50 protein-coding genes, 4 tRNA genes and 1 pseudogene are annotated in these 45,938 nt (G+C 61.7%); 3 read left to right on the forward strand and 52 right to left on the reverse strand.

Annotated elements, in window-relative coordinates; all coding sequences use genetic code 11:
- The 3 genes and pseudogenes from U4012_RS34020 to U4012_RS34030 form a co-directional block, all read right to left on the reverse strand.
- Positions 1 to 279, reverse strand: a pseudogene (locus U4012_RS34020) (c-type cytochrome biogenesis protein CcsB); the annotation flags it as partial.
- A gap of 4 nt (positions 280 to 283) precedes the next feature.
- Complete coding sequence (locus tag U4012_RS34025) at positions 284 to 2,494, reverse strand: cytochrome c biogenesis protein ResB (RefSeq protein ID WP_321804176.1); 2,211 nt, start codon at positions 2,492 to 2,494, stop codon at positions 284 to 286.
- 202 nt (positions 2,495 to 2,696) lie between these two features.
- Positions 2,697 to 3,350, reverse strand: a complete 654-nt coding sequence (locus tag U4012_RS34030; protein ID WP_044848922.1) for a c-type cytochrome — start codon at positions 3,348 to 3,350, stop codon at positions 2,697 to 2,699.
- A gap of 217 nt (positions 3,351 to 3,567) precedes the next feature.
- Here U4012_RS34030 and yihA point away from each other — a divergent pair, with 217 nt between their 5' ends.
- Positions 3,568 to 4,227, forward strand: coding sequence for a ribosome biogenesis GTP-binding protein YihA/YsxC (yihA, locus tag U4012_RS34035; RefSeq protein WP_044848923.1), 660 nt, complete (start codon positions 3,568 to 3,570; stop codon positions 4,225 to 4,227).
- Between the two features lie 253 nt (positions 4,228 to 4,480).
- Positions 4,481 to 5,479 (forward strand): porphobilinogen synthase, encoded by a 999-nt coding sequence (gene hemB / locus U4012_RS34040; protein WP_121860787.1) that lies wholly within the window; start codon positions 4,481 to 4,483, stop codon positions 5,477 to 5,479.
- A gap of 110 nt (positions 5,480 to 5,589) precedes the next feature.
- Here hemB and dsbD read toward each other — a convergent pair whose 3' ends face one another.
- The 49 genes from dsbD to U4012_RS34285 form a co-directional block, all read right to left on the reverse strand.
- Entirely contained in the window at positions 5,590 to 7,437 is a 1,848-nt protein-coding gene (gene dsbD, locus U4012_RS34045) for a protein-disulfide reductase DsbD (protein WP_321804181.1), read from the reverse strand.
- Positions 7,430 to 7,756 carry a divalent-cation tolerance protein CutA gene (cutA, locus tag U4012_RS34050; RefSeq protein WP_044848926.1) on the reverse strand — a complete coding sequence of 109 codons (327 nt, stop codon included), beginning with the start codon at positions 7,754 to 7,756 and terminating at the stop codon, positions 7,430 to 7,432. The genes dsbD and cutA overlap by 8 nt, the downstream gene beginning before the upstream one ends.
- 206 nt (positions 7,757 to 7,962) lie before the next feature.
- Positions 7,963 to 8,358, reverse strand: a complete 396-nt coding sequence (rplQ, locus tag U4012_RS34055; RefSeq protein WP_006477175.1) for a 50S ribosomal protein L17 — start codon at positions 8,356 to 8,358, stop codon at positions 7,963 to 7,965.
- 147 nt (positions 8,359 to 8,505) lie between these two features.
- Positions 8,506 to 9,483 carry a DNA-directed RNA polymerase subunit alpha gene (locus tag U4012_RS34060; protein ID WP_006477176.1) on the reverse strand — a complete coding sequence of 326 codons (978 nt, stop codon included), beginning with the start codon at positions 9,481 to 9,483 and terminating at the stop codon, positions 8,506 to 8,508.
- 124 nt (positions 9,484 to 9,607) lie between these two features.
- Positions 9,608 to 10,231, reverse strand: a complete 624-nt coding sequence (gene rpsD / locus U4012_RS34065; RefSeq protein ID WP_006477177.1) for a 30S ribosomal protein S4 — start codon at positions 10,229 to 10,231, stop codon at positions 9,608 to 9,610.
- 156 nt (positions 10,232 to 10,387) lie between these two features.
- A complete protein-coding gene (gene rpsK, locus U4012_RS34070; RefSeq protein WP_004197937.1) occupies positions 10,388 to 10,789 on the reverse strand; it encodes a 30S ribosomal protein S11 in 402 nt (133 codons plus the stop codon).
- Positions 10,790 to 10,817: 28 nt separating this feature from the next.
- Positions 10,818 to 11,183, reverse strand: coding sequence for a 30S ribosomal protein S13 (gene rpsM / locus U4012_RS34075; RefSeq protein WP_039323572.1), 366 nt, complete (start codon positions 11,181 to 11,183; stop codon positions 10,818 to 10,820).
- A 38-nt stretch (positions 11,184 to 11,221) separates the two neighbouring features.
- Entirely contained in the window at positions 11,222 to 11,338 is a 117-nt protein-coding gene (rpmJ, locus tag U4012_RS34080) for a 50S ribosomal protein L36 (RefSeq protein ID WP_004199844.1), read from the reverse strand.
- A 20-nt stretch (positions 11,339 to 11,358) separates the two neighbouring features.
- Positions 11,359 to 11,577, reverse strand: a complete 219-nt coding sequence (gene infA / locus U4012_RS34085; protein WP_004521905.1) for a translation initiation factor IF-1 — start codon at positions 11,575 to 11,577, stop codon at positions 11,359 to 11,361.
- 9 nt (positions 11,578 to 11,586) lie between these two features.
- Positions 11,587 to 12,936 carry a preprotein translocase subunit SecY gene (gene secY / locus U4012_RS34090; RefSeq protein ID WP_006400642.1) on the reverse strand — a complete coding sequence of 450 codons (1,350 nt, stop codon included), beginning with the start codon at positions 12,934 to 12,936 and terminating at the stop codon, positions 11,587 to 11,589.
- A 42-nt stretch (positions 12,937 to 12,978) separates the two neighbouring features.
- Entirely contained in the window at positions 12,979 to 13,413 is a 435-nt protein-coding gene (rplO, locus tag U4012_RS34095) for a 50S ribosomal protein L15 (protein ID WP_006482880.1), read from the reverse strand.
- Positions 13,414 to 13,439: 26 nt separating this feature from the next.
- Positions 13,440 to 13,622, reverse strand: a complete 183-nt coding sequence (gene rpmD / locus U4012_RS34100; RefSeq protein WP_006400644.1) for a 50S ribosomal protein L30 — start codon at positions 13,620 to 13,622, stop codon at positions 13,440 to 13,442.
- Between the two features lie 15 nt (positions 13,623 to 13,637).
- Positions 13,638 to 14,156 (reverse strand): 30S ribosomal protein S5, encoded by a 519-nt coding sequence (gene rpsE / locus U4012_RS34105; RefSeq protein WP_006752931.1) that lies wholly within the window; start codon positions 14,154 to 14,156, stop codon positions 13,638 to 13,640.
- Positions 14,157 to 14,170: 14 nt separating this feature from the next.
- Positions 14,171 to 14,536, reverse strand: coding sequence for a 50S ribosomal protein L18 (gene rplR, locus U4012_RS34110; RefSeq protein ID WP_006477183.1), 366 nt, complete (start codon positions 14,534 to 14,536; stop codon positions 14,171 to 14,173).
- A 12-nt stretch (positions 14,537 to 14,548) separates the two neighbouring features.
- Complete coding sequence (rplF, locus tag U4012_RS34115; RefSeq protein WP_006758786.1) at positions 14,549 to 15,079, reverse strand: 50S ribosomal protein L6; 531 nt, start codon at positions 15,077 to 15,079, stop codon at positions 14,549 to 14,551.
- Between the two features lie 18 nt (positions 15,080 to 15,097).
- On the reverse strand, positions 15,098 to 15,493 hold the full coding sequence (gene rpsH, locus U4012_RS34120; protein ID WP_006477185.1) for a 30S ribosomal protein S8: 396 nt from the start codon (positions 15,491 to 15,493) through the stop codon (positions 15,098 to 15,100).
- Between the two features lie 14 nt (positions 15,494 to 15,507).
- Entirely contained in the window at positions 15,508 to 15,813 is a 306-nt protein-coding gene (gene rpsN, locus U4012_RS34125; RefSeq protein ID WP_006482884.1) for a 30S ribosomal protein S14, read from the reverse strand.
- A 7-nt stretch (positions 15,814 to 15,820) separates the two neighbouring features.
- Complete coding sequence (rplE, locus tag U4012_RS34130; RefSeq protein ID WP_006477186.1) at positions 15,821 to 16,360, reverse strand: 50S ribosomal protein L5; 540 nt, start codon at positions 16,358 to 16,360, stop codon at positions 15,821 to 15,823.
- Between the two features lie 16 nt (positions 16,361 to 16,376).
- Positions 16,377 to 16,685: a 50S ribosomal protein L24 gene (rplX, locus tag U4012_RS34135; RefSeq protein WP_006477187.1), complete on the reverse strand. Its 309-nt coding sequence runs from the start codon at positions 16,683 to 16,685 to the stop codon at positions 16,377 to 16,379.
- Positions 16,686 to 16,694: 9 nt separating this feature from the next.
- Complete coding sequence (gene rplN / locus U4012_RS34140; RefSeq protein ID WP_006752929.1) at positions 16,695 to 17,063, reverse strand: 50S ribosomal protein L14; 369 nt, start codon at positions 17,061 to 17,063, stop codon at positions 16,695 to 16,697.
- 309 nt (positions 17,064 to 17,372) lie between these two features.
- The gene (rpsQ, locus tag U4012_RS34145) at positions 17,373 to 17,645 is read right to left on the reverse strand and encodes a 30S ribosomal protein S17 (protein WP_006752928.1); all 273 of its coding nucleotides are present in this window, start codon (positions 17,643 to 17,645) and stop codon (positions 17,373 to 17,375) included.
- Positions 17,642 to 17,836 (reverse strand): 50S ribosomal protein L29, encoded by a 195-nt coding sequence (rpmC, locus tag U4012_RS34150; protein WP_006400652.1) that lies wholly within the window; start codon positions 17,834 to 17,836, stop codon positions 17,642 to 17,644. Before rpmC ends, rpsQ begins: the two co-directional genes overlap by 4 nt.
- A 9-nt stretch (positions 17,837 to 17,845) precedes the next feature.
- Positions 17,846 to 18,262 carry a 50S ribosomal protein L16 gene (gene rplP, locus U4012_RS34155; RefSeq protein WP_006482873.1) on the reverse strand — a complete coding sequence of 139 codons (417 nt, stop codon included), beginning with the start codon at positions 18,260 to 18,262 and terminating at the stop codon, positions 17,846 to 17,848.
- Positions 18,263 to 18,264: 2 nt separating this feature from the next.
- The gene (rpsC, locus tag U4012_RS34160) at positions 18,265 to 19,065 is read right to left on the reverse strand and encodes a 30S ribosomal protein S3 (RefSeq protein WP_006482899.1); all 801 of its coding nucleotides are present in this window, start codon (positions 19,063 to 19,065) and stop codon (positions 18,265 to 18,267) included.
- Between the two features lie 11 nt (positions 19,066 to 19,076).
- A complete protein-coding gene (rplV, locus tag U4012_RS34165; protein WP_004199272.1) occupies positions 19,077 to 19,406 on the reverse strand; it encodes a 50S ribosomal protein L22 in 330 nt (109 codons plus the stop codon).
- Positions 19,407 to 19,418: 12 nt separating this feature from the next.
- Positions 19,419 to 19,694: a 30S ribosomal protein S19 gene (rpsS, locus tag U4012_RS34170; RefSeq protein ID WP_004199273.1), complete on the reverse strand. Its 276-nt coding sequence runs from the start codon at positions 19,692 to 19,694 to the stop codon at positions 19,419 to 19,421.
- A gap of 10 nt (positions 19,695 to 19,704) precedes the next feature.
- Positions 19,705 to 20,532 carry a 50S ribosomal protein L2 gene (gene rplB, locus U4012_RS34175; RefSeq protein ID WP_006482900.1) on the reverse strand — a complete coding sequence of 276 codons (828 nt, stop codon included), beginning with the start codon at positions 20,530 to 20,532 and terminating at the stop codon, positions 19,705 to 19,707.
- A gap of 2 nt (positions 20,533 to 20,534) precedes the next feature.
- Complete coding sequence (rplW, locus tag U4012_RS34180; protein WP_004199275.1) at positions 20,535 to 20,849, reverse strand: 50S ribosomal protein L23; 315 nt, start codon at positions 20,847 to 20,849, stop codon at positions 20,535 to 20,537.
- Entirely contained in the window at positions 20,846 to 21,466 is a 621-nt protein-coding gene (gene rplD, locus U4012_RS34185; protein WP_006477192.1) for a 50S ribosomal protein L4, read from the reverse strand. Before rplD ends, rplW begins: the two co-directional genes overlap by 4 nt.
- Positions 21,466 to 22,116 carry a 50S ribosomal protein L3 gene (rplC, locus tag U4012_RS34190; RefSeq protein ID WP_006752926.1) on the reverse strand — a complete coding sequence of 217 codons (651 nt, stop codon included), beginning with the start codon at positions 22,114 to 22,116 and terminating at the stop codon, positions 21,466 to 21,468. Before rplC ends, rplD begins: the two co-directional genes overlap by 1 nt.
- A gap of 178 nt (positions 22,117 to 22,294) precedes the next feature.
- Positions 22,295 to 22,606 (reverse strand): 30S ribosomal protein S10, encoded by a 312-nt coding sequence (rpsJ, locus tag U4012_RS34195; RefSeq protein WP_004199280.1) that lies wholly within the window; start codon positions 22,604 to 22,606, stop codon positions 22,295 to 22,297.
- A 285-nt stretch (positions 22,607 to 22,891) separates the two neighbouring features.
- Entirely contained in the window at positions 22,892 to 24,082 is a 1,191-nt protein-coding gene (tuf, locus tag U4012_RS34200) for an elongation factor Tu (protein WP_011350666.1), read from the reverse strand.
- 41 nt (positions 24,083 to 24,123) lie between these two features.
- A complete protein-coding gene (gene fusA / locus U4012_RS34205) occupies positions 24,124 to 26,226 on the reverse strand; it encodes an elongation factor G (protein WP_044849034.1) in 2,103 nt (700 codons plus the stop codon).
- Positions 26,227 to 26,349: 123 nt separating this feature from the next.
- A complete protein-coding gene (gene rpsG, locus U4012_RS34210; RefSeq protein WP_006477195.1) occupies positions 26,350 to 26,820 on the reverse strand; it encodes a 30S ribosomal protein S7 in 471 nt (156 codons plus the stop codon).
- A gap of 172 nt (positions 26,821 to 26,992) precedes the next feature.
- On the reverse strand, positions 26,993 to 27,373 hold the full coding sequence (rpsL, locus tag U4012_RS34215) for a 30S ribosomal protein S12 (RefSeq protein WP_006400662.1): 381 nt from the start codon (positions 27,371 to 27,373) through the stop codon (positions 26,993 to 26,995).
- 227 nt (positions 27,374 to 27,600) lie between these two features.
- A complete protein-coding gene (gene recQ / locus U4012_RS34220) occupies positions 27,601 to 29,448 on the reverse strand; it encodes a DNA helicase RecQ (RefSeq protein WP_044849035.1) in 1,848 nt (615 codons plus the stop codon).
- 241 nt (positions 29,449 to 29,689) lie between these two features.
- Positions 29,690 to 33,931 carry a DNA-directed RNA polymerase subunit beta' gene (gene rpoC / locus U4012_RS34225; RefSeq protein WP_044849036.1) on the reverse strand — a complete coding sequence of 1,414 codons (4,242 nt, stop codon included), beginning with the start codon at positions 33,929 to 33,931 and terminating at the stop codon, positions 29,690 to 29,692.
- 21 nt (positions 33,932 to 33,952) lie between these two features.
- A complete protein-coding gene (gene rpoB / locus U4012_RS34230; protein ID WP_044849037.1) occupies positions 33,953 to 38,059 on the reverse strand; it encodes a DNA-directed RNA polymerase subunit beta in 4,107 nt (1,368 codons plus the stop codon).
- A 376-nt stretch (positions 38,060 to 38,435) separates the two neighbouring features.
- On the reverse strand, positions 38,436 to 38,810 hold the full coding sequence (gene rplL, locus U4012_RS34235; protein ID WP_021161757.1) for a 50S ribosomal protein L7/L12: 375 nt from the start codon (positions 38,808 to 38,810) through the stop codon (positions 38,436 to 38,438).
- A 63-nt stretch (positions 38,811 to 38,873) separates the two neighbouring features.
- Positions 38,874 to 39,371 carry a 50S ribosomal protein L10 gene (rplJ, locus tag U4012_RS34240; RefSeq protein WP_021161756.1) on the reverse strand — a complete coding sequence of 166 codons (498 nt, stop codon included), beginning with the start codon at positions 39,369 to 39,371 and terminating at the stop codon, positions 38,874 to 38,876.
- A gap of 308 nt (positions 39,372 to 39,679) precedes the next feature.
- On the reverse strand, positions 39,680 to 40,375 hold the full coding sequence (gene rplA / locus U4012_RS34245) for a 50S ribosomal protein L1 (RefSeq protein ID WP_044849038.1): 696 nt from the start codon (positions 40,373 to 40,375) through the stop codon (positions 39,680 to 39,682).
- Positions 40,376 to 40,807: a 50S ribosomal protein L11 gene (rplK, locus tag U4012_RS34250; RefSeq protein WP_006400671.1), complete on the reverse strand. Its 432-nt coding sequence runs from the start codon at positions 40,805 to 40,807 to the stop codon at positions 40,376 to 40,378.
- Between the two features lie 140 nt (positions 40,808 to 40,947).
- Complete coding sequence (gene nusG / locus U4012_RS34255) at positions 40,948 to 41,505, reverse strand: transcription termination/antitermination protein NusG (protein WP_006400672.1); 558 nt, start codon at positions 41,503 to 41,505, stop codon at positions 40,948 to 40,950.
- Position 41,506: 1 nt separating this feature from the next.
- On the reverse strand, positions 41,507 to 41,887 hold the full coding sequence (gene secE, locus U4012_RS34260; RefSeq protein ID WP_006482892.1) for a preprotein translocase subunit SecE: 381 nt from the start codon (positions 41,885 to 41,887) through the stop codon (positions 41,507 to 41,509).
- A 42-nt stretch (positions 41,888 to 41,929) separates the two neighbouring features.
- Positions 41,930 to 42,005: transfer RNA gene (locus U4012_RS34265), tRNA-Trp, on the reverse strand.
- A 59-nt stretch (positions 42,006 to 42,064) separates the two neighbouring features.
- Positions 42,065 to 43,255, reverse strand: a complete 1,191-nt coding sequence (tuf, locus tag U4012_RS34270; protein ID WP_006482910.1) for an elongation factor Tu — start codon at positions 43,253 to 43,255, stop codon at positions 42,065 to 42,067.
- Between the two features lie 65 nt (positions 43,256 to 43,320).
- Positions 43,321 to 43,395, reverse strand: a tRNA-Thr gene (locus U4012_RS34275).
- A 25-nt stretch (positions 43,396 to 43,420) separates the two neighbouring features.
- Positions 43,421 to 43,494 (reverse strand) — tRNA-Gly (locus tag U4012_RS34280).
- 43 nt (positions 43,495 to 43,537) lie between these two features.
- A tRNA-Tyr gene (locus U4012_RS34285) sits at positions 43,538 to 43,623 on the reverse strand.
- A gap of 1,304 nt (positions 43,624 to 44,927) precedes the next feature.
- Here U4012_RS34285 and U4012_RS34290 point away from each other — a divergent pair.
- Complete coding sequence (locus U4012_RS34290) at positions 44,928 to 45,227, forward strand: hypothetical protein (protein WP_321804192.1); 300 nt, start codon at positions 44,928 to 44,930, stop codon at positions 45,225 to 45,227.
- Positions 45,228 to 45,938: the final 711 nt, after the last annotated feature.

The following is a 45,938-nucleotide window of genomic DNA, read 5'->3' on the forward strand; positions in this document are numbered from 1 at the left end:
GAGCGCGGCGATCGACGCCATCATCAGCCGCGCGGGCTTCCAGCGCCAGCCGAGCACGACGAGCGCCGGCACGGTGCCGATCATCACCGCCTTGTCGTAGTAATTCATGTGTTCGTTGTAATGCACGAACGCATAGCCCGCGCCGACCACGAGTGCCAGTGCGAACAGCCAGTCGATGACCGACAGGCGCGCGAGGAACGGACGGTCGTCGAACAACGGCGCCGGATTCGGGGCCTGGACCGACCCCGAACGGGAAGAGGAAACTTGCGTGAGATCCATGATGTTACCGGGTGGAATTCTCGGAATCGCCGCCGGCAGGCGGACGGGCAGTCGCTGCCGCACCGGCGGGCGCGGCGTCGCGCGGTGCGGCGCGCAAGGCGGCGCCGGCCGCGTCGCGCGTCTGCACGAATTCTTTCTCGAAATCGAAGGTCTTGCGGGCCGTGGACATCGCCATCACCACAGCGACGCCCGAACCGGCATCCTTGAGCCAGAACCAGAGGCGCCGCTCGCGCACGTAGAACATCGAGAAGATGCCGGCGACCAGCAGCAGGCTGCCAAGATACACCAGATTCTTGCCGGGTGCGCGCGTCAACTGAAATACCGAAGCTTGCACCTGCTTGAAGGAGTCAAGCTGCAAATAGACCGGCGATCCATACAAGAAGCTGTCCGATAGCGCATTGATCGCGTTCTGCACGAAGCGGATCGTGTCGGCGCCCTGTTGGGCAGCCGGCTCGCCGGCGCGCTCGCGCGCGATCTGCCAGACCTCCCACATCGAACCCTCGAGCATGCGCAGCAGCAGGCTCGCCGCCTTCTCCTGCTCGGCCTTCGGCACCGAACGATCGATGAAGGTCGCCACCGCCTGGAAGCCGCCGACCGGCTGGCCGTCGGCGCCGCGGCCGATGCTGTCGTCGCTCGCCGCAAAAAGGGTCAGCACTTTGAACGCGCTGTCCTGCAGGCGGCCGCGCAGCGACGCTTCGGTCGTCGGCAGCGAACGCTGCGCGAAGCGCGCGGCGGCGTCGGCACGCACGGCCGGATCCTCGAGCGCGGCGCGCAGGCGCATCCATTCACCGATCGAATCCTGGCTGTCGGCCGGAATCCGCATGTAGCGGAACGGATCGTTCGGGCTCGCGCGCACGCCGGCGAGGAACACGCGCGTGCCGCCCATGTCGACCGGCAGCATGTAGTTGTTGAATTCGCGCGCCTGGCCGTCCTTGCCGCGAATCTTGTACTGCACCGACGGGCCGATGTTGTGGAGCTGCACCGGCTTCGACGTCTTCGCGCCCGAACCGAGCCGCTCGTCGAACGCTTCCTTCAGCGACGCCGTCTTCGCGACGCCGCGCACGTCCGGCTTGCCGTTCGCGTCGGCCATGTTCTCGACGTTGATCGCGCGGAAGTCGGAGAACTCGATCGTGTCGCCGTCGCTGCCCGGCATCTGCAGCGGCGCCGTGCTGCCGATCGTGCCCTTCACCGCGAAGGTCTTCGCGTTGCCGCCCGTCATCGGGTAGGCCGTCATCTCCATCTGCGAGCCGCCGTCCTGGAAGCTCGACTGGTAGATCGACACGCCCTTGTACGTGAACGGCTTGTTGACCTCGACGCGCGCGGGGATCTTCTGGCCCGTCTCGCGATCGATCACGACGATGTCGCTCGCGAACAGCTTCGGCATCCCGGTCGTGTAGTAGTCGACGATGAACTTGTTGAGCTGGATCGAGAACGGCAGGTCCTGGATCAGCGAGCCGCTCGGCTGGTTCAGGATCGCGGTCGACACGAACTGGCCTTCCGGCACCCACGCGTAGCCGCGGAACGTCGGGTTCGACACGGACAGCCGGTGGTCGGGCGAGATTTCGCTGATCGTCGCGCTCGTGTTGACCGGGCTCTTGCCGAACATCCACATCTGAAATTTGATCGGCAGGTTGCTGTCCAGCAGGCCGCCGATACAGATCACGACGATCGCAAGGTGCGCGGAGATGTAGCCCCACTTCGTCAGCGCGCCGCGCTTCGCGGAAATCAGCGTCGCGCCGTCGGTTTCACGCACGACGTGCTTGTAGCCGGCCTTGGTGACGAACGTGGCGAGCGTGGCCGCGACGGTCGCGCGCGTGCCGGACGCCGAGTATTCGGCCTTGTGGTGGAACGCGCGCAGGCTGCCTTCGCGGACCTTGTCCTTCCAGCTCTTCGCATCGGCAAGCATCTTCGGCGCATTGCGGATCACGCACAGCGAGATCGACACGACGAGGAAGATCAGGATCAGCATGAACCACCAGGCGCTGTACACGTTGTACAGGCCCAGCGAGCGGAAGATGTCCGCCCAGAACGGCCCGAACTGGTTCACGTAGTTCGGATACGGGTCGTCCTGCGTCAGGACCGTGCCGACGATGCTCGCGATCGACAGCACTACCAGCAGCGCGATCGCGAAGCGCATCGAGCTCAGCAGCTCGATCGCGCGCCTGGACGCACTTTGACCCGACTTCGACTGCAACCCCGACGTGGTAACGCTCATTCAAACTCCGACTAAGGGGAAACAGCCCCTACGCTCACTATGTTCTCTGCCCCCGAGGGGGCGGTCAGCACGCTGGGGACGACCCGGCGAATGCCGACAAAAAAGGGCGAGGCAACCGCAATCACGCGGCGCCCCACCCTTTTTCTTGTTCTGACGCCGGCCGCCCTTCGGGCGCCCGGTCATTCCATTCGCGACCGTCCGGTCAACGCAGGCCCGCGATGTAATCCGCGACGGCCTTGATCTCGTTGTCCGACAGACGCGCTGCGATCTGATGCATCGCCTCGTTGTTGTTGCGCGCGCCGACACCCTGCTGGAACGCGGTCAACTGGGCAACCGTGTAATCGGCCCATTGCCCCGACAGACGCGGATACTGGACCGGAATCCCCTGCCCCGTCGGCCCGTGGCAGCTCGCGCAGGCGGGTACACCCTTTTCCGCGATGCCGCCGCGATAGATCTTCTGGCCGATCGGCACGGTCGCCGCGTCGCGTGCGGTGCCGAGCTTCGTCGTCTGCGATCCGTAATACGCAGCGACGTTGCGCATGTCGTCCGCGCTCAACGCGCTCGCGAACCCGACCATCACCGGATTGGTCCGCGCCGGCCCCTTCGCGCCCGGCTGGGCCTTGAAGTCGTTCAACTGCTTGACCAGATAGTCGGGATGCTGGCCGGCCAGCTTCGGGAAACTGCCCGACGCGCTATTGCCGTCCGCGCCGTGACACGACGCGCAAACTTGCCCGGCAATCGCCTTGCCGCGGTCCAGATCCGGCTTTGCCGCATCCGCCGCATTTGCCTCCGCTACGAAACCTACGAACCCTGCTGCAACCTGAAGCACCATCAGAGACTTGCACAGTCGATTCATTCGCACACCCTGTTTCGTCTTGTGGGAATTTGAGGTTCTGCAAAAAACGACGTCGACCAGTCTACCGCAGAAGCTGCATAAAAGCGCGAGGCAGGCGCCCGCAGCCCTTCGGCAAAACCGCCGTATTGTACAATATCGCGCTGAAAGCTCCCGCGCCTATCGGGGCTACCCCGCCTCCACCAAGCGGCTCGCGCCGCCCCGTCCCACCGGTTTCCCCATGGCCTTTTTGCTCCACCAAGCCCGCTTCTACACGACCGTCAACCATCTGCGCGACCTGCCGCCGACGGTACAACCGGAAATCGCGTTCGCGGGCCGCTCGAATGCCGGCAAATCGACGGCGATCAACGTGCTGTGCAACCAGAAGCGGCTCGCCTTCGCGTCGAAGACGCCCGGCCGCACCCAGCACATCAACTACTTCTCCGTCGGCCCGGCCGCCGAGCCCGTCGCGAACCTCGTCGACCTGCCCGGCTACGGCTACGCGGAAGTGCCGGGGGCCGCGAAGGCCCACTGGGAAATGCTGCTGTCGTCCTACCTCGCGACGCGTTCGCAGCTGTGCGGCCTGATCCTGATGATGGATTCGCGCCGCCCGTTGACCGACCTCGATCGCCGGATGATCGAGTGGTTCGCGCCGACCGGCAAGCCGATCCACACGCTGCTGACGAAGTGCGACAAATTGACGCGGCAGGAAAGCATCAACGCGCTGCGCAACACTCAGAAGGGACTCGACGCGTACCGTGACCAGGGCGTGAAGGGCAAGCTGACGGTCCAGCTGTTCTCGGCGCTGAAGCGCACGGGGCTCGACGAGGCCCACGAACTGATCGAGAGCTGGGTGCGGCCGTCCGTCGCCGACGAAAAAAGCGAGCCTGTAGCACAATGAGCGGGCAACGCGCGGCCGGGACCGGCCGTGCGCACCTGACGGCACCTGCGGATTCGGCCGGCTCATAAAAAAACCCGCCGTTGAACGGCGGGTCAAACAGCCTAATCGAATAACGACAGGCACCCGCTCAGGGAGGAGAAGCGGGGAGCTGCACGCGACGCGTGCCGCTCGATCGCTATCATATACCAACGCTCTCGAAAATGACCTAAGGGTTCCGTAAGGTTCTTACTACCCTGATTTCTGCCCAATCGCCATGAGCTTCCATCCGCTTCACCGTCCGCGCCGGATGCGCCGCGACGACTTCTCCCGGCGCCTGATGCGCGAAAACCGCCTGACCACCGACGACCTGATCTATCCGGTGTTCGTCGTCGACGGCACCAACGAACGCCAGAGCGTCCCGTCGATGCCCGGCGTCGAGCGCGTGTCGGTCGATCTGCTGATGCATGTCGCCGAGCAGTGCGTCGAACTCGGCGTGCCCGTGCTATCGCTGTTCCCGGCCATCGAGCCGTCGCTGAAGACGCCTGACGGCCGCGAAGCGGCAAATCCGGAAGGCCTGATCCCGCGCGCGGTGCGCGAGCTGAAGAAGCGCTTCCCCGAACTCGGCGTGCTGACCGACGTCGCGCTCGACCCGTACACGAGCCACGGCCAGGATGGCGTGCTCGACGAGAACGGCTACGTGATCAACGACGACACGATCGAGATCCTGGTCGACCAGGCGCGTGCGCAGGCCGAAGCCGGCGTCGACATCGTCGCGCCGTCGGACATGATGGACGGCCGCATCGGCGCGGTCCGCGAAATGCTGGAAAGCGACGGTCACATCCATACGCGCATCATGGCCTATTCGGCCAAGTTCGCGTCGGCGTTCTACGGCCCGTTCCGCGATGCGGTCGGCTCGGCGTCCAATCTGGGCAAGGGCAACAAGATGACCTACCAGATGGATCCGGCGAACAGCGACGAAGCGCTGCGCGAAGTGCGCCTCGACATCGACGAAGGCGCCGACATGGTGATGGTCAAGCCCGGCATGCCGTATCTCGACATCGTGCGCCGCGTGAAGGACGAGTTCCGCTTCCCGACCTACGTGTACCAGGTGAGCGGCGAATACGCGATGCTGAAGGCCGCCGCGATGAACGGCTGGCTCGATCACGACAAAGTCGTGCTCGAATCGCTGCTCGCATTCAAGCGCGCAGGCGCCGACGGCGTGCTCACGTACTTCGCGCTCGATGCCGCGCGTCTGCTGAAAGCGCAGCGCTGAGCCGCGCGCCGGCCGGCACAAGGAAAAACGGCGGGACACTTCGGTGTCTCGCCGTTTTTTTGCATCGTCCGGCCGGCGCAGCTGGCCGCCCGTGCGCCGACCAGCGCGCGTTACACCGTCGGTACCGCCGCGCGATCGAGGCTGCGCAGGAACGTCTCGGCCGCCTGATAACCAACCACACGGCCGATCTCGTTGCCGTTGCGATCGAAGAAGATGATGCCCGGCGGCCCGAACAGGTTGAAGCGCTTGAGCAGCGCCTGGTCGTCCGGATTGTTCGCGGTGACGTCGGCACGCACCAGGTGAAGCTGCGCGAGCCGCGCCTGCACGCGCGAATCGGTGAACGTCAGATGCTCCATCTCCTTGCAGCTCACGCACCAGTCGGCGTAGAAATCGAGCATCACGGGCTGGCCCGACGTCTTCAGCAGCGCGTCGAGCTCGCGACTGGAGCGCACCGACGCGAACGCGGGCCCCTGCCCTCCGGTCGCCGCACCGGCTGCCGACGCATCGCCCGACGCAACCGTGCGCGCCGCGAGCACGGCCAGCGGCTTCACGGGGTCGTTGGAGCCCGCCGCAAGACCGACGAGCAGCGTTGCAGCCCAGATCGCAAGCGCAGCACCGAGGCCGCGACCGAGACGGCGCCAGATCGATGCGGCGCCGGCATGCGGCGTAAACAGGCCGAGCGCCGCAGCCGCGACGAGCAGCCACAATGCGGCGAGCACCATCTTCAGAGCGCCCGCGAGCACCGGCCACACGATCCACAGCGCGGCGGCAAGCAGCACGATGCCGAAGAACACCTTCACGCCGTCCATCCATGCACCCGCGCGCGGCAGCACCGTACCGGCACCGATGCCGACGACGAGCAGCGGCACGCCGAGCCCCAACCCCATGGCGAACAGCGCAGCGCCGCCGAGCAGCGCATTGCCGGTGTGCGCGATGAACGCGAGCACCGCAAACAGCGGCGCCGTCATGCATGCGCCGACGACCAGCGCCGACAACGCCCCCATCGCGGCGACCGCGACGAAATGGCCGCCCCGGCGCGCGCTCGAGGCTTCCGCCGCGCCGTTCTGCCAGCGCTCGGGCAGCGCGATGTCCTTGCCGGAAATCAGCGATACGGCGAATGCGGTGAGCAGCACGCCGAATGCACCGAGCACCCACGGGTTCTGCAGCCATGCGCCCAGGCTCTGGCCGACCAGCGCCGCCGCGATGCCCAGCACCGTATAGACGAGCGCCATGCCGACCACGTACGTCAGCGACAGCGCGAAACCGCGTGCGTGCGTCGCGTGCGTGCCCTGGCCGATGATGATCGCGGACACGATCGGAATCATCGGATACGAGCAGGGCAGGAGACTCAGCACGACGCCGGCGACGAAATACAGCGCGACGATGGTGAAGAAACCGTGCCCCTCGAGCAGCGACTGCGCGAAATCCGCGCTCGTGACCTTGTCGAACCAGCTGCCCGAAGCCGCCGTGCGATCGACCGGCGCGGCCGCGCCCAGCGCTGCGCCGTCGACCTTCACGACGTGCTCCGCAGGCGGATAGCAGATTCCTTCGTCGGCGCATCCTTGCGACGTCACCGCGAGCTCGAACGGCCCCGCCGCCTGCTTGACCGGAACATGAATCACGACCTCGTCGCGATAGGTCTCGACTTCCTTCTGGAACGTCTGGTCGAACTTCACGTGGCCGGCCGGGAATTGCGGATCGCCGAGCGTCGCCTGGCCGCCCTTCACCGCGAACGCGAACCGCTCGCGGTACAGGTAATAGCCGCTGGCAACCTTGAAACGGACGTCCACCTGCCCCGGCGATTCGCTCGCGCTGAACTTGAATGCGACCGACGGATCGAGAAAATCGTCGGCCGCGCGCGCGACCGACAGGCCGCCCAGCACGAACATGAACGACATCAGGACTGCGAGAAACCGCAGCGCGCGCACGCGCACGGAAAGCGCCATACCGTTAAACATGAAATAGACGTTGAGTTTCGCTGGTCACCCATTGGCCGTACGCGGCCGTGGCCGTCGCCTGCCACGAGACGATTTCCGGCGTCTCGTACGGATGATGCGCGAGAATAAATCGTTCCAGTTCGAGCGAGCGGACGGGGCTCGTCTTGAACAGCAACTGGATCTCGTCGGCCGTCTCGACCTTGCCCTGCCAGTGATAGCGCGACTTGATCGCACCGAGCTCCGACACGCACGCGGCAAGCCGCGCGTCGAGCGCGCCGTCGGCGAGCGCCGCGGCCGTCGCCGCATCCGGCACCGTCGTCAGCATCAATACCACCACCATACGCGCCCTCCTGACTGGCCTTTACCGGCTTCCGCCGCCACGAATCGCCCATCGAGGGCGCGCGCCGATAACTGCATATCGTAGCGCAGCCCGCGCGACGCTGCCGGCACCGGCCTGCGACAATCGATCGCAGCCGAGGCGCCGCCAAAAACAAAAAGGGCCAAGCAATTGCTCGGCCCTTTCGGATCCTGCTGCGTACCGGAAGCTTACTCGGCTTCTTGCACGTTTTCCGTTTCGTCGACTTCCGGACGATCGAGCAGCTCGACCAGTGCCATCGGTGCGTTGTCACCGACGCGGAAGCCGAACTTCAGCACGCGCAGGTAGCCGCCCGGACGGTTCGCGAAACGCGGACCGAGCACGTCGAACAGCTTCGCCACCGAGTCACGATCGCGCAGGCGGTTGAACGCCAGGCGACGGTTTGCCAGCGACGGCTTCTTGCCGAGCGTGATCAGCGGCTCGACGACTTTACGGAGTTCCTTCGCCTTCGGCAGCGTCGTCTTGATGACTTCGTGCTCGATCAGCGAGTTGGACATGTTACGGAGCATAGCCAGACGGTGGCTGCTCGTGCGGTTCAGTTTCCGCAGACCATGACGATGGCGCATTTCAGTTTCCTTGATTCAAAGTTTTGATCCAGCTCTTCTATCGCACCTCAGGGGTACACGGGCCGGTAGAGAAAAAAGCAAGATGCGGATTTTAAAGGAAAATCCGCATCTTTGCCAACTACTGCTACAGCCGGGCTACAGCCGGGCTTACTTGTCGAGACCAGCCGGCGGCCAGTTTTCGAGCTTCATGCCCAGCGTGAGACCGCGCGAAGCGAGCACTTCCTTGATCTCGTTGAGCGACTTGCGACCGAGGTTCGGCGTCTTCAGCAGCTCGTTTTCCGTGCGCTGGATCAGGTCGCCGATGTAGTAGATGTTCTCGGCCTTCAGGCAGTTCGCCGAACGAACCGTCAGCTCGAGATCGTCCACCGGACGCAGCAGGATCGGATCGATCTGCGGTGCGCGCGACGGTGCTTCGGCAGCCGTTTCCGTGCCTTCCAGTGCCGCGAACACGGACAGCTGGTCGACCAGGATGCGGGCCGATTGACGGATCGCCTCTTCCGGGGTGATCACACCGCTCGTCTCGATGTTCATCACGAGCTTGTCGAGGTCGGTACGCTGCTCGACACGTGCGCTTTCAACGGCGTAGCTCACGCGGCGAACCGGCGAGAACGATGCGTCGAGGACGATGCGGCCGATGATCTTGGCCGTGTCTTCGCCGTAGCGACGGACGTTGCCGGGCACATAGCCGCGACCCTTTTCGATCTTGATCTGAACGTCGAGCTTGCCGCCCTTCGACAGGTGTGCGATCACGTGATTCGGGTTGATGACTTCGCAATCGTGCGCCAGCTCGATATCGCCGGCCGTGACGACGCCTTCGCCTTCCTTGCGCAGGGTCACCGTCACTTCGTCACGGTTGTGCAGCTTGAACACCACACCCTTCAGGTTCAGCAGCAGGTTGACGACGTCCTCTTGCACGCCGTCAAGCGTCGAATACTCGTGCACCACGCCAGCGATCGTGACTTCGGTCGGCGCGTAGCCAACCATCGACGACAGCAGCACGCGGCGAAGCGCATTGCCCAAGGTGTGGCCGTAACCGCGTTCGAACGGTTCCATGACCACCCTCGCGTGGTTCTCGCCCAGCGATTCCACGGCGATGATCTTGGGTTTCAGCAAACTGGTTTGCATGGGCTTTCCTTTTCAATACCCTCGGCTCGTTACACCGATAAGGCTGACCGGTAACAACCAGAAAATAAACAGCCGAGGCCCCTCCTTGCATAACGCAATCGGGGTACCTCGGCCGTCAATCGGATTAACGCGAATACAATTCGACGATCAGGCTTTCGTTGATGTCGCCTGCGATTTCAGCGCGTTCCGGCATTTGCTTGAACGTGCCTTCGAACTTCTTCGCATCGACTGCAACCCAGCTCGGCATGCCGCCTTGCTCGGCCAGCGACAGCGCTTCGACGATACGCGCCTGCTTCTTCGCCTTTTCGCGGATCGCGACGACGTCACCCGCCTTCACTTGCTGCGACGGCACGTTCGCGACGACGCCGTTCACCGTGATCGACTTGTGGCTCACCAGCTGACGCGCTTCAGCGCGGGTCGAGCCGAAGCCCATGCGATACACGACGTTGTCGAGACGCGACTCGAGCAGTTGCAGCAGGTTTTCACCCGTGTTGCCCTTGCGGCGGTCGGCTTCAGCGAAGTAGCGGCGGAACTGACGCTCCAGGACGCCGTAAATACGCTTGACCTTCTGCTTTTCGCGCAGCTGCGTACCATAGTCGGACGTACGTGCGCCCGAGGTACGGCCGTGCTGACCCGGCTTGCTGTCGAGCTTGCACTTGTCGGCGAGCGAGCGGCGCGCGCTCTTCAGGAACAGGTCGGTGCCTTCACGGCGGGACAGCTTGGCCTTAGGGCCGATATAACGTGCCACTTTGCATTCCTTTATCAATCAGTCACGCGGACCGGAATCCGCGCTAGTTCGCGCCCTTTGGGGCGAACGGTGGGCTTAGTCAATCAAAAAAGCAACGCCCGTCGACGCTACGCGGCGACAGGCAAATGCGCCAGCACGAGCGTGCCAGCAGCATTCTTAGATACGACGGCGCTTCGGCGGACGGCAGCCGTTGTGCGGAATCGGGGTGACGTCCGAAATCGCGGTGATCTTGATGCCGAGGCCATGCAGTGCACGCACTGCCGACTCACGACCCGGGCCCGGGCCCTTGATCCGCACTTCCAGATTCTTCACGCCATATTCCATCGCCACGCGACCGGCCGACTCAGCAGCAACCTGAGCAGCGAACGGCGTCGACTTGCGCGAGCCCTTGAAGCCCTGGCCGCCCGACGTCGCCCATGCCAGTGCATTGCCCTGGCGATCGGTGATCGTGATGATCGTGTTGTTGAACGACGCGTGAACGTGAACCACGCCTTCAGCGACGTTCTTCTTAACCTTCTTGCGAACGCGTTGCGCCGCGGTGTTCGAAGCCTTAGCCATTACGTTTTCCTGTAACTGTCAGTTCCGCTTACTTCTTCAGCGCTTGCGCTGCACGACGCGGACCCTTGCGGGTACGTGCGTTCGTACGCGTACGCTGACCGCGCATCGGCAGGCCCTTGCGATGACGAACGCCACGGTAGCAACCGAGGTCCATCAGGCGCTTGATGTTCATCGTCACTTCACGGCGCAGATCGCCTTCGACGATGAACTTGCCCACTTCTTCACGCAGCTTTTCGAGGTCTGCGTCGGTCAGGTCCTTGACCTTCTTCGAGAATTCCACGCCAGCTGCCGTGCAGATGCTGCGCGAGCGCGTGCGGCCGATACCGAAGATTGCCGTCAGGCCGATCTCGGTATGCTGGTGATTCGGGATGTTAACCCCTGCGATACGAGCCATTGTTTTTCCTCAAACAAAAAGCGCAAACAAACGCGCGGTCAGCCTTGGCGCTGCTTGTGGCGCGGATCCGAGCTGCAGATCACGCGAACGACGCCTTTGCGCTTGATGATCTTGCAATTGCGGCAAATGCGCTTAACCGATGCCATCACTTTCATGATAATACCCTTTTTTCAAATCACTTCGCCCGGAACACGATCCGCGCACGAGACAGATCGTAAGGCGTCAATTCAACCGTCACCTTGTCGCCCGGCAGGATGCGGATGTAGTGCATCCGCATCTTCCCGGAGATATGCCCCAACACGACATGGCCGTTTTCCAGCTTCACGCGGAAGGTCGCATTCGGGAGGTTTTCGATCACCTCACCTTGCATCTGGATTACATCGTCTTTGGCCATAGTCCTTGATTAACGCATTGGGATGTTGCCGCCCTTGAAGTTTGCCTTCTTGAGCAGCGACTCATACTGTTGCGACATAACGTACGACTGCACCTGCGCCATGAAGTCCATCGTGACGACGACAATGATCAGCAGCGACGTTCCACCAAAATAAAACGGCACGTTCCAGCGCAGCACCAGGAATTCCGGCAACAGACACACGAAGACGATGTAGATCGCACCGGCCAGCGTCAGACGCGTGAGGATGCGGTCGATATATCGTGCGGTCTGATCGCCCGGACGAATGCCCGGAACAAACGCGCCGCTCTTCTTCAGGTTGTCCGCGGTTTCCCTGCTGTTGAACACCAGTGCGGTGTAGAAGAAGCAGAAAAACACGATCGCCAGCGTGTACAGCAGCACATAGACCGGCTGGCCCGGCTTCAGCGCCTCCGCGACGTTATGCAACGTGTTGGAGATCCAGCTTCCCGACGGCTGACCCGTGCTGAACCAGCCGAGAATCGTGGCCGGGAACAGGATGATCGACGATGCGAAGATCGGCGGAATCACGCCCGACATGTTCAGCTTCAGCGGCAAGTGCGACGACTGGCCACCGTAGATCTTGTTGCCGACCTGGCGCTTCGCGTAGTTCACGAGGATCTTGCGCTGACCGCGTTCGATGAACACGACCAGGTAAGTCACCGCGGCGATCAGAACGACGATGATGATCGCCGAAATGATGCTCATCGAACCCGTACGCACCAGCTCGAACAGCCCACCGACGGCATTCGGGAACCCTGCTGCGATCCCGCCGAAGATGATGATCGAGATGCCGTTGCCCAGACCACGCTCGGTGATCTGCTCACCCAGCCACATCAGGAACATCGTGCCGGTAACCAGCGTCACGACCGTCGTCAGCCGGAACAGCATGCCGGGGTCGATCACGAGGCCCGGCTGGTTTTCCAGCGCAGCCGCGATACCGAACGCCTGGAAGGTCGCGAGCACCACGGTGAAATACCGCGTGTACTGCGTGATCTTCCGTTGCCCTGCCTGCCCTTCCTTCTTCAGCGCCTCGAGTTGCGGCGAGACGATCGCCAGCAACTGCATGATGATCGACGCCGAGATGTACGGCATGATCCCCAGCGCAAAGATCGTGAAGCGGGAAAGCGCGCCACCCGAGAACATGTTGAACATGCCCAGGATGCCGCCCGCCTGGCTCTGGAACAGCTTCGCCAGTTGATCCGGATCGATGCCCGGCACGGGGATGTGCGCGCCGATGCGATAGACGATCAGCGCCAGGAGCAGGAACATCGCTCGCCGACGCAGATCGCCGAATTTCGCCGTGCTTCGACCGGGTTTTGCAAGACTCGGGCTGTTAGCCAAGTACCTTCTCCGATGAATGCAAGTAACGACGCGCTACGCGTGTCACTCGGCGAACGAACCGCCAGCCGCTTCGATCGCAGCGCGCGCACCCTTGGTGGCACCGAGACCCTTCACGACGATCTTGCGCTTCAGTTCGCCCGTCGCGATGATCTTTGCGCTCTTCGTCAGCTCGCCGACCAGGCCGGCTTGCTTCAGTGCGAGCAGATCGATTTCATCGACCGGCAGCTTCTCGAGGTCGCCCAGGCGCACTTCACCGACGAATTCCTTCGTCAGCGACGTGAAGCCGCGCTTCGGCAGACGACGTTGCAGAGGCATCTGACCGCCTTCGAAACCGACTTTGTGGAAGCCGCCCGAACGCGATTTCTGACCCTTGTGACCACGGCCAGCCGTCTTGCCGAGGCCCGAACCGATGCCGCGGCCGACACGACGCTTGGCGTGCTTTGCACCAGCGGCCGGCTTCAGGTTATTCAATTCCATATCAACTCCTTGATCCGTAGGGCCGCTTACGCGATGACCTTAACGAGGTACGAGACCTTGTTGATCATGCCGCGGACCGCCGGCGTATCCTGCAGCTCGCTAACCGAGTTGAGTCGGCGCAGGCCCAGGCCACGCACGGTCGCACGGTGCGATTCGCGGGTCCCGATCAGGCTCTTGACGAGCTGAACCTTGACAGTTTTTTCAGACATGGTGACCACCCGGGCTTAGCCCAAAATATCTTCGACGGACTTGCCGCGCTTCGCCGCGATGTCTGCCGGGGTCGACTGCTTGCGCAGACCGTCCAGCGTGGCGCGAACGAGGTTGTACGGGTTCGTCGAACCGTGGCTCTTCGCCACGACGTTCTGAACGCCCATCACGTCGAACACTGCGCGCATCGGGCCGCCGGCGATCACGCCCGTACCTGCCTTCGCCGGAGCGAGGAGGACAGCGGATGCGCCATGCTTGCCGTGCACTTCGTGCTGCAGCGTGCCGTTCTTGAGCGGCACCTTGAACATGTTGCGGCGAGCTTGTTCCATTGCCTTCTGGACAGCGACCGGCACTTCCTTCGCCTTGCCCTTGCCCATACCGATGCGGCCATCACCGTCGCCAACCACGGTCAGTGCGGCGAAGCCGAGAATACGGCCACCCTTCACGACCTTGGTCACGCGATTGACCGAAATCATCTTTTCGCGAAGGCCGTCGTCGCGCTCGTCAGCCTGAACTTTCGCTTGCATCTTTGCCATGACGAATTCCTTCCTTAGAACTTGAGCCCAGCTTCGCGAGCTGCCTCAGCCAGCGCCTTGACGCGGCCGTGGTAGCGGAAGCCCGAGCGGTCGAAGGCGACGGATTCGATGCCGGCAGCCTTTGCCTTCTCGGCAATACGCTTGCCGATCAGCGTCGCGGCATTAACGTTGCCGCCCTTGCCCGACTTGTCGGCCAGTTCAGCGCGCACTTCTGCCTCGAGCGTCGACGCGCTGGCGAGCACCTTGGTGCCGCAGGGCGAGAACACTTGAGCGTAGATGTGCGTGTTCGTGCGATGCACGGCGAGACGCGCGACCTGCAGCTCAGCGATCTTGATACGCGTCTGGCGAGCGCGGCGCAGGCGAGATTGAGTCTTATCCATGATTGCGCACCCTTACTTCTTCTTCGTTTCTTTGAGGATCACAACCTCGTCGGAATAGCGCACGCCCTTGCCCTTGTAGGGCTCCGGCGGACGGTAACCGCGGACTTCCGCAGCCACTTGACCGACTTGTTGCTTGTTGATCCCCTTGATCACGATTTCGGTTTGCGTCGGGGTTTCAGCCTTGACGCCTTCCGGCATCTGGTGCACCACCGGGTGCGAGAAACCCAGCGACAGGTTCAGCTTGTCGCCTTGCGCTTGCGCACGATAACCGACGCCAACCAGCGTCAGCTTGCGCTCGAAACCCTTGGTCACGCCGTGCACGGCATTCGCGATGATCGCGCGCATCGTGCCCGACAGTGCGTTTGCTTCGCGGCTTTCGTCGACCGGCGACAGATTCAGCGTGCCGTCGTTGTTCGCCACGTTCACGAGCGGATTGATCGCTTGCGTGATGGTGCCCAGCGGGCCCTTGACGGTGATCGCACCGTCGGCCAGCTTGACTTCCGCGCCTTGCAGCGCGATCGGGCTCTTACCTACTCGAGACATGTTTCTCTCTCCTCGGCTTTAAGCAACGTAGCAGATGACTTCGCCGCCGACGCCGGTAGCGCGCGCCTTGCGGTCGGTCATCACGCCCTTCGGCGTCGACACGATTGCCACACCCAGGCCGTTCATGACCTGCGGAATGTCGTTACGGCCGCGGTACACGCGCAGACCAGGCTTCGACACGCGCTCGAGGCGTTCGATGACCGGGCGACCTGCGTAGTACTTCAGCGCGATATTCAGTTCGGACTTCGCACCTTCCGCCTTGACGGCGAAATCGTCGATATAACCTTCGTCCTTCAGGACTTGCGCGATTGCAACCTTGACCTTCGACGAGGGCATCGCAACCGATACCTTCTCGACCATCTGCGCGTTGCGGATGCGAGTCAGCATATCGGCGATAGGATCACTCATGCTCATTTACGTTTCTCCTATTACCAGCTCGCCTTGGTCAGGCCAGGAATCTCGCCACGGAATGCGATTTCACGAATCTTGTTACGCGCGAGGCCGAATTTACGGAACGTGCCACGCGGACGGCCCGTGATCGCGCAGCGGTTACGCTGGCGGGTCGGGTTTGCGTTGCGGGGCAGTTGCTGCAGCTCCAGGCGTGCTTCGTAGCGCTCTTCTTCCGACTTGCTTTGGTCTTCGACGATCGCCTTCAGCGCTTCGCGCTTTGCTGCGAACTTCGCGACCAGGCGGGCGCGCTTCTTTTCACGTTCGATCAGTGCCAGTTTAGCCACGGTAACCTCAGTTTCTGAACGGGAACTTGAAGCTGGCGAGCAGAGCCTTTGCTTCGTCGTCGGTCTTCGCAGTCGTCGTGATGCTGATGTTCAGCCCACGCAGTGCGTCGATCTTGTCGTAGTCGATTTCGGGGAAAATGATCTGCTCTTTCACACCGATGTTGTAGTTGCCGCGGCCATCGAAGGCACGACCCGACACACCGCGGAAGTCACGCACGCGGGGCAGGGCAACGGTCACGAAACGGTCGAGGAATTCGTACATCGCTTGGCCACGCAGCGTCACCATCGCGCCGATCGGGTAACCCTGGCGGATCTTGAAGCCTGCGATTGCCTTGCGTGCCTTCGTGACGACCGGCTTCTGACCAGCGATCTTCGTGAGGTCGCCGACGGCGTTCTCGATGATCTTCTTGTCAGCGATCGCTTCGCCAAGACCCATGTTCAGCGTGATCTTGGTGATGCGCGGCACTTCCATGACCGACTTGTAACCGAACTTCTCGATCAGGCCGGGCACAACCTTTTCTTTGTAAAACTCTTGAAAACGAGCCATTTTTTACTCCGCTGCGTCAGGCGCTCAGTACGGCACCGGTCGTCTTCAGGAAGCGAACCTTCTTGCCTTCCTCGACCTTGATGCCAACACGCGACGCCTTGCCATTCGCGTCGACCAGTGCGACGTTCGAAATATGCAGGGGCATCGTCTTCGCTTCCACGCCGCCCGTCGTACCCTTCATCGGGTTCGGCTTCACATGCTTCTTGACGAGGTTGATACCTTCAACCGTCACATGTTCTGCACCGACAGCCAGCACGACGCCGCGCTTGCCCTTGTCTTTGCCAGTGACGACGATGACTTCGTCACCTTTGCGAATCTTGTTCATCGCGACTCCTTACAGCACTTCCGGCGCCAGCGAAACGATCTTCATGAATCGTTCGCTACGCAGCTCACGCGTCACCGGCCCGAAGATACGGGTGCCGATCGGCTCAAGCTTGTTATTCAAAAGCACAGCGGCGTTGCCGTCGAACTTGATCAGCGAGCCGTCTTGACGGCGAACACCCTTGGCGGTGCGGACCACCACGGCGTTGTAGATTTCGCCTTTCTTCACGCGCCCGCGCGGCGTTGCTTCTTTGACGGTCACCTTGATGATGTCGCCAATGCCGGCATAACGACGCTTCGAGCCGCCGAGCACCTTGATGCACATGACTTCACGTGCACCCGTGTTGTCGGCTACTTCGAGCCGAGATTCGGTCTGGATCATGGTTTGTCTTTCCCAACTTAATCCGATTGCACCACCATGATGCATTCGGTCAGTCTTGGTCCCGTCAGCCAATCGGCTGCTTGGGTTGGAACAGCAGCGACGGCAAACGAAACCCGCCATCGCAATTCGGTGAATCTTTCGGACAGGCTGGCGCCAGTCCGCTTCCCCCACCAACTTCGCCCGCGACGGGGCTCCCATAAAGAGGGAAGACCAGGATTATAACAAATAACCCTGGTCACGCAAGCAAAAACTTTGCGATTTCAAGCACTTCGTGGCGAAGTGCTTGTTACTGCCTACTGCTCTGCCCGCTTAGATGACGCGAGCTGCTTCGACGAGGCGCGACACCGTCCAGGCCTTCGTCTTCGAAACAGGACGAGTTTCCTGGATTTCGACGAGATCGCCTTCGTTGCAGGTGTTCGCTTCATCATGCGCGTGGTACTTCTTCGAGCGCACGACATACTTGCCGTAGATCGGGTGCTTGACGCGGTGCTCGATCAGCACGGTGACGGTCTTGTCCATCTTGTTGCTGACGACCCGACCGACCAGCGTCCGCTTCAGCGAGGTTTTCACGCTATCGTTCATTTCTGGTTCGCCTTCTGAGTCATGACGGTCCGCACACGTGCGATGTCGCGACGAACCTTCTTCAGCTGGCTCGTGTTCGTGAGCTGCTGGGTCGCGAGTTGCATGCGCAGGCCGAATTGCGCCTTCAGCAGGTCCGCCAGCTCCTTGTTGAGCGCGGCCTGGTCTTTCTGGAGAAGTTCGGAAGCCTTCATGTTTTCTCCTTAGGCGCCGAGCTGGCGCACGATGAATGCCGTCTTCAGCGGCAGCTTGGCTGCAGCCAGACGGAACGCTTCGCGTGCCAGTTCTTCGGTTACGCCGTCCATTTCATAGAGCATCTTGCCCGGCTGGATCTCGGCGACGTAGTACTCCGGGTTACCCTTACCGTTACCCATACGCACTTCTGCCGGCTTTTGCGAAATCGGCTTGTCCGGGAAGATCCGGATCCAGATGCGGCCGCCACGCTTGATGTGACGCGTCATTGCACGACGCGCCGCTTCAATCTGACGTGCGGTCAAACGACCGCGACCGATCGCCTTCAGACCGAATTCACCGAACGACACTGCGTTGCCGCGCGTCGCCTTGCCGGTGTTACGACCCTTCTGCTCTTTACGATACTTTCTGCGTTTCGGTTGCAGCATCGTTATTCTCCAGTCTTGCCGTCTTCGGGCTTGCCGGCGCCACGGCGCGGTGCGCCACGACGAGCACCCGGAGCGCCGCCTTCGCCGTCACGGCGCGGACGACGGTCGCCCGGACGCGCATTGCGACGCGGACGCTTGTCTTCGGCTACTTCTTCGACCACCGGCGCGTCATTGCGGCCGAGCGTGTCGCCCTTGTACACCCACACCTTGACGCCGATGATCCCGTAGGTCGTCTTCGCTTCCGAGGTCGCGTAGTCGATGTCGGCACGCAGCGTGTGAAGGGGCACGCGACCTTCGCGATACCACTCCGTACGAGCGATTTCGATACCGTTCAGACGGCCTGCGCTCATGATCTTGATGCCTTGGGCACCCAGACGCATCGCGTTCTGCATCGCACGCTTCATCGCGCGACGGAACATGATCCGGCGCTCGAGCTGTTGCGTGATCGAGTCAGCGATCAGTTGCGCATCGGTTTCCGGCTTGCGGATTTCTTCGATGTTGACGTGAACCGGCACGCCCATGCGGCGTTGCAGTTCCGTCTTCAGCTGTTCGATATCCTCGCCCTTCTTGCCGATGACGACGCCCGGACGCGAGCTGTAAATCGTGATGCGCGCGTTCTTCGCCGGACGCTCGATGACCACCCGACCGACCGAAGCGTTCTTCAGCTTCTTCTTCAGGTATTCACGAACACCGATGTCTTCCTGCAGCATCGCCGCGAAATTGTTGTTGTTCGCGTACCAACGCGAAGCCCAATTGCGGCTGACAGCCAGGCGGAAGCCAGTCGGATGAATTTTCTGTCCCATCGTATGGCTCCTTAATTCCCGACCGTCACAGTGATGTGACAGGATTGCTTCTCGATGCGGTTACCGCGGCCCTTGGCGCGCGCGGTGAAACGCTTGAGCGATGCCGCCTTGTCGACGTAGATGCTCTTGATCTTGAGCTCGTCGATATCAGCGCCTTCGTTGTGCTCCGCATTCGCGATTGCCGACAGCACAACCTTCTTCACGATGCCAGCCGCCTTCTTCGGCGAGAACGTCAGAACGTTCAGCGCCTTGTCGACCGGCAAACCGCGGATCTGGTCAGCCACAAGGCGCGTTTTTTGCGCCGAGATGCGGGCACCGCGATGAATTGCTTTCACTTCCATCTTGATTGCCCCTTATTTCTTGGCCTTCTTGTCGGCCGCGTGACCCTTGAACGTACGGGTCAGTGCGAACTCGCCAAGCTTGTGGCCGACCATGTTTTCCGAGATGTACACCGGAACGTGTTGACGGCCGTTGTGAACAGCGATCGTCAGGCCGATGAAATCCGGCAGAATCGTCGAGCGACGCGACCAGGTCTTGATCGGCTTTTTGTCGCGCGAAGCTGCAGCCGCCTCAACTTTCTTCAGCAAATGGGCGTCGCAGAACGGACCTTTTTTTACAGAACGTGCCATTGCCTACTCCTTAACGCTTGTGACGGCGCTGGACGATCATCGTCGTCGTGCGCTTGTTGCTGCGGGTGCGGTAACCCTTAGCCGGCGTACCCCACGGGCTCACCGGGTCGCGACCTGCAGCCGTCTTGCCCTCACCACCACCGTGCGGGTGATCAACCGGGTTCATCGCAACGCCACGCACCGTCGGGCGGATACCGCGCCAGCGGTTCGCGCCAGCCTTGCCGATTTGGCGCAGGCTATGCTCTTCGTTACCGACTTCACCGATCGTTGCACGGCACTCGATGTGCACGCGGCGGATTTCGCCCGAACGCAGACGAACCTGCGCGTAGACGCCTTCACGTGCCAGCAGCATGGCCGACGTGCCAGCCGAACGCGCCATTTGCGCGCCCTTGCCCGGCAGCATCTCGATGCAGTGGATCGTCGTACCGACCGGAATGTTGCGGATCGGCAGCGTGTTGCCTGCACGGATCGGCGCTTCCGAACCCGACATCAGCTGTTGGCCGACGGTCAGGCCCTTCGGGGCGATGATGTAGCGACGCTCGCCGTCTGCGTAGAGCACCAGCGCGATGTTCGCGCTACGGTTCGGGTCGTACTCGAGACGCTCGACCTTTGCCGGAATGCCATCCTTCGTGCGACGGAAATCGACGATACGATAGTGCTGCTTGTGACCACCACCCTTGTGACGCGTGGTGATACGGCCGTTGTTGTTACGGCCGGCGGTCGAGCTCTGCGAGTCGAGCAGTGCCGCGAACGGCTTGCCCTGGTGCAGGTTCTTGTTGACCACCTTGACCATCGCGCGGCGACCCGGCGATGTCGGCTTAACTTTCACGATTGCCATGATTACTTGGCCTCCGCTTCAAAGTTGATTTCCTGGCCGGGCTTCAGGCAAACGTACGCCTTCTTCACGTCCTTGCGGCGGCCCATCGAACGGCCGAAGCGCTTTTGCTTGCCCTTCTGAACCAGCACGTTGACCGAATCAACTTCAACCTTGAACAGCAGCTCGACAGCCGCCTTCACTTCCTGCTTCGTGGCATCCGGTGCGACTTCGAACACGACTTGCTCGTTCTTGTCGGCAACCAGCGTCGCCTTTTCCGAGATCACCGGTGCGAGCAGGACCTGCATCAAACGATGATCGTTCTTGCGAATCTCGCTCATGACAGCAACTCCTCGATCTGGGCGACCGCAGCCTTCGTGACCAGCACTTTCTTGAAGTAGATCAGCGACAGCGGGTCAGCGTAGCGCGGCTCGACAATCGCCACGTGCGGCAGGTTGCGCGAAGCCAGGTACAGGTTCTCGTCGACCGTGTCCGTGATGATCAGAACGGAGTCGAGACCCATGGTCTTGAATTTGTCAGCCAGCAGCTTGGTCTTCGGCGCTTCGAGGATGATGTCCTCGACGACCGACAGACGGCCTTCGCGGGCCAGCTGCGAGAAGATCGAGCAGAGACCTGCGCGATGCATCTTCTTGTTGACCTTGTGCGAGAAGTTTTCTTCCGGCGAGTTCGGGAAGATGCGACCACCGCCACGCCACAACGGGCTCGACGACATACCGGCACGAGCGCGGCCCGTACCCTTCTGACGCCACGGCTTCTTGGTGGTGTGCTTGACTTGCTCGCGGTCCTTCTGTGCGCGGTTACCCTGGCGAGCATTCGCCTGGTACGCGACGACGACCTGGTGGATCAGCGCTTCGTTGTAGTCACGACCGAACACGACGTCCGACGCGTTGACCACTGCACCTTCCTGACCATTTTCGTTCAGGAGCTTGAGTTCCATTATTTCGCCCCCTTGGTCTTGACGGCCGGCGTCACGAAAACCTTGCCGCCCTTCGCGCCCGGAATCGCGCCCTTGACGAGCAGCAGCTTGCGCTCTGCGTCGATACGAGCGATTTCGAGGTTCTGCACCGTCACCGTAACGTCACCGAGGTGACCCGTCATGCGCTTACCCGGGAAAACGCGACCCGGATCCTGCGCCATACCGATCGAGCCCGGCACGTTGTGCGAGCGCGAGTTACCGTGGGTAGCACGGCCGGAGGAGAAGTTGTAACGCTTGATCGTACCGGCGTAGCCCTTACCGATCGACACGCCTTGCACGTCGACCTTCTGGCCTACTTCGAAAAGATCAGCACCGACCACGGCGCCATTCGACAGCTCAGCTGCCTTGGCCGCGTCAATGCGGAATTCCTTGAGGATTTCACCGGCTTCGACACCGGCTTTGGCGAGATGACCTGCCAGCGGCTTCGTCACGCGCGATGCGCGGCGGGAGCCGAATGCAACCTGCACGGCCGTGTAGCCGTCGGTTTCAACAGTCTTGATCTGCGTCACGCGGTTGTCCGACACGTCCAGCACGGTGACGGGAATCGAATCCCCTTCAGCCGTGAAGATACGGGTCATGCCAACCTTGCGACCTACGAGTCCAAGGCTCATCATTTTCTCCATTCCCGACTGCGATTGGTCGGGGCTGATTTACAAAATGCCGGGCACGCAAGGCCCAACTTTTTTACGCGAATACGCGAAAAGCCAAGCAGTATAGCCCGACTTCTCGATTTCCGCAAGCAATACAAAGACTTAGCACCGCCCGGCACGCCGGGAGGCGCCGAAAGCCTTACTGCAGCTTGATTTCCACGTCGACGCCAGCCGGCAGGTCGAGCTTCATCAGCGCGTCAACCGTCTTGTCGGTCGGATCGACGATGTCCATCAGGCGCTGGTGGGTACGGATTTCGAGCTGATCGCGCGACGTCTTGTTGACGTGCGGCGAACGCAGGATGTCAAAACGCTGGATGCGCGTCGGCAGCGGCACCGGGCCACGGACGATTGCGCCAGTCCGCTTCGCGGTATCGACGATCTCGGCAGCCGATTGATCGATCAGACGATAGTCGAAAGCCTTCAGGCGAATGCGGATTTTCTGTTGCTGCATGACGATTCCTTGAAAAGAGCGAGGCGATGTTGCATCGCCGGACACTAAAAGAACGCGAAACCTGTTGCCTGCGGGGAGCGAGGCGCCCGGTCCCGAACGGTACTTCCACTGCTAAGCCCGCGATTCTACACGAAAAATCGAAGCGGTGGTGTGCGTTTGTCAATACGGCAACGCGCACGCCACAAAGAAAAACCGGGTGCCAGATCGAACTGGACACCCGGTTTCGACGGTACGACTGCCTACCGTGGAATCGCGGACCCCGGAGGGATCCGCGGATCGTCGATATTACTCGATGATCTTGGCGACGACGCCGGCGCCGACGGTACGGCCGCCTTCGCGGATTGCGAAGCGCAGACCTTCTTCCATCGCGATCGGAGCGATCAGCTTCACCGTGATCGACACGTTGTCGCCCGGCATCACCATTTCCTTGTCCTTCGGCAGCTCGATCGAGCCCGTCACGTCCGTCGTACGGAAGTAGAACTGCGGACGGTAGTTGTTGAAGAACGGCGTGTGACGGCCGCCTTCGTCCTTGCTCAGCACGTACACTTCAGCCGTGAAGTGCGTGTGCGGCGTGATCGAACCCGGCTTCGCCAGAACCTGGCCACGCTCCACGTCTTCACGCTTCGTGCCGCGCAGCAGGATACCGACGTTGTCGCCTGCCTGACCTTGGTCCAGCAGCTTGCGGAACATTTCAACGCCCGTGCAGGTCGTCTTCACCGTCGGCTTGATACCGACGATTTCGATTTCTTCGCCGACCTTCACGATGCCGCGCTCGACACGACCCGTCACCACCGTACCACGGCCCGAGATCGAGAACACGTCTTCCACCGGCATCAGGAACGCGCCGTCAACTGCACGCTCCGGCGTCGGGATGTACGTGTCCAGCGCATCGGCCAGGCTCATGATCGCCACTTCGCCCAGCTCGCCCGTGTCGCCTTCCAGCGCCAGCTTGGCCGAACCCTTCACGATCGGCGTGTCGTCGCCCGGGAAGTCGTACTTCGACAGGAGTTCGCGAACTTCCATCTCGACCAGCTCGAGCAGTTCAGCGTCGTCCACCATGTCGCACTTGTTCAGGAACACGATGATGTACGGAACGCCAACCTGACGTGCCAGCAGGATGTGCTCACGCGTCTGCGGCATCGGGCCGTCTGCTGCCGAGCAAACCAGGATCGCGCCGTCCATCTGTGCCGCGCCCGTGATCATGTTCTTCACATAGTCAGCGTGGCCCGGGCAGTCGACGTGTGCGTAGTGGCGGTTAGCCGTTTCGTACTCGACGTGTGCCGTGTTGATCGTGATGCCGCGCGCCTTTTCTTCCGGTGCCGCGTCGATCTGGTCGTAAGCCTTCGCTTCGCCGCCGAACTTCTTCGTCAGCACCGTCGTGATCGCTGCCGTCAGCGTCGTCTTGCCGTGGTCAACGTGACCAATCGTACCAACGTTGACGTGCGGCTTGGTCCGCTCAAATTTACCTTTTGCCATGATTCTCTTCTTTCAAAAAATATCGGTTGGTAGCTGCAGATTTACTTCGACTTCGCGCTGATGATCGCTTCAGCAACGTTGCGCGGAGCTTCAGCGTAGTGCTTGAACTCCATCGTGTACGTTGCACGACCTTGCGTCAGCGAACGCAGCGACGTCGAGTAACCGAACATTTCCGACAGCGGCACTTCGGCGCGAACGATCTTGCCGCCGCCAACCATGTCTTCCATGCCCTGGACGATGCCGCGACGGCCCGACAGGTCGCCCATCACGTTGCCCATGTAGTCTTCCGGCGTCTCGACTTCGACAGCCATCATCGGCTCGAGGACGACCGGGTTCGCCTTGCGCATCGCTTCCTTGAACGCCATCGAACCGGCCATGCGGAACGCGTTTTCGTTCGAGTCAACGTCGTGGTACGAACCGAACGTCAGGTGAACCTTCACGTCGACGACCGGGAAGCCAGCCAGCACGCCCGACTTCAGCGTGTCCTGGATACCCTTGTCGACCGCCGGGATGTATTCACGCGGAATCACACCACCCTTGATCTCGTCGAAGAACTCGTAGCCCTTGCCTTGTTCGTTCGGCTCGAGCGTGATGACCGCGTGACCGTACTGGCCGCGACCACCCGACTGCTTGACGAACTTGCCGTCGACATCCTTCGCCGTCGAACGGATCGTTTCGCGGTATGCAACCTGCGGCTTGCCGACGGTCGCTTCCACGCCGAATTCACGCTTCATCCGGTCGACCAGAATTTCGAGGTGGAGCTCGCCCATGCCCGAAATGATGGTCTGGCCCGACTCTTCGTCGGTCTGCACGCGGAACGACGGATCTTCCTGCGCCAGACGGTTCAGCGCGAGGCCCATCTTTTCCTGGTCAGCCTTGGTCTTCGGCTCGACAGCCTGCGAAATCACCGGCTCCGGGAACACCATGCGTTCGAGAACGATCGGGTTCGCCGGGTCGCACAGCGTGTCGCCCGTGGTCGCTTCCTTCAGGCCGACCGCAGCAGCGATGTCGCCTGCACGGACTTCCTTGATTTCTTCACGCTGGTTCGCGTGCATCTGCAGAATCCGGCCGAGGCGTTCCTTCTTGCCCTTGGTCGAGTTCAGCAGCGTGTCGCCCGAATTGACGACGCCCGAGTACACACGGAAGAAGATCAGCTGGCCGACGAACGGGTCGGTCATGATCTTGAACGCGAGCGACGAGAACTTCTCTTCGTCCGACGCCTTGCGCTCTGCTTCTTCACCGTTTTCGAGCTCGCCCTTGACCGGCGGGATGTCGACCGGCGACGGCAGGAAGTCGATCACGGCGTCGAGCATACGCTGCACGCCCTTGTTCTTGAACGCGGTACCGCACAGCATCGGCTGGATTTCGCACGCGATCGTACGGTCGCGCAGCGCCTTGACGATGTCGGCTTCCGGCAGATCGCCTTCTTCCAGGTACTTGTTCATCAGGTCTTCGCTGGCTTCAGCAGCCACTTCGACCATCTTTTCGCGCCATTCCTTGCAGGTCTCGGCGAGCTCGGCCGGGATGTCGACGTAGTCGAACTTCGTGCCTTGCGACGCTTCGTCCCAAATGATCGCCTTCATCTTGATCAGGTCGACCACGCCCTTGAAGTTTTCTTCCGAGCCGATCGGCACCACGACCGGAACCGGGTTCGCCTTCAGGCGCAGACGGAGCTGGTCGTAGACCTTGAAGAAGTTCGCGCCGGTACGGTCCATCTTGTTGACGAACGCGAGACGGGGCACCTTGTACTTGTTAGCCTGGCGCCACACCGTTTCCGACTGCGGCTGCACGCCGCCCACTGCGCAGTACACCATGCACGCGCCGTCGAGCACGCGCATCGAACGCTCCACTTCGATCGTGAAGTCGACGTGGCCCGGGGTGTCGATGATGTTGATGCGGTGTTCCGGATAGTTGCCGCCCATGCCCTTCCAGAAGGCCGTGGTAGCAGCGGACGTGATCGTGATGCCACGCTCTTGTTCCTGCTCCATCCAGTCCATCGTTGCTGCGCCGTCGTGGACTTCACCGATCTTGTGGTTCACACCGGTGTAAAACAGAATGCGCTCGGTCGTCGTCGTTTTGCCGGCGTCGATGTGAGCGCTAATACCGATATTGCGGTAGCGCTCGATAGGAGTCTTGCGAGCCACTTTGATCCTCTACTGGGATGACATGATGCAGCCCGGCTGCATCATGCTTCAACACAAACGGGCGAGGCGCCTGAAAAGCGCACCCGCCCGGAATTTATTTCCGCAAACAGCCCAGCCAGGCGCTTAGAAACGGAAATGCGAGAACGCGCGGTTGGCTTCTGCCATGCGGTGAACTTCATCGCGCTTCTTCATCGCGCCGCCACGGCCTTCGGCCGCTTCGGAGAGTTCACCTGCCAGGCGCAGAGCCATCGACTTCTCGCTGCGCTTCTTCGCAGCCTCACGCAGCCAGCGCATCGCCAATGCCATACGACGCGACGGGCGCACTTCGACCGGAACTTGATAGTTGGCACCACCAACGCGGCGGCTCTTCACTTCGACCACCGGCTTCACGTTGTTGAGCGCAACCGTGAACACTTCCAGCGGGTCCTTGCCACCCTTGGTCTGGATTTGTTCGAATGCGCCATAAACGATGCGCTCTGCAACCGACTTCTTGCCGGACAGCATCAGCATGTTCATGAACTTGGCAACATCAACGTTGCCGAACTTCGGATCCGGCAACACTTCCCGCTTGGGGACTTCGCGACGACGCGGCATGATTCTTCCTTTACTTGTTCAGTTGGAGCTGGTTCCAGCTCCGCGGCCACCAACAAACCCGATCACATCTTCACGACTAACCAGCTTGGCCGGGTGACCACTTACTCGACAGCACCGGCAATCCGGCACTCCCGCCTTGACCGCCCTGCGGCGATCCCTGATCAAAAACTGCTTACTTGGCAGCCTTTGCACGCTTCGCGCCGTACTTCGAGCGCGCTTGCTTACGGTCCTTGACGCCCTGGGTATCCAGCGAGCCGCGAACCATGTGGTAACGCACACCCGGCAAGTCCTTCACACGGCCGCCGCGGATCAGCACAACCGAGTGTTCCTGCAGGTTGTGACCTTCACCGCCGATGTACGAAATCACTTCGAAGCCGTTCGTCAGACGAACCTTGGCGACCTTACGGAGTGCCGAGTTCGGCTTCTTCGGCGTCGTCGTGTACACACGGGTGCACACGCCACGACGCTGGGGGCAGTCCTGCAGGGCCGGGCTCTTGCTCTTCGTCGTTTCCGACTGACGGCCTTTGCGAACCAGTTGGTTGATGGTTGGCATTGTTTATTCCTGAAATTGAACAAAATCTGCACATCGATTTCGGGCAAAGCGAGAATCGACGCACAGTTGACTTCCGAACCGGCGAATCGGGTGCGAGCTTTCGAACGCGACACGGCCCACCGAATACCGGAACCCAGCATGATATTCCGGAAATGCCAACTAAGTCAACGGCTTGCGTGATTTGCCAGCCGCGCGGGCGGTTTACCGGAAGGGTCGGAACACCTGTGTCACGCCGATTCGACGACGTCGATGATCTCGTCGCCGAAGCGTTCGAGCTTGCGCACGCCCATGCCGGGGATATGACGCAGGTCGTCGATCGTCTCCGGCGCGTTGCGCGCGATTTCGGCCAGCGTCGCATCGTGGAAGATCACGTAGGCCGGCACGCCGTCGGACTTCGCGGTTTCCGCGCGCCACGCGCGCAGCGCGTCCCAGCGTGCGCGCTCGCGCGTGCCCATGCCGGCCGTCGGGTCGACGCGCGTGCCGCTGCGGCTCGACGACTGGCGCGTGCGCTGCGGCTTCACGTAGCGGCGCAGCGTGACCTTCTCCTCGTTCTTCAGCACCGGCTTCGCGGCCTCGGTCAGCATCAGCGCGCCGAAGCCGCCATGGTCGACCGCGAGATAGCCGTACGCGACGAGTTGCCGGAAAATCGCGCGCCACTCGGGTTCGGACAGCGATGCGCCGATCCCGAACGTGCTGAGCTGGTCGTGGCCGCGCTGCAACACTTTCTCCGTGCGGCCGCCGCGCAGGATCTCGATCAGATGGCTCGAGCCGAAATTGAAGCCGCTCGCGCGCTGCGCGCGGAATACGCATGACAGCGCCATCTGCGCCTCGCGCGTCGCGTCCCATGAATCGGGCGGTTCGAGGCACGTGTCGCAGTTGCCGCACGGCTGGCTCGCCTCGCCGAAATAGTTGAGGAGCCGCACGCGCCGGCACGAGATCGTCTCGCACAACCCGAGCAACGCGTCGAGCTTCGACGTCTGCACGCGCTTGTGCGCGTCGTCCGCATCGGACTCGTCGATCATCTTGCGCTGCTGGACGACGTCGCCGAGCCCGTACGCCATCCACGCGTTCGCCGGCATCCCGTCGCGGCCCGCACGGCCGGTTTCCTGGTAGTAGCCCTCGACGCTCTTCGGCAAATCGAGGTGCGCGACAAAGCGCACATCCGGCTTGTCGATGCCCATGCCGAACGCGATCGTGGCGCACATCACGATGCCTTCCTCGCGCTGGAACATTTCCTGGTGCTTCTGCCGTACCTCGAACTCCATCCCCGCGTGATACGGCAGCGCGCGCACACCCTGAGCCTTCAGCCATTCGGCCGTTTCCTCGACCTTGCGGCGCGACAGGCAGTAGACGACGCCCGCGTCGGTCGTGCCGTCCGCGTTCGTGTGTTCCGCGCGGATGAAATCGAGCAGCTGCGAACGCGCGTTGTCTTTCTCGACGATCCGGTAACGGATGTTCGGGCGATCGAAGCTCGACACGAACACGCGCGCGTCGTCGAGCGCGAGGCGATGGATGATCTCGTCGCGCGTGATCGCGTCGGCAGTGGCCGTCAGCGCGATGCGCGGCACCGACGGGAAGCGTTCGTGCAGCACCGACAGCTGGATGTATTCGGGACGGAAGTCATGCCCCCACTGCGACACGCAGTGCGCCTCGTCGATCGCGAACAGGCCGATCTTCGCGCGCTCGAGCAGGTCGAGGAAGCGGCCCGTCATCAGCCGCTCGGGCGCGACGTACAGCAGGTCGATCTCGCCCTCGCGCAGCGCGCGCTCGGTCGCCGCGGCCTCGGCGCCCGACAGTGTCGAGTTCAGGTAGGCCGCGCGCACGCCGACTTCGCTCAGCGCGGCGACCTGGTCCTGCATCAGCGCGATCAGCGGCGACACCACGATGCCCGCGCCCTGCCCGGCCTCGCGGCGCAGCAGCGCCGGGATCTGGTAGCACAGCGACTTGCCGCCGCCCGTCGGCATCAGCACGAGGCAATCGCCGCCGCCGGCGACGTGTTCGACGATCTCGCCCTGCTGGCCGCGAAAGGCGGAATAACCAAAAACTTCGTCGAGGATTTCGAGGGCGCGGGACATGAGTGAGAACGAGGACGGCGGAAGGATGACCGCAATTTTAACAACCCGCTCGCGCAGCGCGCGGCGAATCGTGCAACGTTGGCCGATCGGACAGGGTTCGAGCGCGCGCATGACGGGCCTGCGCGACCGAGCGGCAAGCCCGTCATGCACGTGAACGACGGATAAAAAAAACCGCCCGGCGGACCGGGCGGTTTCGATGACAGCGAATACGGCAGCGTGAGGCGGCTCGCGCCGCCCGCGCTTATTCGGCTGCCGGGTGTTGCGGCTCTTCCGCCGGCGCGCTCGGCGTACCGAAGTCGAATGCCTCTTCCGCTGCGATCTGGTCGAAACGCTCGCGGTCGGACATCTCCTTCGCCTTGCGTGCCTTGTGGAACGCGAGACCCGTACCGGCCGGGATCAGACGGCCGACGATCACGTTTTCCTTCAGGCCGCGCAGATCGTCGCGCTTGCCCATGATCGCCGCTTCGGTCAGCACGCGGGTCGTTTCCTGGAACGATGCCGCGGAGATGAACGAGTCGGTCGACAGCGACGCCTTCGTGATACCGAGGAGCACGTTGTCGTACGAAGCCGGGCGCTTGCCCTCGGCGATCATGCGATCGTTCTCGTCCAGCATGTCGGAACGCTCGACCTGTTCGCCCGGGATGAAGCGCGTATCACCGTTGTCGGTGATCTGCACACGACGCAGCATCTGGCGAACGATCACCTCGATGTGCTTGTCGTTGATCTTCACGCCCTGCAGACGATACACGTCCTGCACTTCGTCGACGATGTAGCGCGACAGCGCCTCGATACCCTGCAGACGCAGGATGTCGTGCGGATCGGCCGGGCCGTCCACGATCATTTCGCCCTTGTTGACGACCTGAGCATCGTGGACCAGGACCTGCTTTTCCTTCGCGATCAGGAACTCGTGCTGATTGCCTTCGAGGTCCGTGATGACGAGACGCTGCTTGCCCTTCGTGTCCTTGCCGAACGACGTCGTACCGGTGACTTCCGCGAGAATGCCGGCGTCCTTCGGCGAACGCGCTTCGAACAGTTCCGCCACCCGCGGCAGACCGCCGGTAATGTCACGCGTCTTCTGCGCTTCGGTCGGGATACGTGCAAGCACTTCACCCACCTGCACTTGCTGGCCGTCCTTCACGGTGATCAGTGCGCCGACCTGGAAGCCGATCTGCACTGCGTGCTCCGTGCCCGGGATCTTCACTTCGTCGCCGTTCGCGTCGAGCAGTTTCACCTGCGGACGCACGCTCTTCGAAGCTTGCGAACCACGACGCTTCACGTCGATCACGACCAGCGTCGACAGGCCGGTCACGTCGTCGATCTGCTTCGCGACGGTCACGCCTTCCTCGACGTTCTCGAACTTCACCGTACCACCGTACTCGGTGATGATCGGACGCGTCATCGGGTCCCACGTCGCCAGCTGCGTGCCGGCCTTGATCGTCGCACCGTCGAGTTGCAGCAGCGTCGCGCCGTACGGCACTTTGTGACGCTCGCGCTCGCGACCGAAATCGTCGGTGATCAGCGCCTCGCCCGAACGCGAAATGACGATCTGCTCGCCCTTCGCGTTGGTGACGTAACGCATCGTCGCCGTGAAACGCACGATACCGTTGCTCTTCGCTTCGACCGACGACGCCACTGCCGCACGCGATGCCGCACCACCGATGTGGAACGTACGCATCGTCAGCTGCGTGCCCGGTTCACCGATCGACTGTGCCGCGATCACGCCGACTGCTTCGCCGACGTTCACGAGCGAGCCGCGGCCAAGGTCACGGCCGTAGCAGGCCGCGCACAGACCGTAGCGCGTTTCGCAGGTCAGCGGCGTGCGCACGCGCACTTCGTCGATGCCGAGGCGTTCGATTTCCTCGACCGCCGTTTCATCGAGCAGCGTGCCCGATTCGTACAGCGTTTCCTGCGTTTCCGGGTTCACGACGTCCGCGACCGCAACGCGGCCGAGGATACGGTCGCGCAGCGCTTCGACGACTTCACCGCCTTCGACCAGCGCCTTCATCGCGACGCCGTTCGACGTGCCGCAATCGTCCTCGACCACCACCAGATCCTGCGTGACGTCGACGAGACGACGCGTCAGGTAACCCGAGTTCGCGGTCTTCAGTGCCGTATCAGCCAGACCCTTACGTGCACCGTGGGTCGAGATGAAGTACTGCAACACGTTCAGGCCTTCGCGGAAGTTCGCGGTAATCGGCGTCTCGATAATCGAGCCGTCCGGCTTCGCCATCAGGCCTCGCATACCGGCCAGCTGACGAATCTGCACCGCCGAACCCCGGGCGCCCGAGTCGGCCATCATGTAGATCGAGTTGAACGACTCCTGGCGCGTCTCGTTGCCGTCGCGGTCCGTCACCGGCTCCGTCGACAGCTGCTCCATCATCGCCTTGCCGACCGCTTCCGACGTTGCCGACCAGATGTCGACCACGTTGTTGTAGCGTTCCTGCGCGGTGACGAGACCCGACATGTACTGGCGGTCGTACTCCTTCACCTTCTTCGCGGCATCGCCGACGATCGTTTCCTTCTGCGGCGGCACGAGCATGTCGTCCACGCAGATCGAAATGCCGGCACGCGTTGCGAGGCGGAAACCCGACTGCATCAGCTGGTCGGCGAACACGACCGTCGCACGCAGACCGCACTTGCGGAATGCGGTGTTGATCAGGCGCGAGATTTCCTTCTTCTTCAGCGGCTTGTTCAGCACCGAGAACGGCAGGCCGTGCGGCAGGATCTCCGACAGGATCGCGCGACCGACGGTCGTCGCGTACAGCGAGATCTTCGGCACGAATTCCGGCGCGCCTTCCGACGTGTCCTCGTTGCGGACCATTTCGGTGATCCGCACGTTGACGCGCGAGGCCAGCTCGACTTCCTTGTTCTCGTACGCGCGGATCACTTCCGACACGCCGGTGAACGACAGGCCTTCGCCCTTGCCGTTGATCGCTTCGCGGGTCGCGTAGTACAGACCCAGCACGATATCCTGCGACGGCACGATCGACGGATCGCCGTTGGCCGGGAACAGCACGTTGTTCGACGCCAGCATCAGCGTACGCGCTTCCATCTGCGCTTCGAGCGACAGCGGCACGTGAACGGCCATCTGGTCACCGTCGAAGTCGGCGTTGAACGCCGCGCAGACGAGCGGGTGCAGCTGAATTGCCTTGCCTTCGATCAGCACCGGCTCGAACGCCTGGATACCGAGACGGTGCAGCGTCGGCGCACGGTTCAGCATCACCGGGTGCTCGCGGATCACCTCTTCGAGGATGTCCCACACCACCGGCGTCTGGTTCTCGACTTCCTTCTTCGCAGCCTTGATGGTCGTCGCGACGCCCATCACTTCCAGCTTGTTGAAGATGAACGGCTTGAACAGCTCGAGCGCCATCAGCTTCGGCAGACCGCACTGGTGCAGCTTCAGCGTCGGGCCGACCACGATGACCGAACGGCCCGAGTAGTCGACGCGCTTGCCCAGCAGGTTCTGACGGAAACGACCGCCCTTGCCCTTGATCATGTCGGCGAGCGACTTCAGCGGACGCTTGTTCGCGCCCGTCATCGCCTTGCCGCGACGACCGTTGTCGAGCAGCGAGTCGACGGCTTCCTGCAGCATCCGCTTTTCGTTGCGGACGATGATTTCAGGTGCCTTCAGCTCGAGCAGACGCTTCAACCGGTTGTTACGGTTGATCACGCGGCGATACAGGTCGTTCAGGTCCGACGTCGCGAAACGGCCGCCGTCCAGCGGCACGAGCGGACGCAGTTCCGGCGGCAGCACCGGCAGCACTTCGAGGATCATCCACTCGGGCTTGATGCCCGAGCGCTGGAATGCCTCGAGGACCTTCAGGCGCTTCGCGTACTTCTTGATCTTCGCTTCCGAGCCGGTGTTCTTCAGCTCGGTGCGCAGCGTCTCGACCTGCTCGTCGATGTTGATCGCACGCAGCAGTTCACGCACGCCTTCCGCGCCCATCTCGGCACGGAATTCGTCGCCGTATTCCTCGACCTTGTTGTAGTAATCCTCTTCGGTCATGATCTGCCGCGCCTTCAGCGGCGTCATGCCCGGTTCGATCACCACGTATGCTTCGAAGTACAGCACGCGTTCGATGTCGCGCAGCGTCATGTCGAGCACCATGCCCAGACGCGACGGCAGCGACTTCAGGAACCAGATGTGCGCGACCGGCGAGGCCAGCTCGATGTGGCCCATCCGTTCGCGACGCACCTTCGCCAGCGTCACTTCGACGCCGCACTTCTCGCAGATCACGCCGCGGTGCTTCAGGCGCTTGTACTTGCCGCACAGGCACTCGTAGTCCTTGATCGGCCCGAAGATCTTCGCGCAGAACAGACCATCGCGTTCCGGCTTGAACGTACGGTAGTTGATGGTCTCCGGCTTCTTCACTTCGCCGAACGACCACGAGCGGATCTTGTCCGGCGAGGCCAGACCGATCTTGATCGCGTCGAAAACTTCTTCCTGTTGGACTTGCTTGAATAGATCGAGCAGAGCTTTCATTGCCTTCTCTCCGTAGTCCGATTAATTGCGGTCGAGATCGATGTCGATACCGAGCGAGCGGATTTCCTTCACGAGCACGTTGAAGGATTCCGGCATGCCTGCATCGATCACGTGATCGCCCTTGACGAGGTTCTCGTAAACCTTCGTCCGGCCGGTCACGTCGTCCGACTTCACCGTCAGCATTTCCTGCAGCACGTAGGACGCGCCGTACGCTTCGAGTGCCCACACTTCCATTTCACCGAAACGCTGGCCACCGAACTGCGCCTTACCACCCAGCGGCTGCTGCGTGACGAGCGAGTACGGGCCGGTCGAACGTGCGTGCATCTTGTCGTCGACCAAGTGGTGCAGCTTCAGGTAGTGCATGTAGCCGAGCGTCACGCGACGTTCGAACATTTCACCCGTGCGGCCGTCGTACAGGCGGACCTGGTTCTTCGACGGGTTCATGCCGAGCTGTTCCGCGATGTCGTCCGGGAACGCGAGGTCGAGCATCTTGCCCATTTCTTCCTCGGTCGCACCGTCGAACACCGGCGTTGCAAACGGCACGCCTTCGCGCAGGTTCTTCGCGAGTTCGAGGATCTCGTCGTCGGTGAAGCTTTCCAGGTCTTCCTGGCGGCCCGACTCGTTGTAGATCTTCGTCAGGAACACGCGCAGTTCCTCGATCTTCGCCTGACGCTGCAGCATTTCGCCGATACGCCAGCCGAGGCCCTTCGCGGCCCAGCCGAGGTGCACTTCCAGAACCTGACCCACGTTCATCCGCGACGGAACGCCCAGCGGGTTCAGCACGACGTCTGCCGGACGGCCGTCGGCCATGTACGGCATGTCTTCGATCGGGACGATCTTCGACACGACACCCTTGTTACCGTGACGGCCCGCCATCTTGTCGCCAGGCTGCAGGCGACGCTTGACCGCGAGGTACACCTTGACCATCTTCAGCACGCCCGGCGGCAGTTCGTCGCCTTGCGTGAGCTTCTTGCGCTTCTCTTCGAACGCGAGGTCGAACTGGTGACGCTTCTCTTCGATCGAGTTCTTGATCGCTTCGAGCGATGCCGCTGCTTCGTCGTCCGCGAGGCGGATGTCGAACCAGTGGTAGTGGTCGAGGTCTTCCAGGTAAGCCTGGTCGATCTTCGTGCCCTTCGCGAGCTTCTTCGGACCGCCGTTCGCGACCTTGCCCACCAGCATGCGTGCGAGACGCTGGAACGCGTCGCCTTCCACGATGCGCAGCTGGTCGTTCAGGTCGAGACGGTAGCGCTTCAGTTCGTCGTCGATGATCTGTTGCGCGCGCTTGTCGCGCTGGATGCCTTCACGCGTGAACACCTGGACGTCGATCACGGTGCCGCTCATGCCCGACGGCACGCGCAGCGACGTGTCCTTCACGTCCGAAGCCTTCTCGCCGAAGATCGCGCGCAGCAGCTTCTCTTCCGGCGTCAGCTGGGTCTCGCCCTTCGGCGTGACCTTGCCGACCAGCACGTCGCCCGCTTCGACTTCAGCACCGATGTAGACGATGCCCGATTCGTCGAGACGGCCGAGCTGGACTTCCGCCAGGTTCGAGATGTCGCGCGTGATTTCTTCCGGCCCGAGCTTCGTGTCGCGTGCAACGACGTTCAGCTCTTCGATGTGGATCGACGTATAGCGATCGTCCGCAACGACCTTCTCCGAGATCAGGATCGAGTCTTCGAAGTTGTAGCCGTTCCACGGCATGAACGCGATCAGCATGTTCTGGCCGAGCGCGAGCTCGCCCAGGTCCGTCGAGGCGCCGTCGGCCAGCACGTCGCCGCGCGAGACCTTGTCGCCCATCTTCACGATCGGACGCTGGTTGATGTTCGTGTTCTGGTTCGAACGCGTGTACTTGATCAGGTTGTAGATGTCGACACCGACTTCACCCGCGACCGCTTCGTCGTCGTTCACGCGAATCACGATACGGCCTGCGTCGACGTAGTCGACCACGCCGCCACGGAACGCCTGGACCGTCGTGCCCGAGTCGACCGCGCAGGTGCGCTCGATACCCGTACCGACGACCGGCTTTTCCGGACGCAGACACGGCACGGCCTGACGCTGCATGTTCGAACCCATCAGCGCACGGTTCGCATCGTCGTGCTCGAGGAACGGGATCAGCGAAGCTGCAACCGACACGATCTGCGACGGCGCGACGTCCATGTACTGGATACGGTCCGGCGTGACCATCATCGTTTCGCCGGCTTCACGCGACGACACGAGTTCGTCGATCAGCGTGCCGTTTTCGTCGATCGCGGCGTTCGCCTGCGCGATCATGTAGCGGCCTTCCTCGATCGCCGACAGGTAGTCGATCTGGTCGGTCACCTTGCTGTCGACGACCTTGCGGTACGGCGTCTCGAGGAAGCCGTACTCGTTCAGGTGCGCGTACAGTGCGAGCGAGTTGATCAGACCGATGTTCGGACCTTCCGGCGTTTCGATCGGGCACACGCGGCCATAGTGGGTCGGGTGCACGTCACGCACTTCGAAGCCTGCGCGTTCGCGCGTCAGACCGCCCGGGCCCAGTGCGGAAACACGGCGCTTGTGCGTGATTTCCGACAGCGGGTTGGTCTGGTCCATGAACTGCGACAGCTGCGACGAACCGAAGAACTCGCGGATCGCCGACGAAATCGGCTTCGAGTTGATCAGGTCGTGCGGCATCAGGTTTTCGCTTTCGGCCTGGCCGAGGCGTTCCTTGACCGCGCGCTCGACACGCACGAGACCCGCGCGGAACTGGTTTTCCGCCAGTTCGCCGACGCAACGCACGCGACGGTTGCCGAGGTGGTCGATGTCGTCCACTTCGCCCTTGCCGTTGCGCAGCTCGACGAGGATCTTGATCGTCGCGAGGATGTCGTCGTCCTGCAGCGTCATCGGGCCGACGATCTCGTCACGGCCGACGCGGCGGTTGAACTTCATGCGGCCGACCTTCGACAGGTCGTACGCTTCTTCGCTGTAGAACAGACGGTTGAACAGCGCCTCGACCGCTTCTTCGGTCGGCGGCTCGCCCGGACGCATCATGCGGTAGATCGCGATGCGCGCGGCCGTCTTGTCGGTCGTTTCGTCGACACGCAGCGTCGACGAGATGTACGGGCCCTGGTCCAGATCGTTCGTGTAGAGCGTCTGGATGTCCTTGATGTCCGCTTCGCGCAGCTTCTCGAGCACGCTTTCCGTGACTTCGTCGTTCGCGCTCGCGATCACTTCGCCGGTGTCGCCGTCGACGACGTTCTTCGCCAGCACGCGGCCGAGCAGATAGTCTTCCGGCACCGAGATGAACTTGGTCTTCGCGGCTTCGAGGTCGCGAATGTGCTTCGCGTTGATCCGCTTGTCCTTCTGGACGATGACCTTGCCATCACGATCCGTGATGTCGAAGCGCGCGACTTCACCACGCAGGCGCTCGGGCACGAACTCGAGTTGCGCGCCTTCGCCCATCAGCGTGAAGTTGTCGAACACGAAGAAGTTCGCGAGGATCTGTTCCGGCGTCAGGCCGATGGCCTTCAGCAGGATCGTGACCGGCATCTTGCGGCGACGGTCGACGCGGAAGTACAGGATGTCCTTCGGATCGAATTCGAAGTCGAGCCACGAGCCGCGGTACGGAATGATCCGTGCCGAGAACAGCAGCTTGCCCGAGCTGTGCGTCTTGCCCTTGTCGTGTTCGAAGAACACGCCCGGCGAACGGTGCAGCTGCGAGACGATGACACGCTCGGTGCCGTTGATGACGAACGAGCCCGTCGGCGTCATGAGCGGAATTTCGCCCATGTACACTTCCTGCTCCTTCACTTCCTTGACGACCGGCTTGTTCGGCGATTCCTTGTCGAGGATGACGAGGCGGACCTTCGCGCGCAGCGCGGAGCAGTACGTCAGGCCACGCTGCTGGCATTCCTTGATGTTGAATGCCGGCGCGGACAACGCATAGCTCACGAACTCGAGGCGCGCGAAGCCGTTGTGCGAAACAATGGGAAATACCGATGTGAAGGCGGCCTGCAAACCTTCAGGCTTGCGTTGCGCGCCAGGCACATCGGCTTGCAGAAACGTGCTGAATGATTCAAGCTGGGTGGCCAGCAAGAACGGAACTTGGTGAACGATGGGGCGCTTCGCGAAACTCTTGCGAATGCGCTTCTTCTCGGTGAAGGAATATTGCATACGATCTCCGAATCACGGCGGGTGCTGTCGAGGCGGGATACCTGGACGTTTCAAACCCGAGTGTTCACCGACTGAGACCCGATGGCCGCCCGATGGCTTGAACGAGCCGAGAAGCTTGGTGGTTGGCCGCTACCAACCGCTGGCTGACGGCAGCGGATGCCTGTGTTGCCCGCTACCCGACCAAACTTGCCTTCTGCAGTCGCTTCAGAAGACAAAGAGAAACGCCAATCGATGCATTGACAACGATTCGGCGGTTTTCTTTGGCTTCTGGGGCCGATTATTCGGGCTCCCGAATGAGTGCCAGAATAACGTCCCCACAAAGCACAAAAAGGCCGGCGGTGAAAATACCGCCAGCCTTCGCACAGCGCGTCGAAACTTACTTGACTTCGACCTTCGCGCCTGCTTCTTCCAGCTTCTTCTTGGCTTCTTCAGCAGCAGCCTTGTCGACGCCTTCCTTGACAGCCTTCGGTGCGCCGTCAACGACGTCCTTCGCTTCCTTCAGGCCCAGGCCCGTCAGTTCGCGAACTGCCTTGATGACTGCAACCTTGTTGCTGCCTGCTTCAGCCAGAACGACCGTGAATTCGGTCTTTTCTTCTGCAGCAGCAGCAGCGCCGCCGCCTGCCGGGCCAGCGACTGCCACTGCAGCTGCCGACACGCCAAACTTCTCTTCGAACGCCTTGACCAGTTCGTTCAGTTCCAGAACGGTCATCCCTTCGACTGCTGCCAGGATGTCTTCTTTTGCGATTGCCATTTGAAATACTCCTAAATTGAATTCGGATACAGCCAGCGATCAGTAACGCTGATGCACGTTCGCTTACGCAGCTTCCGCTTGCTTCTTCTCGGCGAGCGCGGCCAGAGCACGCGCGAAGCCCGAAACAGGCGATTGCATAACGAACAGCAGCTTCGAGAGCAGTTCTTCACGGCTCGGGATGCTTGCCAGCGCTTGCACGCCAGCCTTGTCCATCACCTTGCCATCGAACGAACCAGCCTTGATGACCAACTTGTCATTGCTCTTGCTGAAGTCGTTGACGACCTTAGCAGCGGCAATTGCATCTTCCGAGATGCCGTAGATCAGCGGACCAGTCATCTGCTCTGCCAGCGGAGCAAACGGGGTACCTTCAACAGCGCGACGCGCCAGCGTGTTCTTCAACACGCGCAGGTAAACCTGTTGCTCACGCGCTTTCGCGCGCAGCTTGGTCAGATCGCCAACCGCAATTCCACGATACTCAGCCAGCACAACGGTCTGGGCCTTCGCGACTTGCGCGGAAACCTCAGCGACGACGGCTTGCTTGTCTTCTCTATTAAGCGGCACGGTTAGCCTCCAGAAACGATACGTTCGGCGCGGCCGGCATGGCCGAAACCTCACGTACCTCGTTCAACAACGGCGTCCGACCTCGTTAGGAGTATTTCCACCTCACGCCGTGAATCGCTTCACGACCTGCGGCTTCACCACTGCAAAACTTTTTCGGGTTCGCCATCTGCGTTGGCTTGAATTAAGGGATCGCCTGCCTGCTGCGCCCCACCAACGGTCTTTGATAACCGGTTGCCCGCCCAACTGCACGAACAACCGCCCAAAGCCCATGTAGGCCGCTTCGCGAACGAAGCGGCCCGAATACTTTCTTACGCTGCCAGCGTAGCCTGGTCGACACGCACGCCGACACCCATCGTGCTCGACAGTGCGATCTTGCGCAGGTAGACGCCCTTGCTCGTTGCCGGCTTCGCCTTCTGCAGCGCTTCGATCAGCGCCGACAGGTTCGAACGCAGTGCGGTCGATTCGAACGATGCACGGCCGATGGTCGCGTGGATGATACCGGCCTTGTCGACACGGAATTGCACCTGACCAGCCTTCGCGTTCTTGACGGCGGTTGCGACGTCCGGCGTGACCGTGCCGACCTTCGGGTTCGGCATCAGGCCGCGCGGGCCGAGGATCTGACCGAGCGTACCGACGATACGCATCGTGTCCGGCGAAGCGATCACGATGTCGAAGTCCATCTGGCCAGCCTTGATCTGCTCAGCCAGGTCTTCCATACCGACGATTTCCGCGCCTGCTGCACGAGCCTGCTCGGCCTTCTCGCCTTGCGCGAACACGGCAACGCGAACCGACTTGCCCGTACCTGCCGGCAGAACGACCGAACCACGAACGACCTGGTCCGACTTCTTCGCATCGATGCCGAGCTGGACAGCGACGTCGATCGATTCGTTGAACTTCGCGCTCGCGCATTCCTTCACGAGTGCCAGTGCGTCTTCGATCGCGTACAGCTTCTGACGGTCGACCTTGGCGGCAAATGCCTGACGGCGCTTGGAGATCTTAGCCATTTACACGCCCTCCACAGTGATGCCCATCGAGCGTGCGCTACCAGCGATGGTGCGAACGGCTGCGTCCAGATCAGCTGCCGTAAGGTCCGGCATCTTGGTCTTCGCGATTTCTTCGGCTTGAGCGCGCGTGATCGAACCGACCTTGTCGGTGTGCGGCTTGCTCGAGCCCTTGTCCACCTTCGCCGCCTTCTTGATCAGGACGGTTGCCGGCGGCGTCTTCATCACGAACGTGAAGCTCTTGTCAGCGTATGCCGTGATGACCACCGGCACCGGCAGACCCGGCTCCATGCCTTGAGTCTGCGCGTTGAACGCCTTGCAGAACTCCATGATGTTCAGGCCGCGCTGGCCCAGTGCCGGACCGACCGGCGGCGACGGGTTGGCTTTACCTGCAGGAATCTGCAGCTTGATAAAGCCGACAATCTTCTTTGCCATTTGTAAACCTCGTTGGAACGCCAGACGGCGTTCGGTGAGTGATAACGCGCGTTCGCCGCTGGCTACTGACGCTCCTCAACGGCCATAACGCGGACCGTAAGCGCGAAGGTGGGCAGCCGAGGCTGCCCACCGAATCGGGATCAAACTTTTTCGACCTGGCCGAACTCGAGTTCGACCGGAGTGGATCGGCCAAAGATCGTGACCGACACACGCACGCGCGATTTTTCGTAGTTGACTTCTTCGACCGTGCCGTTGAAGTCCGTGAACGGGCCTTCCTTGACACGCACCATCTCGCCAACTTCGAACAGGGTCTTCGGGCGCGGCTTCTCGACGCCTTCCTGCATCTGCGACATGATCTTTTCGACTTCCTTCGGGGAAATCGGAGTCGGGCGGTTACGCGCACCGCCGACGAAACCCGTGACCTTCGCCGTGTTCTTCACGAGGTGCCACGTTTCGTCCGTCATTTCCATTTCCACCAGCACGTAGCCGGGGAAGAAACGACGCTCGGTTACTGCCTTGTGGCCACCTTTGACTTCGACCACTTCTTCGGTCGGAACCAGGATCTGACCGAATTTATCCTGCATGCCAGCACGTTCGATGCGCTCCTGAAGCGCACGCTGCACGCTCTTCTCCATACCGGAGTAGGCGTGCACGACGTACCAACGCTTTCCGCTCGGGGATGCCGGAGTATCGCTCATATCATTTCCAACCCAGAATCGCCGAGAAAATCACCCATTCGATCGATTTGTCACTCAACCAGAGGAAAATCGCCATCACGAGCACGAAACCGAACACGACGAGTGTGGTTTGCGTTGCTTCCTTGCGGGTGGGCCAAACGACCTTGCGGACTTCCTTGTACGAGTCCTTGGCAAACGCGATGAGGCTCTTGCCAGGTGCGGACATCAGGCCGACGGCCACGCCGGCGATGATACCTACCGCCAATGCGGCACCGCGGACATACCACTGCTGGTTGGCCAGCCAGAAGAAGCCCACGAATCCGGCCAAGACCAGCAATACGCCCAGGGCCAGCATCAGCTTATCGCCGGAGGTATTTACAGTTTCGACGGATGGATTCGCCATAACACCTTAAAACAAATGCCACGTGGGACACGTGGCGATTTTTGGCAGGGGCAGAGGGAATCGAACCCCCAACCTTCGGTTTTGGAGACCGACGCTCTGCCAGTTGAGCTATACCCCTAAACCATGCTGGGGCTGGCTGTTGCCAGCCCCAAAACTGTCGATCAACGAATAACTGGCTTACTCGATGATCTTGGCGACGACGCCGGCGCCGACGGTACGGCCGCCTTCGCGGATTGCGAAGCGCAGACCTTCTTCCATCGCGATCGGAGCGATCAGCTTCACCGTGATCGACACGTTGTCGCCCGGCATCACCATTTCCTTGTCCTTCGGCAGCTCGATCGAGCCCGTCACGTCCGTCGTACGGAAGTAGAACTGCGGACGGTAGTTGTTGAAGAACGGCGTGTGACGGCCGCCTTCGTCCTTGCTCAGCACGTACACTTCAGCCGTGAAGTGCGTGTGCGGCGTGATCGAACCCGGCTTCGCCAGAACCTGGCCACGCTCCACGTCTTCACGCTTCGTGCCGCGCAGCAGGATACCGACGTTGTCGCCTGCCTGACCTTGGTCCAGCAGCTTGCGGAACATTTCAACGCCCGTGCAGGTCGTCTTCACCGTCGGCTTGATACCGACGATTTCGATTTCTTCGCCGACCTTCACGATGCCGCGCTCGACACGACCCGTCACCACCGTACCACGGCCCGAGATCGAGAACACGTCTTCCACCGGCATCAGGAACGCGCCGTCAACTGCACGCTCCGGCGTCGGGATGTACGTGTCCAGCGCATCGGCCAGGCTCATGATCGCCACTTCGCCCAGCTCGCCCGTGTCGCCTTCCAGCGCCAGCTTGGCCGAACCCTTCACGATCGGCGTGTCGTCGCCCGGGAAGTCGTACTTCGACAGGAGTTCGCGAACTTCCATCTCGACCAGCTCGAGCAGTTCAGCGTCGTCCACCATGTCGCACTTGTTCAGGAACACGATGATGTACGGAACGCCAACCTGACGTGCCAGCAGGATGTGCTCACGCGTCTGCGGCATCGGGCCGTCTGCTGCCGAGCAAACCAGGATCGCGCCGTCCATCTGTGCCGCGCCCGTGATCATGTTCTTCACATAGTCAGCGTGGCCCGGGCAGTCGACGTGTGCGTAGTGGCGGTTAGCCGTTTCGTACTCGACGTGTGCCGTGTTGATCGTGATGCCGCGCGCCTTTTCTTCCGGTGCCGCGTCGATCTGGTCGTAAGCCTTCGCTTCGCCGCCGAACTTCTTCGTCAGCACCGTCGTGATCGCTGCCGTCAGCGTCGTCTTGCCGTGGTCAACGTGACCAATCGTACCAACGTTGACGTGCGGCTTGGTCCGCTCAAACTTTTCCTTGGCCATTTTCAACTCCCGAAAGGAATTTCACATGTTGCGCCGCGCGCAAACAGACACTGACTTTTTACTGCTGGTGCCCATGGGCAGGATCGAACTGCCGACCTCTCCCTTACCAAGGGAGTGCTCTACCACTGAGCCACATGGGCGGTATTACGCTTCAACTACACGGACTGGAGCGGGTGAAGGGAATCGAACCCTCGTCGTAAGCTTGGAAGGCTTCTGCTCTACCATTGAGCTACACCCGCACGGGCCACTAACGATTCCCTACCGCTCTCTGCGCTGATGTTCTGGTGGAGGAGGTTGGATTCGAACCAACGTAGGCGTAAGCCAACAGATTTACAGTCTGCCCCCTTTAGCCACTCGGGCACCCCTCCGTAGAGAACTGACGATTATGGGGGTGCATCGCACTCTTGTCAAGCACATCCGGAAGATTATTTTCATTCTCTTCCAGCGCACCCTGGCGACTCACCCGACACCCGCGCTCACCCGGCTGAGGCAAGCACAAGAGGATCGCCGATCGGCGCCCACATCTTCGTCAGACTCCGTCTTCAGCTTCGATTTGCATCTTCGCTGAAAACGAAAGACCGCCATGATACGACCTCTCACGCATAATGCCAAGCGGGTAAACGCAAAAAATTTGCAATTTCCATGCCGGAGGAATCTGCAAGGCTTCCGACGCGAGCCCAGGGGGTAGGTTGATTAATGGCGACACATCAGCACCCCGCCAACCCCGGGACAACCGGCTTCTGCGCGCAAGGGTTTCCGGCAAACGGGGTGCCGAAGCCGGATTCCAGCAGGGAAGGCGTCGCCGTTCCCGCTTGCTCCGTTGCGACACCGGAATCGAACCCGGAAAGCACCTAGGGGCCATCTTCGCCCCCTCCCCTCATCACCACTGACGGAAGGCACGCGCGGCACCATCCCGTGTCCCGCGATCGTGCCGACCGCTCTCCCGTTTCCCTGCCTCCACGCGATACCCTGTCGTCCTTCTTGCCTCCGCACTGGTCTTTGCTTCCTCGGTGGCACATGCAGGCAACATCGACAACGCGTGGTGCAGCACGGGAAGGATCGCGGCAGTCCGAGAGCCGACGCTTTCCGGGCACCACACCGCCAGGCGCGCGAAAGGCGCCGCGGCTCGCGCGACGCATGAGACTTTAAAACCGGCCGTCGACGCCGGCTGCTTGTTGGCCACCAGCACGCGGCGACGCCCGCGAGTCACGACTCCGGAAGCGATCGCGTACGCGTGGTTGCCGAACGAGCGTCAACCTACGTTATCGCGGCTGATAGCGACGCTGGCGCCTTGCGAGAAGGTCCAACAGCTCGGCCTGCCTAGATGTCTTGGTGCCGCTGATGCGCGACGATCTGCGCCCGCACGCCTGCTGCCACATCGCTTGCGTGTCGCCGTCGCTGCGAACGTTCAGCAGTGCAGCGCGCATTGTGTCGAACCGTCCTTCGTGCAAGCCGACCACCATGAATGTCTGGGCGGCCTATCGCGGCGAGGCTGCGCTATACACGCGCCATCCGACGTGTGGATACGAGTGGAACCTCGTTCAGTCAAGCGCGGAGCTGCATCGGCTTTGACCGGGGCGCCTGTACGTCGCCCCGTACGAACCAGGCGGCAGGGAAGCCGACATTCAACGCGGGTTCGTCGACATCGACTACTCACTGCCCGGCGATGCTCATGTCGACCCGGAGCCAGGACAGCAGCACGATCCGCCGATTCGCCCGATCGAGCGCTTGGCACTGGGTAGCCCAAGCACTTGCATGCACGGTGCGGTCGCCCGGCGTCAACGCGGACGGTACGCATTTCGGATTGATGGGCGAAGGCTGCCACTATTTCGGCGGCACCGTCTATTCGCTCGTCGAAGAAATTCGCCTCCGCGACGCCTTCGCGCCGACGGAAGGCCTCATGGCGCATATGCCGACGGGCGCGCGATCTCGGCCTCGCGCTGTCGCCGAGGCAGCCGTGGATTTGCCCTGAAACGCGCCAATCACACACCAGCAACCTCGAAACGGAATCGACGACGTTGGGCAGAGATAACCGATATACACCAATTAATAGCCCGAGATAATGGACTCCGATTTGCGATGGCTAGACTTGCCGTGCAATGTGCTCGAGGAGGTAAATAATGGGAGAACGAGCGGAGGCGCGATCACTTCGAGCATGACGCGGCCATCGGCGGCACCCCGGCGATTGACGGAGCCTTCGGCTGCGCGCAAGGGTGACCCCTGCCGCGCCCCTGGTCGGTTCATCACAGGATGGAAACCGCACGGAGCTCGAAGCCAGTGGCAAGCGAGATGATAGACGTGGTAGATCTCGCTGCGCGGGTTCGATGCAGTCAACGATGATGAGGAGCAGGATGCGTCAATGAGCCGCCATCTGCTCAAACAATTCGGCGCCGATCAGACTCTCGCGCTGCGAGCGGTGCAAGACTGGCCGCCCTGGCCGCGGAGTTAGCGGCAGCAGCGGGGTCGAGCCACTCGTCCATTCGCGACACGGCGCGCGGCGTACATGAAAGTCCCGCCCGACTAGCCAGCCAGCCAGCCAGCTTGCTTGCTTGCTTGCTTGCTTGCTTGCTTGCTTGCTTGCTTGCTTGCTTGCTTGCGCCGCCGCCGCCAACGCCCGGCGGTGATTGCACATTTCTGCGCTGCAAATGCAAAAACCCCCGCCTTTCGGGCGGGGGTTCTTGGC

Source organism: Burkholderia sp. BCC1988, from assembly GCF_905339895.1.
Lineage (GTDB): Bacteria > Pseudomonadota > Gammaproteobacteria > Burkholderiales > Burkholderiaceae > Burkholderia.

What these genes read in the sequence shown, in the direction of transcription:
- rpmJ (WP_004199844.1), bottom strand. Translation starts at nt 11,338, where the DNA reads ATGAAAGTGATGGCATCGGTTAAGCGCATTTGCCGCAATTGCAAGATC.
- rplA (WP_044849038.1), bottom strand. Translation starts at nt 40,375, where the DNA reads ATGGCTAAGATCTCCAAGCGCCGTCAGGCATTTGCCGCCAAGGTCGAC.
- tuf (WP_011350666.1), bottom strand. Translation starts at nt 24,082, where the DNA reads ATGGCAAAAGGTAAATTTGAGCGGACCAAGCCGCACGTCAACGTTGGT.
- U4012_RS34060 (WP_006477176.1), bottom strand. Translation starts at nt 9,483, where the DNA reads ATGCAAACCAGTTTGCTGAAACCCAAGATCATCGCCGTGGAATCGCTG.
- rpmD (WP_006400644.1), bottom strand. Translation starts at nt 13,622, where the DNA reads ATGTCTGAAAAAACTGTCAAGGTTCAGCTCGTCAAGAGCCTGATCGGG.
- rplF (WP_006758786.1), bottom strand. Translation starts at nt 15,079, where the DNA reads ATGTCTCGAGTAGGTAAGAGCCCGATCGCGCTGCAAGGCGCGGAAGTC.
- dsbD (WP_321804181.1), bottom strand. Translation starts at nt 7,437, where the DNA reads ATGTTTAACGGTATGGCGCTTTCCGTGCGCGTGCGCGCGCTGCGGTTT.
- rpsJ (WP_004199280.1), bottom strand. Translation starts at nt 22,606, where the DNA reads ATGCAGCAACAGAAAATCCGCATTCGCCTGAAGGCTTTCGACTATCGT.
- infA (WP_004521905.1), bottom strand. Translation starts at nt 11,577, where the DNA reads ATGGCCAAAGACGATGTAATCCAGATGCAAGGTGAGGTGATCGAAAAC.
- rplO (WP_006482880.1), bottom strand. Translation starts at nt 13,413, where the DNA reads ATGGAATTGAATAACCTGAAGCCGGCCGCTGGTGCAAAGCACGCCAAG.
- rplB (WP_006482900.1), bottom strand. Translation starts at nt 20,532, where the DNA reads ATGGCAATCGTGAAAGTTAAGCCGACATCGCCGGGTCGCCGCGCGATG.
- U4012_RS34025 (WP_321804176.1), bottom strand. Translation starts at nt 2,494, where the DNA reads ATGAGCGTTACCACGTCGGGGTTGCAGTCGAAGTCGGGTCAAAGTGCG.
- rplE (WP_006477186.1), bottom strand. Translation starts at nt 16,360, where the DNA reads ATGGCTCGTTTTCAAGAGTTTTACAAAGAAAAGGTTGTGCCCGGCCTG.
- rplX (WP_006477187.1), bottom strand. Translation starts at nt 16,685, where the DNA reads ATGAACAAGATTCGCAAAGGTGACGAAGTCATCGTCGTCACTGGCAAA.
- hemB (WP_121860787.1), top strand. Translation starts at nt 4,481, where the DNA reads ATGAGCTTCCATCCGCTTCACCGTCCGCGCCGGATGCGCCGCGACGAC.
- tuf (WP_006482910.1), bottom strand. Translation starts at nt 43,255, where the DNA reads ATGGCCAAGGAAAAGTTTGAGCGGACCAAGCCGCACGTCAACGTTGGT.
- rpsM (WP_039323572.1), bottom strand. Translation starts at nt 11,183, where the DNA reads ATGGCTCGTATCGCAGGGGTTAACATCCCGAATCACCAGCATACCGAG.
- rpoC (WP_044849036.1), bottom strand. Translation starts at nt 33,931, where the DNA reads ATGAAAGCTCTGCTCGATCTATTCAAGCAAGTCCAACAGGAAGAAGTT.
- recQ (WP_044849035.1), bottom strand. Translation starts at nt 29,448, where the DNA reads ATGTCCCGCGCCCTCGAAATCCTCGACGAAGTTTTTGGTTATTCCGCC.
- rpsQ (WP_006752928.1), bottom strand. Translation starts at nt 17,645, where the DNA reads ATGAACGATAGCGTGAAAACCTCGCTGAAGCGGACGCTGGTCGGTCGG.
- rplD (WP_006477192.1), bottom strand. Translation starts at nt 21,466, where the DNA reads ATGGAACTCAAGCTCCTGAACGAAAATGGTCAGGAAGGTGCAGTGGTC.
- rplV (WP_004199272.1), bottom strand. Translation starts at nt 19,406, where the DNA reads ATGGAAGTGAAAGCAATTCATCGCGGTGCCCGCATCTCGGCGCAAAAA.
- rpsG (WP_006477195.1), bottom strand. Translation starts at nt 26,820, where the DNA reads ATGCCGCGTCGTCGCGAAGTCCCCAAGCGGGAAGTGTTGCCGGATCCG.
- rplW (WP_004199275.1), bottom strand. Translation starts at nt 20,849, where the DNA reads ATGAGCGAGATTCGCAAGAACGATCATCGTTTGATGCAGGTCCTGCTC.
- rpsL (WP_006400662.1), bottom strand. Translation starts at nt 27,373, where the DNA reads ATGCCAACCATCAACCAACTGGTTCGCAAAGGCCGTCAGTCGGAAACG.
- rpsK (WP_004197937.1), bottom strand. Translation starts at nt 10,789, where the DNA reads ATGGCTAAGGCTTCGAACACCGCGGCGCAACGCGTTCGCAAGAAGGTT.
- rplN (WP_006752929.1), bottom strand. Translation starts at nt 17,063, where the DNA reads ATGATCCAGACCGAATCTCGGCTCGAAGTAGCCGACAACACGGGTGCA.
- rpmC (WP_006400652.1), bottom strand. Translation starts at nt 17,836, where the DNA reads ATGAAGGCTTCCGAACTTCTCCAGAAAGACCAGGCCGCGCTCAACAAG.
- rpsH (WP_006477185.1), bottom strand. Translation starts at nt 15,493, where the DNA reads ATGAGCATGAGTGATCCTATCGCCGATATGCTGACTCGCATCCGCAAC.
- rplR (WP_006477183.1), bottom strand. Translation starts at nt 14,536, where the DNA reads ATGGATAAGACTCAATCTCGCCTGCGCCGCGCTCGCCAGACGCGTATC.
- rplP (WP_006482873.1), bottom strand. Translation starts at nt 18,262, where the DNA reads ATGCTGCAACCGAAACGCAGAAAGTATCGTAAAGAGCAGAAGGGTCGT.
- yihA (WP_044848923.1), top strand. Translation starts at nt 3,568, where the DNA reads ATGGCCTTTTTGCTCCACCAAGCCCGCTTCTACACGACCGTCAACCAT.
- U4012_RS34030 (WP_044848922.1), bottom strand. Translation starts at nt 3,350, where the DNA reads ATGAATCGACTGTGCAAGTCTCTGATGGTGCTTCAGGTTGCAGCAGGG.
- nusG (WP_006400672.1), bottom strand. Translation starts at nt 41,505, where the DNA reads ATGAGCGATACTCCGGCATCCCCGAGCGGAAAGCGTTGGTACGTCGTG.
- rplK (WP_006400671.1), bottom strand. Translation starts at nt 40,807, where the DNA reads ATGGCAAAGAAGATTGTCGGCTTTATCAAGCTGCAGATTCCTGCAGGT.
- rplL (WP_021161757.1), bottom strand. Translation starts at nt 38,810, where the DNA reads ATGGCAATCGCAAAAGAAGACATCCTGGCAGCAGTCGAAGGGATGACC.
- secE (WP_006482892.1), bottom strand. Translation starts at nt 41,887, where the DNA reads ATGGCGAATCCATCCGTCGAAACTGTAAATACCTCCGGCGATAAGCTG.
- rpsS (WP_004199273.1), bottom strand. Translation starts at nt 19,694, where the DNA reads ATGGCACGTTCTGTAAAAAAAGGTCCGTTCTGCGACGCCCATTTGCTG.
- rpoB (WP_044849037.1), bottom strand. Translation starts at nt 38,059, where the DNA reads ATGCAATATTCCTTCACCGAGAAGAAGCGCATTCGCAAGAGTTTCGCG.
- rpsC (WP_006482899.1), bottom strand. Translation starts at nt 19,065, where the DNA reads ATGGGACAGAAAATTCATCCGACTGGCTTCCGCCTGGCTGTCAGCCGC.
- rpsE (WP_006752931.1), bottom strand. Translation starts at nt 14,156, where the DNA reads ATGGCAAAGATGCAAGCGAAAGTTCAGGCTGACGAGCGCGACGACGGC.
- rplC (WP_006752926.1), bottom strand. Translation starts at nt 22,116, where the DNA reads ATGAGCCTTGGACTCGTAGGTCGCAAGGTTGGCATGACCCGTATCTTC.
- cutA (WP_044848926.1), bottom strand. Translation starts at nt 7,756, where the DNA reads ATGGTGGTGGTATTGATGCTGACGACGGTGCCGGATGCGGCGACGGCC.
- U4012_RS34290 (WP_321804192.1), top strand. Translation starts at nt 44,928, where the DNA reads ATGTCGACCCGGAGCCAGGACAGCAGCACGATCCGCCGATTCGCCCGA.
- rplQ (WP_006477175.1), bottom strand. Translation starts at nt 8,358, where the DNA reads ATGCGCCATCGTCATGGTCTGCGGAAACTGAACCGCACGAGCAGCCAC.